The sequence below is a fragment of the Puniceibacterium sp. IMCC21224 genome, assembly GCF_001038505.1.
GTDB lineage: Bacteria > Pseudomonadota > Alphaproteobacteria > Rhodobacterales > Rhodobacteraceae > Puniceibacterium.
Genome location: NZ_LDPY01000001.1, coordinates 57,672 through 114,309 on the forward strand (window position 1 = coordinate 57,672; position 56,638 = coordinate 114,309).

Consider the following 56,638-nt stretch of genomic DNA (forward strand, 5'->3'; position numbering starts at 1 on the left):
ACAAGACCACCGCTGTCGGCGTGAATCGCGATATCAATATTGGCAACAACGACACCGAAACCGTCGGCAACAACCGCAGCCTGACCGTCGGTGTCAACGAAACCATCATGATCGGTGCCAATTCCGACGAAATCATCGGTGCAAACCACAGCCAGACCGTGGGCGCAAACCAGACCGTGATGGTGGCCATCGCGCGAACCGATACGGTCGGCGCGGTGGAAACCCGCACCGTCGGCGCGGCGCAGATCAACACCGTCGGCGCCATGCGCCAGATGAGCGTCGGCGCCACCCAGAGCCACGATGTGGGCCTGTCGGACAGCTGGGAAATCGGCACCAATCAGTCGGTCGAAATCGGCAAGGATCAGGGCACCAAGATCGGCCAGAACTACAGCCTAGAGATCGCTGAGGAAAGCGTGACCGCCGTGGGCAAGAACATGTCTGTCACCGTAGGCGAAGATTATACCGTCGAGGTCGGCAAGAACATCGTGGTCAAAGCGGTGGACAGCATCACCTTTACCTGTGGCAAGGCGAATTTTCAGATGAAGAAGGACGGCACCATCGTGATCGAGGGCAAAGATGTGTCGATCACGGGATCAGGCAAGATCAACGTCAAGGCCAGTAAAGATATTACCATGAAAGGCAGCAAGATCAACCAGAACTGATCCGGGCAAGGAGTGGCAGATGCTCCTCTGGATAGGTCGGGGTGACCCCGGCCCACCACAGCGACGGGATCGGCGGTATGTCAAGACCGGGCGCGGGGTCCGCCGCCCCTGCCAGCGTGATCATCAGCTCGTCCGGGCCGGTGCCGCGTTCAATTGCCGCCAGCAGATGCGGCCAGACAGCATCAGCCCAGCGATCCGCCTCGGCCCTCCCCGCGCCACCATGGGCGGTGCAGGCCACCAGCGGATAGGTCCGTCCGACCGCATCGAATCCCGGTTCGATCAGCAGAATCCATGTGCCTTGCGCCGTGCGCAGCAGCCCACGCACCCCGCCTTCGGGCCAGCCGACCGGGTCCTGTACCAGCGGCGAAAAATGCAGCGTCAGCCAGCGATCCAGCACCGCGCGCAACCCCGGTGCCAGACCACGGGCGACAAAATCCCCTGCAACGGGCAGTTTGCCAAAGAACCCGGTGGCCACGCCCCTAGAATCCGCGCGGGCAGGTAAAGCCCGAAAACATCGTCAGATCGAACGGGTTTTCCACCGAATTAGCCCGCAGATTAAAGCTGGCGGAAAACCCGCTTGCTGCCAGCGACAGGGTAAAGACTTCGGGCAGCGCAGTCGCGGCCAGCCGCCCCTTGCGGATCAGCCGCAGGATCGCCCAGCTTCCGGTTTCGGATGTGACCAATTCGGCCGTACCGTTCACCGGTGCAAAGCTGAGCGTGATCATGTTGGTCCCATCCGGTCCCGGCCATGTCATCGGGCTGGGTCGCGCGGCGGCGTTGAAATAGGTCAAAACCTGTCCGTCGACATTCAGCGTCACCCGGCTGGCATTGCCCGACAGATCGCGCGGCTCCAGCGAAAAGGCCAGCACCGGTCCGGCTCCGCCGGGAAACAGCGCATCACGCATCGACCGGGCATTTTCAAACGGTTGCAGCAGCTTGGCGTCCAGACCAAAATCGGCGCGCCATTTCCATGGTCGGACAGAGTTGTCGATATAGGGTTGCAGATGGTCATTGATGAAACTGTCCACCAGCCCGCCGCTGCCAAAGAGGCGCGCAAAATCCAGCGTGTTCACGTCGATGGCGCTGGACTGATCGAACGGATATCTGCCAGAAGTGGCCGAAACGCAGAACGGCAGTACGTCGGCCCGCCAACGGGCGTTAAGCTGGGCAATCACCGCCTCGCGCGTGACGCTGATCGTGTCGCCTGCGATGCCCGCAATCCAGCTGTCGATCGGGTCAGGCAGGCTCGCGGCCTCGTTCGCGATGGCACCAGTCAGTTGCGGCAATCCCCCCCGCGCCAACAATGCGGCCTGCGGATCGGGGCTGGCCGCGACGGTCTGTAGCTCATTCGACAACGCGGTCAGCGCCGCTACGGCGTCGTCTAACAACGGCGGCTGCCCATCGACCTCTTGCACCGTGCCGCGGATCGGGGCGAAGTGATCGGACACCGGAGTACCCGGCGGCAGCGGCGGGGGACCACTGTCCGACGACTTGGCGATCTTGGCTCCGGCCTTGACCAGTTTGCCCAGCTTACCCAGTTTCGACACCGCCTTGAGCGCGCCCTTTTCCACCGCAGCATTGCCGCCGCCCGCTTCGTCGACATGGGCAAGGTGCGTCTCGAACACCACCGACTCCAACAACCGTTTCAACGCGGAATCGGCCGAGGCAAGATCTTTGAGGTTCTGACGCGCCTGCACCAGATCCCCGATTGGCGTCAGGCGGATGTCCCGCAGGAACCCATCCCACTGCGCGATGAAATCATCGTAGTAAAGCTTGAGGATATCAGTTTCCAGCGTATCGACCGACGCGTCCGAACTCTCGGAACAACCGCCCGCGAACACAGCGCGATCCAGCGTCGCCTGCGCCGCCACCTCGGGCACCAGCGGCAGCACAGCATTGTGAAATCCATCATAGGTAAACGCCCCCGGCAGGCCGACGCGCAGGGTCTTTTCCGACAGCCGGGTCAAAACACGGGCGCCATTCGGCCCGGTCTTTTCCGCTGGCACCCAATCGGACAGGCCGGTCAGGCTGGGGTCCGAACGCAGGTTGCGATAGGCGCGCACCGCAAGCGGAATGGTGCAGATGCTTTCCAGCGCAGTCGAGACAAGCGCGGGGTCCGACGCGATCTTGTCCTCTTCGCCCGCCATGCGGACCAAAGCCGCCAATTGGTGATCGACGGATTCATCCGTGGGGAATGGGTCGATAGGCGAAAATTCGGGCAAAACCGTCTGCCACCAGACACCCAGAAATGCCGCGTCATAGGGCGCCTGCCCCGTCAGCATCTGATAGGATTTCAACGCCCCCAGCAGAAATTCTGGGTCGCGCGAATGCCGCCACATCGTCGCCTCAAGCAGGGCGACCATGCGCGGTTCCAGAATATTGCGCAGCGTTTGATCATAGGCAATGCGGTGCACCTGCGCCAATTCTGGTTCAGCCGTCGGCCCTAACAAGGTCAGCACGCCGCCCTCGACATACGTTTCAGCATTCACCGTCTCGTTTGCCGCATCCAGCGCGAGGTTCAGGTCCAGCGGATCGGTCGGCGCCTGCCGCGCGGCGACATTGGCCAGTCGTGCCGACAGATTGGCAAGCTGGCGTTCCTGTTCACCCAAGGCCCCGTTGTAACGCATGAACGAAAACAGAAACAGCGTTGCCAGAACCACCACCGCCAGCGACGCCGCCGCCAGGGTGCCACGCCAGATCCAGCGGCGGCGCTCCTCGGCCCGGGGATCGAACCGGCCCAGACCGGCCTCGGGAAAGATCAGATCGGTCAGCAAGTTGCGCAGGAAAAAGCTGCGGGTGTTGCCATGCGCCCGGCGTTCGGGCATCGGTGCGGTCAGGCCCAGCGATGCGGCGATACCCGACACCATCCGGTCGATGGGCGACCCTTCTTGTGTGGCAGAGGTGAAATAAACGCCGCGCATCCACGGGCTGTCCTCGTACCGGCTTTCTCCGAACACCGCCTCGATCAGCACCTTGAGCGGGCTGGTGAGTTGATCAAGCTGGCTGGGAAACCGAAAGATCTCAGCCCGCTGCGCCAGCGGCACATCCTCGGCGATGCGGGCGGTCATCCGCTCTTCCAGCGCCTCTTGCATCACCTTCATTTCGCGCTCAACCGTCAGCCCGTCAACACGGTCGGCGGTGCCCAGCGTCGCGCCCCAGACCTGTTCGCGTTCGCGTGCATTCAGATCGCCAAAGAAGGATTCGAATCCCGGCACCAGATCGGCCTTGGTGATCATCAGATAGACCGGCAATTTCAGCCCGGTCTCTTCGCGCAGTTCGGCCAGACGCTTGCGGATCTCGCGGCCATGTTCGCGGATTGATACATCGTCACCGGCCAGTTCCTCGACCGACAGGGTCAGGATCACTCCATTCAGCGCGCGCCGACCGCGATGTTTGACCAGCAGGTCGATAAAGCCTTTCCATTCGGCGGAATCCACGTCTGGGTCGCTTTGCTGTTGGACATAGCGCCCGGCGGTGTCGATCAGCACCGCGTCTTCCGTAAAGAACCAATCGCAGTTGCGCGTGCCCCCGATCCCTTTGAGGTCATCAGACAAATCAATCGGGAAATGCAGGCCGGACTGGCGCAGCGCCGTCGTCTTGCCCGTACCCGGCGGTCCGATGATCACGTACCACGGCATGTCACGCAGGAATTTGCGCCCACCGAGTTTTGACCGCTTCATCTGCTCCATCACGCCTTGAAACTTGGCCTGCACCTCGGCCAGATTCTCGTCACCGGGGGCGGCGATCATCTCGGGTGCCGGGGCGGCGAGTTCGGCGACAAAGGCGCGGTTGGCCCGCGCGGCGCGCAACTGACGGATCAGCATCGACACCAGCCACAGGATGATAATGACGCCGATCACCACGATCCGCGTCAAATCCCCGGCCAACGGCGCCGCGTCGCCCACGCTGATCAGCGGGCCGTAGAACCAGATCAGGACGCACAGGATGGCGATGCCGATCAGGGTCCACAGGAACCGCGAAAACAGAAAACCAAGGATCTTTTTCAGGAACGACATGCGTCAGACCTTTTTCTGCAAAATGATTTCGACGCGACGATTGCGGGCACGGCCCGGTTTGGTGCCATTATCGGCAATCGGCTCGGTCGCGGCCTTGCCCTCGGACGCGACCAGCCCGGCAGGCACACCCGCCTGCACCAGCATGTCGGCGATGGTCTTGGCACGCGCCTCGCTGAGCCCCTGATTGGACCGGAATGGGTTGGACCGCTGCACCGGAATACTGTCAGTGTGGCCAACCACCCGAACCGATCCGATAAATTCGGCGTTGTCGCGGATCACCTGAGCGACGCTGGCGATCAGCGGGCTATAGCCTGCGTTCAGATCGGCCTTGGCTGACCGGAACACCTCGGGGTTGGTGGCCTGTACAACCACGATGGCAATCGACACGTCCTCGCGCCCGGTCAGGGCGCTGGCGGTGTCCTTTGGCGCAGCTTCGGCGAACAGCGGCAACAATTCGAACACCAGCGGATCGGCGGTCAGCAGCGGCTGCTCGACGGTTTCGATAATCGGGCGAAAGATGTCCGCACGTTCCGGCGGCGGCAGGACGCTGGCCAGGGTAAACAACCTCTCGCCCCGGTTCGAAAGCTGGATGCCCAGCCCGACATAAACCACCATGATCAGGGCAATCGCCATTAGCCCGATGGACCACAGCGGCACAATAAAGCCGCGGCTTTCATCTGCCGCCTCAACCCCTTTCCAGTGCGGGGCAAGCGGCGCGTCGGCGGCGTCGCGGTCGCGCAACAAGCGATTCATCTGCACCCGCATCTGGGCAATCGCCGCCTCGCCCGCGCCGGGGTTGATCCGGTGTTTACCGCGAAACCCCAGCGACAGGCACAGGAACACCAGTTCCAGCAATTGTGGGTCGCGCTCGGGGAACCGGATCAGATCCTCGGCCAGATCAAAGAACCGCTCACCGGCGTCGACATTGCCATACATCGACACCACCAGCGGCATCCGCGGCCAGCCAGAGTGCCCGCCCCATGGCGTGTTCAGCGCGATGTCATCCAGCAGCGCCGCGACAAACCACGCCCCCTGATCGGCGCGCGACAGCGGCACACCCGCCGACACAGCAGAATCGCGGGCCTGCGTCAGCGTCTCCAACAGCCTTGTGCGCAACACATCCGGATTTTCGGGTGCGGTGGCGCGTTCCAGTTCCGGGGCCATGCCCAGCAACGCGGCGTAGGCGTTGAGCAACGGATTGTCGCTGGCCCGGGCGGTGCGCAGCGGCGTGCCGGTGGCCGCAGGCCCGGCGCGGCGCGGCGCGGGTTGTGCCGCACGGCGCACCGGGCGGATGCGGGTGCGTCCGGCGTCGTTCTCAAGGCCAAAGGGGTCGTCAGCGTTCATATTTTCACCGGCTCACCGCGTAGCAGTCGATCTGTGGTTCCCGGTCCAGCTGACCCGCCACCCCCAGCACAAACCCCGGCGCATCGGCCAGCGCCGCCCAATGTTCGGACGTGCGGTCCAGCTCAAGACACAGCCGGTCGCCATCATACGGGATCTCGCGCGGTTGCGAATTCAGTGGCTTAAGCGGGATGCCGGTCAGCCGCGATTTCCACAGCGCATCGAACGCGTCCGCCGCCCCCACCGTGGCCTGATCGACAAAGATCTTGCGCAGTAGTTTCTCGGAAATATCACCACCAACACGCAGCACAATACGGCTGTTGGCGATGATCTCGGGGTTATCAATCCGCACGGTCCAGATGTTTTCCGCATGGCGTGACACCCGCAACGCGCGGCTTTTCGGTTCGACATGGCGCAACGACAGCACCAGCGACCGCAATGTATCGGCCAGCGTCTGAAAGCTGAGTTGCGGGTCCGCGTGGTCGTACTCCGGCAGATCCCCCAGACGGCGGGCCGACGCCCCAAAAGTCGCCATCCGCCCTGCCAGACCACTGAGTTCCTGATACAACGCCGAAGGATGATCGTTCAGCTGCGCCGCCATATGCGCCAGACGCGGACGGGCGGCATTGGCCAGTTCCAGGATCAACAGATTCTCCATCGACGCGCCGGTGCCGCCCAGCACCATCGCGCCATGGGCATCCGCGATCCGATCCAGCCCGGTCACCAGCTCCTTGAGAAGTTGACCATACCAGCCAACCGCGCCGATATTCAGCGCCGGGGCCAGAAATGCCGGGTCCAACGAAACCGCGCCCTCACCGCTCAGCCCCTCGATCCGGGCAATCGGCAGCGTGGTGTATCCTGCCACCTCGTCACCGGGCAGCAGCAGTTTCGGCGCAAGGGCGGCAACCTCGATCTCGGTTGGTTCGGCCCCGCCGCGGATGGTGTCGCGCACCTCGATCACCGTGCCGCGAAAGCGTGTGCCCGAAGGTTGCGCATGGGCCGGGTCAATCTGCGCCGCCCCAGCGCCCGCCGTCGGCAGTGCCAAATGCACCAGTCCCGTGCCAGATTTGGCCGTGACCGGAACCGACGCGACCCCGGCCGTATCACCGGGGACCGCGAAAAAGGTGCCGTCCGGCAACACCCCTTCGGCCACAGACACGGCAATCTGCCCTTCCTCCAGCGCGGTCGGGTCCAACCCAAGCGCACTAAAGCCAAAGCTGTGTCGCGGCATCGCGCCCAACAACTGCCGGATCAGCCAGTCGGTGTGCCGGTCCTGCTGTTGCAGATGCTGGGTCCGCAGAAACAGCCCCTCGGACCAAACAACCTTGTTCCTGTCAGTCATGGTTTTCCTTCTGGCATGACGTCACGCCGTCGCGAGCGACAGCCCGCTCGCTCCGACGCTGATGATAAGACCCTGACTGGCACCGGGCGCTGCAATCTTGCTACGCACAGTGCGGCCTGTGGGATTGATAAAGCCACCGACAACGCCAATGATGCTCGTGGTTGGCTGAATGGTGATCGCGCGGCTGGCAGACCCACCGGGGGCCAGAACCAGCTGATCCGCCTTGACCAGATCGCTGCCCAGCGCCGAGGCCGGATTTTGCAACGCGAAATAATCAGCGGCGTCAAACGCACCAGACCCCGACAGTTGCAGAATGCTCAGCGTCACCGGACGGTCGCTGCCATCGGGGCCAGGATTCATACCCGCGCCCGCCTGCGCGCGGACGGTGAGGATGTTCGGTGCATCTTCGCCACAGCCCGACAGGATCAGGCCGATGCCCGCGGCGCTGCTTAGCAGAAAGGTACGGCGTACAAGGATCATTTCTCTAACTCCCTTTGTTTTCATAAGCATCTCTGAAATCTCCGCCGACATCGCCCAAAAACTGCTTTTCCGCCGATTGGGCGATGTCGCGATACCGGTCCGCATAGATCTGCCACAGCTTGGCCTTGCGCCCCCCCGCGACGAGGGATTCGAGCATCCCAACATCACTCATTTCCTTTTCGATCTCGGCTGGATCGAACTTGTCCACCATGCGGCGCAGGGCAATTTGCAACGCGCTCCAGGTACGGACCTGATGATCGGCAAGGTCACGAAAGGCGGCTGGCACCGCCTCGTCCGGTGGCAGATAGCCGCGTCCGCGCGGGCGGATCAGCGCCGTCAGCGCATCCTCAGGCGTAGCGAGGAATTTGAGCGGATTCACATCGGCGCTGGCGATGATGGTCTGGGCGACACGCACCTTTTGCTTTTCCTGCGCACGGGTGCGCAGCAACAGCATCACGCCTTCAGCCATATCGTGCATGCAGCGCCCAAGATGTTCCATTTCGGCGACAGGATCGTCTGAGGCGGGCAGGCTCGCCGGATCTATCCCCATACCGCGCAACAGCGCATCGCGCAGATCACCATCCTCGGATGACATTGGCGGAACATTTCGGGCAACCGGACCCTTGGCGCTGACGGGTTCCGACACCGGGGGCACAGGCAGGTCGGGTTCGACGGGCGCACGGGGCGGTGGATCCGGCACCAGAGAGATCGGCGGCGGCGTTGGCTCTTCGTCTTCGTCGTCCTCATCCAGGCCAGAGCTCCAGCTGCCAAAGATGTCCTTTTTGGTCGGGCCCGGTGTATTTGGCTCCGGTCGGGTAGGCTCGACCGGAGCGGCAGAAGAGGGCGCAGCGTCGAAATATCCGCCGCCAGCCGGGCGCTCGGCTGGGGGGGTATCCCTCTCTGGCTCATGCTCGGGCCGGTCGTCAAACGCGCTACGCAGATCGAGCCCAAAAGGATCCGCCTGATCAAGCGGTCGGGGCGGGCGCGCCATCTCTTTGTGTCGTGCGCCGGGTGCGCTGTCGCTGCGCAGACCAAACGGATCAGGCAGCGTGTCGGGCCGGGGGGCGGTCGGCTCGGGCGGCGGGGCGGGTGGCTCGTCCGCAAAGAACCCGCCCTTTGAGGTCGCGCGCGGTTTTGGGGCCTCGGTCCCCGGCGCAGCCCGCGCCGCCTCGACCCTCAGGATAAAATCACCCAAATGTAACCGCATCCCCGGCTCAACCGGCACAGCGTTTCCCGGCCCCACCGGATTGGCCGCATTGTCGATGAACAGCCCGCCAGACGACGCATCTGTAACCATCACGCGCCCGCCCTCTTCGCTCAGGATGCAGTGACGGCGCGACACGAACATCTTGGGATCGGCAAGCTGCCAGTCGGCCTCGTCGCCGCGCCCGATCGACAACTGCCCGCCATCAAACAGCCGTTCGGTCACCGTCTGCGGGCTGGGGGACGATTCGATGACAAGACGCAGGGTCATGCGGCGCTCCTTTGGGCCGGGGTCAGGGAATGGGATGGTTCAGTGACGTTGGCAAAGGCCAGATCGTCAGCATTGCGGTCCGGGTCAGGATTCAGCCATGTCGTCCGCCCCAACTGGCACGCGCCAAGCCGCGCCTGCGGTACCGCGTCTGCCGCCAGCACCAGCCGCAGACCAAAGGCGATATCCTTGCCCGCCGCAAACACCAGCGCCTGCCGCAGCCGGTCGCGGGCGATGCTGTCATCGAGAAAGGCGTTGAACTGCGCCAGCGTCAGCGGACCCAACCGCAGCTCGGCATGGGATTGCCGGTCAAACACGCGCCCGCCGATCACGGCACCAGAGCCAAGTCCAGCGTGCTGCATCCCCAATCGGCTTTGCAGATGTTGCGGAATGTCGATCCAGACCCCCTGAAATTCGCCCAGCGCCACGGGCACCCCCAGTACGGTTTCCAGAAACGCGGTCAGCCGCTCGGGGCTGCGCGCCTCTAATGCCAATGACGTGGCGTGGCGCAGTTTGGCCCCGTCCAGCCGGATATCATCGGTGGTGGTGCCCGGCAGACCCAGCCCAGCCAGCGACCGCATCATCGCCGTCACTCGCCCACCGTCACCATGGGCGATATGCACCTCGGGGCGGGCATCGGCCCAGGCGCGCCAATACAGCGCAATCAGCCGGTGTTGCAGCATGTTAATGAAATCAAGAAACGAGGTGTCCGCCGTCGCGCCCTGCTGGGCATCGCCGGCAAACCAGCGGTTCGACAGCCGCTCCATGATCCAGCGGGTCATATGCAGCGGCATCGGACCTTCGGGCCCGATCAGCCCCAGAACGTTGACACCGATCTTCGGCGGGTGTTCTGCGTTGCCCGGCGTCATCTCAGCCACGTCGCTGGCGGCAAAGGCCATGCGCGCGGTCTGCCCCAATCGCGCCGGTTCGCGATCCGCCCCCCCCGCACGACCAAAGCGCAGGTCCGCAGTTTCGAGCTGGCGCAGCAACTCGAAAAAATCCATCCGCGCGATCCCCTCGGGTGAGGTCAGATCAGCGCGCGTGTGCCCGGAGTCATCGGCCATCTCACCTCCGTTTGTTGCTGGGTTAGCTGCGTGCGGGTGCAGACAAATGAATTGATCGCACTGTGCCGCGCAAAGAGCCGCGCCAATAGCGCCGACAGCAGCAGCGAACTGCCACCAGACAGCAACCCCTCGTTGATATCCAGCGTGATCTCGGTTCCGTGGCCAAAACACAGCGGCCCGGCGACTTGCAACCGCTCCACCACCGGACGCGACCGCAGCCGCACCACCGACGTACCGTGGCGGCGCAAGGCGGGATCACCCCGATCAGCGTAAAGTTTCAGCAGTGCACGCAGGGGTTCGGCGCCAGCCTCGTCCCCGGCAAGGCTGATGTGATTCAGGCTAAGTTGCGAAATCCAGCGCCAGGTCAGGTCGTCTATCTGCCGTTCACCGGTTGCACCCGAGGGCAGACTGGCACGCAGGCTGGGACGCGGTCGGCGCATCGGCCCCAACAGCGTGACGGTCTGCACCGGATCGCCGGAATCTAGTGTCAGCACCGGCATGTCATCCAGGATCGGCAAATCGCGGTTGGTACACAGCGCACGCACATCCAGCCGCCGCAGCGGGCGCACCGCGCGCGCGCCAGTAGGTCGCCCGACCGAGAGATAGAAATCATCGCCGACATAGCTGCTGCGGGTCTGACCGCGCCGCACCTCTTCGGTATCCGGGCGGCGCGGGCGGCGATCAGCGGAATAAACGTGGCCGCTATCGGCTTGTGCCTCGGTCGAAAACAGCGGCGTGACGCGGGCCTGCGCCCCATCGGTTTCCGCGTCTTCGACCCGCAACAGGCGGTAAATCTCGTAATCTCGGGGGCGGGTGCGGTCGGCCTGAACGATATGTGCGGGGCGGTTGTTGCGCAGTTCCACGATATTGCATTCATGCTCGAACAGATTGACCACGGGCGTTGCGAACAGGCGAAAATCCTGCGCCGCAATGCCAGAGAGGTCGGGTCGTTCGTTGCGCAGCAGCACCACGATTTCAACATCATGCGTATCGCTGGCGCGGATCACCGGTGCCAGCCCGTCAAGCCGCAGAAAATAGAACCGCTCGGGCATCAGGAAATATTCGCGCAGCAGGCGATACCCCTCAAACGAAGAACGCACCCGCGGCAACAGCGCCTCGGCATCGTCGATGCCAATCATGCCGGGGGCACCGACCTGCCGGAATCGGGTGGTGGCATCGGCGGGCCGTGCCACGGTGCCGGTGCCAAAGCCGAACACCGCGTCAAAAATCGCCCCGCCCCGCGTCCCAGCACCGAAATAAAGGTCGAGCTGATCCAAAGACAGTTCCGCCAACCGTCCCGCGCCCTGGCGTTTCAACGTGATGCGGATGCCGGCAGCGGCATCGCGGGTCGCGCCTTCGCCGACACCGGCCTGGGCCAGCGCGCCCTTGTCCTGCAGGTAGCTGACCGATCCGATCTGCACCGGCCACAGATGCACCGGCTGCGCGGTGGTGTAGACGCAGCGGGTCTGCTGACCCTCGCGCAGTCCCGACATCAGCCGCGTGCCCCGCGTCATCACATGCCCGTCGAGCATGCGCTGCACCTGTGGCCCCGGCGTCATCGTCGCCATGGTCATCGCCGGCGCAGGCCCCGCCAGATCGGGATAAAGCGTGTCGATCAGGTTGCGTACATAGCGGCTTGCCTCGCCATCAACCTTGAGCCGGGTGCGCGCCGCCAGAAACGCCACCCCTTCGAGCAGGCGTTCGACATAGGGATCCGGGCAGGGAATCGATTCCATCGACAGGTTGCGCGCGACATTGGGATGCAGCGCGGAAAACTCCTGCGCCAACGACCGGATATGCGACAGCTCTTCCTCGTAATACTCCAGGAACGCCTGATCCATCAGCGATCCTCCAGCGCGGTCATGGCGCGTCCGTTGTCGAGGTCGATGCTGGTCGACAGCCGCAGCCGCTCTGGCACCGGCGACAACAGCAGCACCCCGTCGATGTCGATCCGCAATCCGGTCTTTTCGCCGGTGCGCACCCGGACCCGAACCGAGTCGCGCTTTAACCGAGGTTCATAGATGTTCAGCACCGATTTGATCTCACGCGCGAGGTCGTCCTTGTTGAAATCCGACCCCGACCGCCCCGAAAATGACGGTACACCGTAATTGACGACGCTGCTGCGCACCTCGGGGAACCCGGCCAGAAGATCGGCAGAGTCAGGGTGTTCCATGGCTTCGCGTTCGGTCAGCAAGAATTGCGCCTCCAGCCGTTCGATATTGAACAGCATTTCGATGTCGCGCCGCACGGCCTCGCGCAGTACGTCAGCGGTGACAATCTCACCGCTTTCTTCGAGCCGCCTGCGCCGCGCCATGATTTTTGCCACACGGTGCGCCAGCAGACGCGTGTCGTCGTCCAGATCGCTGCGCTGTTCGATGGCGCGCACGCCGCCGGAAATCAGCGCCTCGGCCCCCTCGTCAGAGCCGAGGGCGCGCGCCAGATCGCGGCGCAGCGCGTCGGATTCAGCGACAAGCCCCGGCAGATCGTCGATCAGCCTGTCCCACAGGGACGGCTGCACGGCTTCCTGCCGGGAAATGGGCGGGGCATCACGGCGATCAGCCACAGATCAATGCCCCGCCCGACACATCATCAGACACCCGCTGCAATATCGAACGAGATCTCGTGCTCGGCACCGGCGGAATGATCGTCCTCTTGAACAGTGTATTTGACGGTCACGTTCTCGAACACCAGCCCCAGTTCCTCTTCGATCATCTGGCCGTCTTCCTCGTCTCCGATTCCAACCAGCTCGCATTTCGAGATGGTGACATTCTCCATCGTGATGATGAGGTAATCGAGATGCGCGTCGCCGCTATCCTTGCGGATCGACAGCACCATGTCCGGAAACGACTTGCCCTGCATACAGGCCAGCATCAGGTAGGGTGAGGACGCGTCCATGAACTTTTTCAGGTTCAGGGCCCCGACCTGGGCGCGGGCGCGGGCGCGCCCCTTACCAACCTGCGCGGCAGAGCCCTGTTCGATATTCCATTGCACGTCATGGATATCGATCTCGTTCTCATGTTCCGCGCGTTGCGATTCACCTTCGATATCGCCAATTTTCATATATCCGGCTAAAGCCATTTTGGGTCTCCTCGTGGTCTATCTATGCGTTTTAAGTTTTCACTGATGGTAGTTCCGACACCAGCCGGAGGGAGGCGTTGATCCCCTCAAGCTGGTAATGCGGCCGCAGGAAGAATCGGGCGTTATAATATCCGGGCCGTCCTTCAACGCTGTCCACCTGCACCTCGGCAGCAGCCAGCGGTCTTTTGGCCTTGGCCTTGTCATCAGCCATGGCCGGATTGGCCAGCACGTAGCGATTAATCCACTCGCTGAGCCAAATTTGCATATCGGCGCGTTCCTTGAACGTCCCGACCTTGTCGCGCGCAATCGCCTTGAGATAGTGGGCGAACCTGCTGACCGGAAACAAATACGGCAGGTTGGCCGACAGGCGCTCATTCGCCTGCGCATCCGGGTCGACCAGACGGCCGGCCCGGGTTTCGTCGTCCTGCAGGCTGTGCGCACCGATAAAGGCCGCGACATCCGTATTCTTGCGGTGCAGAATCGGCATCATTCCCAGCTTGGCCAACTCCGCCTCACGGCGGTCGTCGATGGCAATCTCGGTCGGGCATTTCATCGACACCGACCCATCATCGGTCGGGAAGGTGTGGACCGGCAGGTTCATCACCGTGCCACCGGATTCCACGCCGCGGATCTGCGTGCCCCAGCCGGAAATCTTGTGGCTGCGGTTGATGTTCACGCCCATGGCAAAGGCGGCGTTCATCCAGACATAGTGGTCGTGCTGGCCGTCGATCTCTTCTTCGAAATCGAAGCCTTTGACAGGCACAGTTTCCGCGCCATAGGGCAGACGGCCCAGCACACGCGGCATCGTCAGTCCGATATACCGGGCATCCTCTGATTCCCGCAGGCTCTGCCATGATGCATAATCTGGGCTGGACGTGATCTGCTCAAGATCCTGCGGGTTGGGTAGTTCCTGCCAGCTTTCCATACGGAACAATTGCGGCGCAGCGGCGGCAATGAACGGCGCATGCGCCGAGGCGCAGATGCCACTAAGATTGCGCAGCATGCCCACATCCTTGGGCTTGTGGCTGAATTCATAGGCTCCGACGATGGCGCCAAAGGGTTCGCCGCCGAACATCGAATATTCGTCGCTGTAGACCTTTTTGAAGACCGGCGACTGGTCCCACATCTGACCTTCGTAATCTTCAAGATGGTCGGCCAGCTCGTCCTTTTTGACGTTCAGCACCCGGATCTTGAGCTTTTGATCCGTCTCGGTGTTGTTCACCAGATAATGCAAACCGCGCCAGGTGCCCTCGATCTCGCGGACTTCGGGGGCGTGCAGGATTTCGTTCATCTGCTTGGACAGCATCTGGTCGATGCCCGCGATCAGCGACTTGATCGACTTGACCGCATTGCCGGAAATCGCAGCAGTGCCGGACCGCTCTTTGGCGGCAAGCGCCAGATTGGCCACCAGCGACTGGAGCTTTTCGCCCTCGGAATCCTTGACCCTGAAATCCTTTTCCAGCAGGTCGCTGAATTCCCCCAGATCAATCGCTTCTGCCTCGGCTGCGCCGCCTGCTGCCTGCTTTTCTTCTTCGGCCATGCTCAGCTCTCCTTCTCTTCGGACGTCGCGGCCATGGCCTGTTCGGCGGCCTGTGCCAGCAGCGGCTCGTTGCCCAGCAGCTGCGCAATGCGCTTTTCCGCGTCGACCTTGCCATCCATGTAGCCCAGCAATTCCTCAAGCTGCTTGCGCATCTTCAGCAATTCGGCCAGCGGCGGCACCTGTTCGGCGATCTTGTCGGGGGCAAAATCGCTCATGCTTTTGAACGACAGATCGACGAACAACTCTTCCTCGGTGTCGGCGCCATCGGCAGAGGGCAGCGTGTTGGGCACGCGGGCTTTCACACGCGGGCTGAGCGCCTCCATGAACTTGCTGAACCGGCCCGCATCGGTTTCGACAAAGGTTCGGTCATTGATCGGCTTCTTGGCCTCTTTCGTCTCCGAGGCGCCCGCCAGATCGGCCATCACCCCCATGACAAATGGCAATTCGATCGTGGTCGGGCTGCCGTAATGCTCTACATCATAGGCGATCTGCACCCGTGGCGCCCGGTTGCGTTCAATCACCTTCTGCTTGCTGTCGCTCATTCCAATTCCTTCCTTTAAACGTCACTTCTTTTTTGGTTCGTCGACCCCCGCGATGCTGCGGAATTCTTTCAGTCCGGACGGCGCGATCTCCTCCATCAATTCAAGGAAATCCATCGCCACCATCCGCCGCATCCGCCGTGCCAGATGCGGGATCGGGCTCGAGGGTTCGGTGCGTTCGTAAAATCCAATAATGCGGTCGAGGCTGGTTTCGACATCGCGGCGCGAATTGATTGTGCCGGAGGCAGACGCTGCGCTGACCGGCGTCGCCTGGCCTGCGGGCGCGACAGCAGCCGGGCTGTCCTCGACCAGAGTCGCATCCGTGCCCGTTGCCGCGACCGCCTTTTCAATCGTCTTGCGGCAAAGTTGAAGAAAACTGGCCAGCTCAGTCAGCGACAGCCCCGGCTGACTGCCAAAACCGCCCTTGTCGTCAACCGCAGCCGTCAGCGCAGCAATCGCCGCCTCGCAGGCTTTGAGGCCATCCAGCATGTCGGCGGCGCGCTCGGCCTCTTCTGCTGCCAGCGCGCGGGTCGCGGCGGTGACGCGGTTCACCCGCTGACCATGCGCCGCAACCAGCGCATCCTTTTCCGCCTGATTCAGCCCCGACGCCGCCTGATTCAGCATTTCGAAATCGCTCTGCGTTCCGGCTGCCAGATCGTCGCCAGTCAGCGGGCCGATGCCGCGCGCATTCAGCATGATGCCAAACCGCAGATCCCCCAGCAGGCCGTTCTCGTCATTCTCAAGCTGGCGGATCGCGTTGAGACGTGGCAGCGCCGCCGCCTTGGCATCGTCACGCTCGCGCAGGGCCGGGTGCAGACTATCCCAGAATTGGGTCACGCTGTCAGTCAGCAGGCCCAGCCCCTGCGCCAAATCCGAAAACCCGCCGACATTGTACAGCGCCCGCACAAGGATCGTTAACAACCGCAGATCACGACCATCTTCGGCCAGCGCCTGACCATCGTCCAGAATGCCCTGCCAGTCCACGTTCGGGACAGCGTCACTCACGGACCCGTCAGGGTTGTGCCGTGCGTCCCGCGCTGCGGGGTCCATCCGCCGCTCAATAGAATGAAAACGCGCGTCATTGCGCAGTTCCACGCCAGACGGCAAATCATCCTTGATCGGCGTAAGGAGGCGACCAATGTCCATGCCTCAGTGCCTTTTTAAAATTCCTAAACAACTATGTGGGAGTGTTTCAGAAGATTTTGATTCTTGCAAGAAACCCGGCCAACCGCAGACTCTGCGCCTGCGGGACTTCGCCCACGGTCAGCGCGCCACCGCCGAGGTTGCGACAAACAGATACACCCATTCGCCGCGAAACTCTGGGTCTGCGGCGCGCACATCGGCAACCCGATCCCGCATCCGGACAAGGTAGGGTTCGGCCAACTCAACCAAAGGCGGTAGATCATCATAGAGCGGTCGGTTCGCCGCAAAAGCCACGGCGATGTCCTGACCAAAGGGCGCCGCTATCCGCAAGTCGAGGTCATCACCCCGACCGACGGCAAACACTTGATCCGGGGCCATCAACCGCAACGGCGTGCGGTCGTTGGGCATCAGGTGCAGCACCTGCCCGCTGGCGTCAAAGTAATCCACGTAGACATAGGCCGGATATTCCGGCGCGATCAGGTCGATCACCAGCCGGTCACCTTCGGCAAAGGCATATTCACGGACCTGCGCATTTTCGCCGACCAGATCACTGTCGGTCAACTGCTCTTCGGACTGCGGCAAACCAAGGGCGGCGATGGCATCCAATAGCCCGCATTGCGGGCGCGGCAGGATTTGCAAACTGTCGCGCAGCGCCAGCGCACCACCGATCTGGGCCCTGAGATTGGCCAGAAGCGGCGCGCGTGCCCCAGCGTCGGGCACGTGGCCGCGCAGTTCGAGCGTACCCGTCGCCGCGTCAAAGACCGTATGCACCCTGGCACAGTCCGGCGCGGCCATGGCACGACTCATGCGGTCGCGGACATCGCGCCCCCCCGCCGCGCCCGGCTGAAGAAAGGCCTGCAACGTCGCCAGACTTTGCGCATCCAGGGTGACGCCGCCCGCGCCACTCCATTCCAGGCCCGCCTGTACGGTCTCGCCTGCACTGTCCAGCGCGACGGCGCGACCAGTGTCAGCCGCGCGCGCGGCCAGTCGGATGCCTGTGGGACGGGACGGATTTGCAACCGTCCCCGACACGGGCAACGCCCCCACCGACGGCACAGCCGGTTCAGCGCGCAACACGGCTGCCACTATCTGGGCCGCAGCCACGCGCCCGCCAGATACGGTGCGCGATGTCGCAGGCGATCGGGCAGGACGTGCGGCGACACGCGTCCCGATCATGTCACCCGCCCGTGTTACGGCCAGGTCCGGCGCGATCGACGGGATGCGCATCAGACCGACCTCGACTTCGCCCAGCACCTGCTCGGACACCGGCAGGTCCGTTGCGCGGTTGATTGGCACTGACACTGCACCAACCCGCGCCATGTCAGGCGTCGCAGCACGTTGCAAAAAACCTTGAACCTCAACTTCTGTCAGTGCAACGGCTGGCGTCGGCGCGGCTCCGGTTCGCAGAGCGGGCGGAGCAATCGCATTCTGTCGTGCGCTCTTTACTCTGGCCCCGGTCAGCGGCGCATTGTCCGGTATCACCGGACTGGCCCGGCGCTGTGGCACGCCCTGCCCCGCGACCCGCGCGCCGCTTGCTCCGGCGCTGACCGCAGATGACGCGTCGGGGGTTCGCGAAATTGCAATGGCGCGCGACACCTGCATCGTTGCCAGCAGAATACGGCCCGAGTCCGCATTCTGCTGCGGCATCGGGCTGGGCGCGAGCCAAGGAACCAACGCAAACGCCGCACCCAGATGCAGCACCAACGAGCCCACCAGCGCCAGACTGCCCCGCGCGAAGCTCATGTGCGGGCCCTCATGATTCAGGCGGCGTGACCACAATCACCACCTCTCCCAACGCGGCCGCCTCGAGGGCGCTGACCAACGGCAGCACATGGCGCAGCGCCACGTCCCGATGCGCATTGATCCGGATCAGGCGCGCGCCGTTACGCGCCGCTGCGGCAGTGACGAGCGCGAGCCAATCCTCGGCCGCCGCCGTATTGCCGTTCACCGCCAGCGCACCGTCCCGCGCCACCGACAGGGTCACACCACCGCCCGGCATGTCGCGGCCCGACACCGCGACCGGCGGCAGCACCTCGAACGGGGCGGACGCGTCAAGCCGCGCGACCAACAGAAAGAACACCAGCAAAAAGAACACGACATCAACCAGGGCGATGATCGGTTCGGGCGCGGGACGATGATCGGGGCGATGCAGCCTCATCCCTCCGCCTCCAGACGGATCAGGCGTGCGTCGGTCACGCCAGCCGCCGCGACCGCGTCCATCAGATCCGTCAGCGCCCAGAGCGGTGCCGCGCCAGTCGGCAGGATCAGCACCCGTTGCCCCGGCGTGGCCAACACCGATGCCAATACGTCAGGGGTAACGTTCCGCCCCCGCAACACCACCTGCCCGTCAGCGCCGATACGCAACAGTACCGTGGTGGCCGTGCCCCCCGACTCCGACGACACCGATCCGTCCTGTACAACCGGGATCATGTCCAGATCACGGTAAACCGACGTGACCATGAAATAGACCAGCAGGATGAACAGCACGTCGATCAGCGGCACCAGCGAAATGCGCCGTGCCGATGCAGCAGGGCGCGCCAGCCTCATGGCGTATCCTCGTCGCGCAGCCCCCGTGCCAGCGACACCCGGCCAATCAGTCGCTCCATTTCGGATGTTCCCGCCTCGACCCGCGCTTGCAGGATCGCCGCGCCGATCACGGCAGGGATCGCTACCACCAGCCCCGCCGCAGTGGTCAGCAGCGCCTGCCAGATTCCCCCGGCAAGGATCGAGGCATTGGCCGCGCCCTCGGCCATCTCAAGCGAGCGGAATGACTGGATCATGCCCAAAACGGTGCCCAGCAAGCCGAGCAGCGGCGCAATCATGCCCACCAGCTCCAGCAGGCGGATGCCCCGCCCCATGCGCCGCACTTCGGCATTGCCAAGCTGTTCAAGATCAGCCGACAGCACCGCCGCAGGCACCCGACGTCGCAGCAGATCGCCCGCGCGCGCAGCCACCCGACCGGCAGGCGTGCGGGTGTCATTCGGCGAATCGCCCGCGTCGCCCCGCTCCAAGGTATCAATCCAGCCGTCCCGCGCCCCCTGCCCCCGGGTGACACCGCGCAGGTCTATCAGCCGCGCCAGAAATACCGCCACCGACAGCAGCGACAGCGCCGCCAGCACCAACAGAACCGGTCCGGCCGTTCCCAGATCCTGAATCCCGATCATGCGCTATTTCACCAGCGGGGCGGTGGCCTTGCTCTGCAAGGACAGCACGGCAAAGCAATCCAGCTCATCACCATTCTGCGGGCGGCAGGTGGCGATGTCGTGCAGTAGGATTTCAGAGATCCCGTCACAGGCGATGCCAGGAAATTCGAACAGCTTCAGCGTTGTCCGTTCCAGCGGCAGCGGGGCTGCATCCACCGTCAAAAGCTGGTCGATGACGCCCTGCCCGTCCAGAATCGCCAACGACATCTCGAACGCCGCGAGCGAGCGGCCCAGATCGTTGCGAAACAGAAAAAACGCGCGGCAGGCATCGCCCTCGCCGGGTTCGAGCTTGTTCAGTTCGACCGTCAGGCCGCCGTCTTGCGCCATGACACTGCTTCCAGGCAGCCAGAAAACCACCAATGCGGCCCACAAGATTCGTTTCAAATGCCATCCTCCTCAAATCGTCCTGCCCCAGAGATAGCAGATTCCACGCCTGCCTTGTGCATTTTCCGGCTATCCTCCGCGCACAGTCACGCCCGGCTTCAGTGCCCACTTGGTGAATCGCCAGTCCCGTGAAATACTGAACGTATTGGTTGAAGCATATTCCGGAGAGCATGATGAACGTCAGGGAAAATGTGGACGGTGTGGTGATTGGCATGTTTCTGGGGTTTCGCGGCGGTGCGCCGCTGGTTGTCTTTCCCTCGAACCCGCACGATCACGCCATTCCGGCGCGCAGCCTCTGCGCCCTGACCGCCGATGACGCGGGGTCCGAGATCGCGCTGCTGTTCGAAGATGGCGCCCGTGACCGCCCACTGATCATTGGCCGCATCGTTGAACCAGTACGCCAGAACACTGCGCCGCAAGTGATCCATGACGGCAAAACCGTGCGCATCAACGCGCAAGAACGGATTGAACTGCGCGTCGGCAAAGCGGCGATTGTGATGGAAAAGGACGGCCACATCACCATACGCGGTACCCATCTGGTCAGCCACGCATCGGGTTCAAACCATATCCGCGGCGGCTCAGTGAATCTGAACTGATGGCAGCGCCGGTGCTCAGGGACATCGTGCGGCGGCACGCGGAAGAGTCTGCGCATCTGTGGTGCGTCTACGACTGGCATCTGCTGCATCCCGACGAAAATCCCGACATGGACGAAGAACGGATGGACCGTCTGATCGAGCGGCTGAACGCGCATCTCGACGGGTTGCGGGTGGCGGGTGAGGACGGACAGGTGATCGCACAGGAACGCTATGACGCATTTCCCGAGGCGGGCGAACTCTTTGTGCTGCGGATGCTGCAGCCGGCGGCGCGACATCTGCGAGTGCATGATCTGGATCTGGACGCGGTACGCGACTATCTAGATGCAATGCTGCCCGGCGAAGAACAGACCTGAGACGGCTATCGTCAGCCTGCGCCCCGGCGGCCCCTGGTCACGCCAGGTCCACGATCAGCCGCCGTCTTCTACAGTTACTTCGATCAGCCGTTGCCATTCGTCGCCATCCAGCCGCAGAATGTCGCTCATCCCGAATGACCACAGCACACCGTCGCAAGCCACGATGTCATAGAAATGGTCTGCCATGTCGCTGGCGATTTCCTCGATCTCGAGCACATCGTCGACCATTTCGAGCAACATCGTGAACCCCGCCGCATAAAGCGTGTCATCATAGAGCGCGATGCCCCAGAGATCGATCAGATCATCTTCGGTATCCAGCACTTCGAACGCATCGCGGCGGCCCTTGGCGATGATGCCCGACTGGCCGCAGAGATAGACGACGCCATCCTCGGCACAGGTTACCGCGTGGAAGGCGGCATTGGTCATACATTGGATCGGGGTCCACGCCTGCCCGTCAAACCACCAGACGATGCCTTCGGATCCGGCGGCATACACCTCGTCCGGGGCGAACCCCGCCACCGCCTCGAGTATGTTTTCGTCATAGTCTTCGAACAACGTGCCACCGACAGAAATATCCTCCCAGTCACCCGAGGGGCGCTTGCGAAATGCCTGCAACGCGGTGCCCACGGCAAACAGCGTGTCACCCGCACATGTAATCGCCCGCATCGGGCCACGCGGAACAGGCAACTGGGTCTCTTCGATCGCGCCGCCACCCAGGTAACGCACCGCCTGCCCCCATTGTCCCAACCCCCAGGCGTCATCGCGACCGCCGGGGCCAAAGGTGGTGGACACCACGTTATAGAGGTGCTTGGCCAGATTGCGTGCGGTGCCGCCCTGGACCAGGAACACCGTCGAATGCGGCTCGTCAGGATCGTCGGCCAGTTCGTCCAGCATCAACACCAGAATCATCGTTGTTGCATCAAACGCGCTGCCATTCACGATCCGAAACTTGGGAACAAAGGGACGCATGGTCATTCCTTTCTCGGGTAAATGCGGCAGACAACACTCAGGCGTCAGGTGCCCAGCGCCGCGATCATATTCTTGGATTCCTCGGGTCCGCGCCCGGGGATGGTGTCAGCGCGCAACGGCGTATCGTCCTTGACCCCGACCTCTTCGTCCTTGTGATAGCCGTCCAGCTGCGCGGCGAGACAGGCGGCCGAGCATTTTGACCGCGGGAACACCTTCATCACCGACGCAACACCCGCCTCGCGCTGCTGTTTGTAGCTCATTTCCCGGCCTTGGACGCTGCCGCCCTTGTCCAGCGCCAGCGTCTTGGTGTCCGGCTTGAACGTCCCCTTGAGGCTGGTCGCCTTGTGGATCGCCAGCAACAGAAACGCGTGCATCCGACCGTGGCTGCCCTTGGTGCTGCTGGCACCTTCGGCACAAATACAAGGCGCATCGTTGCCGTTGTAATTGGCGCAGCCCGCCAGCGCCTTGCCGGAGTCATTGGTGTCCACGAACGACGATTTCGGCACCACGTGGTGCGGCGTCTGTTTGCCACAACATGCCTTGTCACCCTTTTTATAGGGTGCCAGCTTGCAACGCAGCGCAGCAAGGCAGCTGGGCTGTTCCTTTTGCTTGTCGGTTTTCTGCCGCTTGGACGGGCCTTGTGCCGCCTCGAAATCCCGATCGCGGGTCGAACTGCCGCGAAATTCCCCCGCCGCCGTGTCAACAGTCGAGGTTTTTGATCGTTTCGACCGCACCTCGGTCAGGACGCCGCCTGCCATCTTATAGACCCTGTCGCTCGAGCCATCGACATTGCTTTCTCCGGCTTTCTTGTTCAGGCCTGCCTCTTTGCAGACCTCGTCCATATCTTTGTAACCCTCGCAGGCGTCTTTGATCTTTTTTTTGTCACCCTCGCAGGGGTCCGGGGCATCCACACCGCCGGGTTTGGAAATCTTGGGCCAGGGCGGAGAGTTGCCGGGAATTGATCCGTGGTTGTTGGTGCTGATGTCCGAAAACCGGCTGACCGGCTGGCCCTCGGCCTTGACGTTGCTGGACCAGGCCTGATTGTAGCTCTTGCCGGTGTTCTTGGACGTAACGAGGCCCTTTTTCGCCGCCACACCTGCCTCGGTCCCCATGGTCTTGGAGAAAAAGGACTTGTTTTTGTGGCTGACATTTTCGCCGCCGATCTTGACCGTGCCGGTACCTTTGTCAGTATCACCATCCATGCCGAAACTGGGATAGGGAATCGGCACACCCGGCGGCGTCGGCGGAGCCTCGGGCGGGGTAAAACAGACGTCCGGCATCGCCGCGATGACCTGATTGGTCTGGGCCTTGCACGCCACTTCGAGCATGTTCGCAAAGACCGTCATGCCACCGCCCTCTCGATTTTGGCCCGCTGCGCCGACTGAAACACCGCCGCACCGCAGGCGCCATCGTCGCCAGACGATTCGATCAGTACCGGCGCACCGGGGCCATAGCCGCGCTCAAACGCCGTCAGCGCCCAGCCGACCATCAATGGCACAAACGCCGCGCCGACATTGCCAACACACTCGCCCGGGCTCCAGATCTGCGGGACTTCGGTGCGGTGGCGCGTGGTGCGCTGCTGCGCCAACGCGGTCTGTTTGAAAAAATACGCCTCGCCGCAGATATCCGAGAGCCGGTATTCTACATTGCGCCCCTCAAGCCCGGCCATATCCAGCGCATCGCGATAGGCCTGTGTCATGCCATCGCCGCGCAGTGGTTTATCCTCGGGATTATAAAGAAACGCCTGCTCGCGCGCGAGGCCCAGACCAGTCAGCGCGAAATGCATCGGCTTGCCCGCAGCACACAGGATCGCTGCCGCCGCCTCGCCCGGAATGAATCCGTTGGGGTTCTCGCCGGTCAGCAATCGCTCGGCGCGCAGGTAATGCGCGATGGCCGGCCCGCTCAGCAGGCTGTCAACGCCAAGGATCAGCGCATGACCCGCCTCGTCCCGCGCGAACATCCGCCGCACCCGTTCCAGCGCAACGATCCCCGATGGGCGGCCATGTGTCACCACATGCAGTTTGGTGCGAGCAGCCAGACCGGAAAATTCCAGCACCCGCTGGCCAAACCGGTCGGTATCACGCACCGGCCGACCGGGCCTATCAGTTTCGGCAAGGCACAACACTATCTGCAAATCCGCCGCCGCCTGCCCCTCCAGCGCATCGACCACCGCGCCCGCCGCCATATGCGCCAGCCGCTTTTCACCCAGCCAATTGCGCGGCAAAGGTACCTGCGCGCCCAGCAGCCAATCGCCACCGGGCGCAACAAACTGGGTTTCGACCACACCATCCAGCGATCCGCGCATGGCCGCACAGCTGGCTGCCGCCGTCAGGCCGACCGGCGTCACCATGCCCGCCGACAGGATATTGACGCCTGTGCTCATGTCAGTTCGCCGTGATCGGCTGGCATCCGAAAACCATCGCGCGTGAGATCCCGGTAGGGTTTGCCCATGGCCTTGGCCCGGATTTGACCGGGGCGTGGCCGACCGATCCAGGCCTCGGTGAATTCGGTGATCATACGTCGCATCGGCACCTGCACCCGCCAGACCATCGAAAGCCTGCGTGCTTCGGTATCAAACAGCAGCGTATCGGGATGGACCAACCCCTGAAACGCGCATTCCCACCCCCGGAACAGGGTCAGCGGTAACGCCGGATCGGGCAGGCGCAACGTCTCGCGACCCGAAGGCGTCAGGTTCAGGATCACCACCTCTTGCGACCGCTTTGGCCTGTCGATCTGCTGATCCGCGCCAACTTGCTGGTAATATCTTTCGTCGAAATCGGCGGGCAGGAACGGAAATACGTTTTCCTCCCAGTGCTGGTCATATGTACCGCCATAGCGGATACGGTCGGCCCGCCCGCGCCAGATCGGACCAAAACCCATCGGGCGGTACGCTTCATACGGCGAGGCGATGGGCACTCCCACCTCCTCGGTATTCGGCAGTGGCTGACCCGACAATTTCGACTGATTGCGAAACGATGCAAAACCGCGCCCGACTGGATTTTCCAGATACGCGGGTGGTTTCGGATCGTCAGGATTCAACCGGTCGATGCCACCAAACGCGGTGTCATATCCAAAGGGTTGTCGCGCAAACGGATAGGGATCGGTCGCCAGCACCTGCGGGCCGACCACCCGCCATTCGCGGTGCCCCACCACGTGAAAGATTTTTTGCCAACCACCAACCCGCAACCCGACCTGCACCCGCGACGCCTTGCGCCCTCCGGGGGCATAGGCCGCGCCCTGTAAAACCACGTCGCATTTGGGTTTGCGAAAGGCAAAATCCGTCTCCCATCGGGTGGCGGAAAAGCCCGGCTCACCGGTCAGTTCATCCGCAAACACCAGCGGTTGTTGGTCTGGTGCCAGTTCGGCCACAGCGCCGCTGCGTTCGGGAAAGGCAAAGGTGCCCTTGACCACAAACGAAAAGTATTCGCGCCCTGCGGTGTCCATGCCGATAGTGTGTTGATGGACAAATCCGGGTCGGTTGAAAACCTGCATCGCGCCCTCTCATCCGAAGTCGTAGCCAAAGCCATCTGGCCCGCCGGTCACGGTCACACGCGCGAGATCCTTGCCCTCAAGCCGCCAGGTCAGGATACGGCGGCTAAGCTCTGGCATCAGCGTGTTGGTCAGGATCGCGTCAATCATCCGCCCGCCGCTCTCGATCTCGGTGCAGCGGTCCTTGATCACCTGCATCGCGCCGTCGCCGATCACCAGTTCCGCGCCGTAACCTTCGCCCAGACGTTTGGCGAGGCTGCGCAGCTTGTGGCCGGCTATCGCCTCGATCATTGCGTCGGACAGCGGGCAATAAGGGATCGTGACAACCCGTCCGAGCAGCGCCGCCGGAAACACATCCAGCAGCGGCTTGCGCAATGCAGCGGTCAGTTCGTCATTGTCCGCCGTGACCGCGCCATCCTGCGTCATCGCCATGATCTCGTCCGATCCGACGTTCGAGGTCAGCAGGATCAGCGTATTCTTGAAGTCGATCCGCCGCCCTTCGCTGTCGTCCATCATGCCCTTGTCGAACACTTGGAAAAAGATCTCGTGGACATCCGGGTGCGCCTTTTCCACCTCGTCCAGCAGGACGACGCTGTAGGGTCTGCGGCGGACGGCCTCGGTCAGAATGCCGCCCTTGCCATAGCCGACATAACCCGGCGGCGCGCCTTTGAGGGTCGAAACGGTATGCGCCTCTTGAAACTCGCTCATGTTGATGGAAATCAGGTTATCTTCACCGCCAAACATCAACTCGGCCAGCGCCAGCGCGGTTTCGGTTTTACCGACTCCTGATGGCCCGCACAGCATGAACACGCCCACGGGTTTCTCGGGCGGTTTCAGCCCCGCGGCGCTGGTCTGGATCCGGTTCGCGATCATCTCCATCGCGTGATCCTGCCCGACAACGCGTTCGGCAAGAGTCGCGGCAAGGCTCAGCGCACGTTCGGTCTGACTGGCCAACATCCGGCCCATCGGAATCCCGGTCCAGTCCTGCACCACGGACCCCACGGCCAGCCGGTCCACCGATGGCAGAATCAACGGCGTTTCGCCCTGCGCCGTGGCCAGTTCCGCCATCTGCACCTTGAGCTGCGCCAGCGTGGCGTCGCGGTTAAACGGTTCCTCTGTCACCTCCGGCGCGGCTTCGACGTCGGGCAGTTCCTCGACCATCTCGGCGTCGGCATCGCCCAGATCGCCCGTGTCATCCACCGCCGCCCCAAGCCCGCGCAATTGCGCCCGCAGGTCCAGAATATCGTCGACAAGCAGCTTTTCCGCCTCCCAACGGGTGGTCGCGGCGTCCATCGCTGCCGCCGCCTCGGCCAATCCCGCCTCCACAGCCGCCTTTCGGTCAGTGACTTCGATCCCGATGGCCTCTTCGCGGTCAATAATGCCCTGCTCGATCTCAAGCGCATCCAGTCGGCGCTGGATATCCTCGACCTCGGCAGGGGTGGCGTGCTGCGATACGGCCACGCGGGCGCATGCGGTATCGAGCAGGCTGATCGCCTTGTCCGGCAGTTGGCGCGAGGGGATATAGCGATGCGACAGCTTGACCGCCGCCTCGATCGCTTCGTCCAGCAGTTCGACCTTGTGGTGTTTTTCCAGAACCCCGGCTACGCCGCGACACATCAGGATCGCCTTGGCCTCGTCCGGCTCATCCACTTTCACCACCTGAAAACGCCGGGTCAGTGCCGGGTCAGGTTCGATATGCTGTTTGTACTCGGCCCATGTGGTGGCGGCGATGGTGCGTAATTCACCCCGCGCCAGCGCCGGTTTCAGCAGGTTGGCGGCGTCGCCCGTACCCGCAGCGCCGCCGGCACCAATCAGGGTATGCGCCTCGTCGATGAACAGGATGATCGGGGTGTCGCTGGACTGCACCTCGTCGATCACCGCCTTGAGCCGCTTTTCAAACTCGCCCTTTACGCTGGCACCGGCCTGCATCAGCCCGATATCCAGCATCTGTAGATCCACATTGCGCAGCTGCGGCGGCACGTCGCCCTTGGCCAGCCGCTGCGCGAACCCTTCGACAACGGCGGTTTTGCCCACCCCCGCCTCGCCAGTCAGAATCGGGTTATTCTGCTTGCGCCGCATCAGGATATCAACGATCTGCCGGATTTCGGGATCACGCCCCACAACCGGGTCCATTTTGCCGTCGCGGGCGCGTTCGGTCAGATTGGTGGCGTATTGCGACAGCGCCGATTTGCCGCCGGGGGCCTTTTTTGCCTTGGGCGCATCATCCGTCACGGAATCGCCGCTACGCTCGATTGAGGCGGCCAAAAGACTGTCCAGATCCGCGATCATCGCATCCGGGTCGAACTTGTCGAACTCAAGGCTGATCTTGAACAGCAACCCTTCCAGCACCGGCACCTTGAGCGCGGCGAGCACCACATAAGCCGACCGCACCGAATCGTCGCCATAATCGAACGAGCCAAGGTTCCAGCCCTCCTGAATGGCGCGAAAGATGTGGTCCGAGAACTCCTCGACCGAGCCGGCGCCATGCGGCAACGCATCTGTCGCGCGCAGCACGTCGCCGTCGAATTTGTGTCGATCCACCCCGACCGCCTGCATCAACAACGCCAGATCCGACCCGTCCGTATCCGCCAGCGCGGTGATGAAATGCACCAGCTCGACATAGGGATTGCCGCGTCGTTTGGCCGCCTGTGCTGCGGCGGAAAACGCCTTGAGACAGACCGGATTCAGCTTGCCAACCAATTCCTTACGTTTGATGGTCTCATTGGATCCACGTGCCGCCATTTCCAGACGTCCTCCAAAATATGTTGTTGTCACCGCAAGCCGGTGGAATAATCGAAATCGTATTATGCCGGGATGATAGACCGGTTTCGATTTTGAATCGACCGTTTTGAACAGAGCCCGCGCAAAGGGGATTCTAGATGAAAGATCCGAAACCTTCGGACATTTTCAGACCCGGACAGGTTCTGAACAACACCTATGAAATCCGCAGGATTCTGGGCCGGGGCGGCACCGGAGAGGTCTATCTGGCCTTCAACCAGATCACCGAACGCACCCTTGCCATCAAGGCGCTAAATGCGCGGTTTTCCGGTAATTCCGATTACGTCGAACTGATGAAACGCGAAGAGCAGATGCGCAACATCATACACGATTCGGTTGTCCGATACTCTGAATGCTCGCGCACCGATGACGGGCATGTGTTTCTGGTGATGGATTATGTCGAAGGCGTGTCGCTGAGTGATCTGATGTTTGAACGCCGGGTCGAGGATCGCGAGCTGCTGATTGTCGCCCACCGCGTGTTGCATGGTCTGACGGCGACCCATGCGCAGGGTATCGTGCATCGGGATTTGTCACCTGACAACATCATCCTGCGCGGCGGGGACGCCGACAAGGCAACCATTATCGACTTTGGCATCGCCAAGGACACCGCCACAGGCGCGCGCACCATCGTCGGCACCAGCTTTGCCGGCAAATACGAATACGCGGCGCCCGAACAGCTTGAGGGGCACGCCGATTTCCGCACCGACCTTTATGCGCTTGGGGCGTCGTTGCTGGCCGTGGCGCGGCGCGAAGTCCCCGATGTCGGGTCGAATCCCGGCGCCGTGGTGCGGTTCAAACGGGACGCGCTGGACACCTCGGGGATCAGCAGCCCATTGCGCGACCTGATCGACTGGCTGACCGCGCCTGATGCCGCAAACCGCCCGGCTACGGCTGAGGTTGCGTTGACCCGGCTGGATCAATGGCTGAAACCCGACAGCCACCCGACAACGCGGGCGCCGGGCAAAGGCCGCTCAGGCGGCGCGTTCAGGTGGGTGCTGGTGTTGGGCGTGGTGGCGGTGGTGGGTCTCGGGCTCTGGGCCTCGGGTCTGGTGCAGGGGCTGATGACCCCGCCGCTGCCGGTTGCAAATCCCTACAGCCTGACCGCGACGTTCAACGACGGCAGCGCCACGCTGGATGGCAACGCCCCGAACGATGAAAGCGCCGCTGACTTGCGCGCGGCCTTTGCCGGCGCAACCGGGATCACGCCGCCCGACGGATCGCTGACCCTTGCCACCGGCCTGCCTTCCCCCAGCTGGCCCGGCGATGTGACCGCTTTGCTGCCGCTTTTGCAGCCGCTCGACCGCTGGGATCTGACGATAAGCGGCGCTGGTGCCCGGCTCAATGGCCTTGCCTCGGACCGCGCGGGCCGTGATTCGTTGGCCAAAACCCTGACGAAGTGGCAGGACAGCGCGGCAATCACCCTCATCAGTGACCTCATCGCTGGGCCAGAACAACTCGATCCCACTGTGTTGGAGCCGGTTCTGACCGATCTCTCCAGTTGCGGCCCGTTGACATTGCGCGGCACGGGCGACCCACCCTATGCCCTGTTCGACACGCTGACGCTGACTGGCGACCTTGCCAGTGCCGCCGATGCCGACGCGCTGACAGCCAGGCTGACCCCAGGCATTGGCGACCGCACGCTGCGGTTGGCCACCACCACACTCAACGCCGATCTCTGCGCTATCCGTGCTGTGCTGCCGCCTTATCCCCCCGGAGCAGTGTCGATCTGGCTGGGTCGTGGTGCAACAGGCGAGGCCGCGCTGACCGGCGTCTATCACACCGATGACAATCCGCTGGTGGACATCCAGATGCCGGCCGACATCACCAAAGCCTGGCTTTGGGTTATGGTGGTCGACAACACTGGCAAGGTGTTTCACGTCCTGCCCAACATCAACCAGACCGAGCATCAGGTCGACGAGCTGGGCACGGTGCAGAACGGCCTGCGCCGCATTCGCGTACTCTGGTCCCTCGACGAATTCGCCGCCGATACCAAGCGGCTTGCCATGCAGGTGACCGAAGGCGATTATGGCAAATCCGAAGTTGTTGCTCTGCTGACCCGCACGCCACTGTTCGACATGCGCCGCCCGCGCGACGAAAGTGTCTCGTCACTGTCCGAGGCGCTGGCCGAGACCCTTGAAGGACGCGAAGATCAGATCCTCGGCGTCGCATCGCGGATCATCGACGCCCGCCCCTGATAGGGCCAGACCCCAAGCACAGCTTTGCGTGTTTTTGCCAAAGTTAGTCGCCCGCAAGCTGCTGCGCGCCGCTGTTTCCGCAGCGTTTCAGGGGGCACAATACTCTGTTGCGTCGATGTCGGTCGAATTCTTCGCCCGGTATCATGTTCGCGACCGTATGGCACATAACGAGCGTTCCATACTTGCCAGATGAGGTTTCATCATCTATTGGATCGACCGCATCGCCGCACTAGCTCAGCTGGTAGAGCAATCGCTTCGTAAGCGATGGGTCAGGGGTTCGAGTCCCTTGTGCGGCACCAACTCGTATTGATTTCATTGCATAAAATGACAATTCGCGGATACTGCCCCACACCCCGCCCCACACTCATACTTCGCTGCCCCGGATATAAGCGACAACCTCGCGCACCACGATCAGGCTGATTCCGGTGTGTTTGTAGATGGTGATATGCCCTGCGTTGGCCCATCTGTAGATGGTCGCACGCGACACGCTAAACACGGCGGGCGCGTCACTTGGTCGGCAGGTCTGGGGGGCCATTTTGGTCTCCTTTGTGTCGGGCAGCGCGGCGGGCATCAGTCGGTGTCCTTCATGTCACACCCGCTGACATGCCAAGTCCCGCGCGCCTCAATGCACGCAGCGTGAGCAAGTCCTTTGCCGATCTCATCACCCATGCCGCGCATGGCGGTGGATGACGGCCCACCGGTTGACATTGCGCCAGAACACAGACCCAAAAACAGCATGAAGCTCGTGTAGAATAGTCCCTCAGATATTTTCTCGGCAGCACGAACGATGTCGCTTTTTTCGGGTTTGTCGGGCATCAAACATCCCCCCGCGGTTCAGCGAGGGCGCGGCGCGGGCAGTCATCGCATAGCGCGCTGATGTTGAGTTGGGTCACGCTGCAATCTCCTTTGCTGCGAGATGCGCTGCATTCGCGCGGACCAGCGCGTCTGCCTGTGGTGGGCAGACGCTGTTGCCCCACATGCGGGTCTGTTCGGTTTTGGTCATCGGCGTGCCGGTCGGGCGGCGGGATTGGAATGGCGGTGCTGGGAAGTCGAAGGTGTCTCGCATGTGAAATGTCCTGTTGTCCGTCGCTGCCCACCGTTGCCGATGGGCAGAAAGAGGCATCAGGTTTCGGGGGTGCCCATGAGCACCGGCAGGGTGGTGGCGTCTGCTGCGGCGTTCACGGCTTCCTCAAAGGCGGCTTCGAATGCCTTTTCGGGGTTGTAGACAGACAGGATGAATTTCACCGAGCCGCCGCTCTTGCGGTACCGGAACCGCACCGGCATGCGGTACGGCGCGCCGTTCAGGAACACCGGGATCGCGATGATGATCAGGTTGGGAAGGCTGAGCGGTTTGCCATCCGCGCCCTTGTGTTCGTTCAGGAACTGGATTTCGGATTCGCCAGTGTCGCGGTTGGTGCTGACCTTGAGGTCGCTGCTTTCGAAGACGGTGAACTGACGCGACATCGCCAGCAACTGCCTGAGCTGGCCATACCGCCCCTCGATATTCTGCGCGGTCTCGATCAGGCGGTTTTCCCACGGTTTGTTCTTGTCGTTCTGGCTGAGGGTCAGGACGGGCGGGGTCGGATCCATGATGTCCTTGGCGTTGGCTTCGATGAACTCGCCCATCTCATCCTTTTCCAGACCCTTGCCGGAAATCTTCATCCACGCCTTCCATTCCTCGGACAGAGGGAAATTGTAGATCGCGCGGTGGTGGCAATGGCGGGCGGTCGGATCGCCGCCGGGCGCCGTGGTGTCGACCGGCCCGTTCGCGTGATAGTCGGCGACGCAGGTCAGGGTCGGGGCGGTCAGGTCCGGCTTGCCAAACAGAACTGAGGTTTCGCCCTTGAACCGGTTGGCCCAGGTGATCAGGCTGCCCAGGTCGGACAGATGCGCAGTGCCCTTGCGCCGGGCGGGTTTGAGGTATTCCGCGGCAGCGCGGTGGTGGGATGTCAGATCCTGGACCGTGCGCTTTTCGGGAAGGGTGATCAGGTGCGGTGTGGTCAGGACATGGCCGTCCGGCGTTTTGATCAGGTCGTGGTGGCTGATGTCCTCTAGGGTCAGGACTCATAGCCAGTAGATGACGAGTGCAGCGAGGGCGATTGCGGAGAGGAAGACTTTGGGGCAGCGGTCATAGCGGGTTGTGACACGCCGCCAGTCCTTGAGCCTGCCGAACATGATCTCGATCACTGCCCGGCAGTGCATTGCGCAGCAATGTCACGAGAGGGGCGGTTGCGGCGTTTGTAGCGCCGCTTGTCGTATCGGATTGCAGTCTTGCGTTGCTTACGACCCGGGATGCAGGCGCGTATCCCTTTGTCTTTCAACGCTTCTCTGAACCAATCAGCGTCATAGCCGCGATCCCCAAGAAGCCAGTCGACATCTGGCAGGCTGCTCAGCAGTGCTCGGGCACCGATGTAGTCGCTGTACCACTGCCCGGCAGGTGATGCTTGCATCGCCGAGAGGGGTGACCGGCGGTCACGAACAGATTGAGCGGACGTCCATAGCTGTCGCAGATGGCGTGCAGTTTCGTGTTGATGCCACCCTCGGTTCGACCAATCAGGCGGTAATCCCCCCCGAAAGTAAGGGGCTGCGGAAGTAGAATTTTCTCGGCAAGATGAACGAGGAGATTCAGATGAAGATGACAAGATACAGGAACCCCAGATCCTTGCGATACTGCGCCAAGCTGAAGGCGGTGTGCCGGTGGCTGAGCTTTGCCGTGAGCACGGCATGAGCTCAGCGTCCTTCTACAAATGGCGGGCAAAGTATGGCGGCATGGATGCGTCCATGGTCAGCCAGATGAAGGCCATGGAGGAAGAAAACCGTAGGCTGAAGCGGATGTATGCGGAACTGAGCATGCAAGCTGACTTGCTGAAGGAAGCCCTTGCAAAAAAGTGACCGGGCCATCTCAACGCCGCGAGATGGCCGAGAATGCAGTGGCGCGACGTGGGGCAAGCATCGCTCTGGCTTGCCGGACCTTCGGCGTCAGTGAGACCTGCTATCGTTATGGCCCAAAGCTGCGTGCCGAGAATGAAGAGATCGCCGATCTACTGACCGGGCTGACGGACGCCCGGAAGACCTGGGGGTTTGGGCTGTGTTTCCTGCACCTGCGCAACGTCAAAGGTCATCCGTGGAACCACAAACGCGTTTACCGCATCTACTGCGAGTTGGAACTGAACCTGCGGATCAAACCCCGCAAGCGGTTGAAGCGGGACAAACCTGACGCGCTGGCGGTGCCTGATGCGCCAAATGTGACCTGGTCAATGGACTTCATGGCGGATCGGCTTGGCGATGGCCGGGCATTCCGGCTGCTGAACGTGCTGGATGACTTCAATCGCGAAGGCCTGGGCATCGAAGTGGATTTTTCCCTACCCGCTGAACGGGTCATTCGCAGCTTGGACAGGATCATCGAGTGGCGCGGCAAACCCGGGACGATAAGAGTAGATAACGGCCCAGAATACATCAGTGGCAAGCTGCTGATCTGGGCTGAGAAACGGGCATCACGCTCCAGCACATCCAACCCGGTCAGCCGCAGCAGAACGCCTACATCGAGCGTTACAACCGCACCGTCCGACATGAATGGCTGGACCAATACATCATCGAAACTATCGAGGAGGCCCAAGATCACGCCACACAATGGCTCTGGACTTACAACAACGACCGCCCGAACATGGCCATCGGCGGCATCACACCCGCCCAGAAACTGAAAATGGCCCCGTAAGTTCTACGAATGCACCACGTTAAAAATGGGGGGATTACCGGTCCTGAGCCTAACTCAGGCGCCGCAACCGCTCCGCTCATTCAACTTTCCTTGATTGCTCCAACAAGGTGCTCACCGATGACTACAAGCGCGATGTTGCTGGCGCGGTTCTGATTGGAGGGCCGGAAGCCGTCATTCGCTGCGGTTTGCACTAACGTCAAGTATGTGCAGAGAACGAAATTTGCAAAGTTTGGCGCGCTTCACGACAGCGAACCTTCAGACTGTGTGCGGCGAGGGGCAGGTCAGAGCCCATGTTGCAAGATTTCTGCTTCGCAGCGAACTTCGGCTATCAGGAGACGGTCAAAAACCTTCAACAAGGTCGAGGGTTTGGAACAGGGTTTGTGACAGCGTCAATCGAGGTCGGTTGCGCCCGTTCCAAAAACGAGGGTTTTTTGGAGCGGTATATGTGTGTCGGGTAACTAAGAGCCCGATCAGAAGTGAATTGTGTCAGAACAGTCAGTTGTGATTCCGTATGTTTGGGCAACTGAACGGGGGTCACGATGGCTTGGACGGAACTCACTCGCCGCCGATATGAGCCCAATTCTGGCGGTTATTCTAGCGATGTCACGGACGCGGAATGGTCGGTCATTGGCCCGTTGCTACCCGGCCGTAACCGACTGGGCCGACCACGCCCGGTCGAACTTCGACAAATCTGGGATGCGATCCAGTTTATCGCGGCAACGGGCTGCGCGCATCGCCGGTTCCAGCATGACCACGTAAGCAGCTGAAACGAGTCGATAGGTTAACGCAATGCTTGACTTGAGTTCGCGATTTTCGATAAGTACGTCGTAAGTAGTTGTAATCCTACTCTTGGCCTCATGAGGTTCTCATATGAACACCTTTACTCGTTTCTTTGCCACCGCTTTCGTTGCATTTGCAGGATCCTTTTCGGCAGCGCACGCCGCAACGCTTGACTTCTCCGCGTCAGGAAGCTGCGCCGGTGGGCCTGGCGTGACCTTTGCAATCCTCACAAACAGTAATTGTTTCTTGGCGCCAACACCCAATAATACAAATGGCCTGTCCCTTTTGAGCAATACGTCATCTTCCTCCCGAGTCCGCGCGGATTTTACGGACCTTGCTTCGTTTGTTTCGGTCGACCTAGGCGATTTTGGTTCTGATACAGATACGGTTTTCATCTCAGCTTATGACAGCATTGGCACGTTGTTGGGCACCCAAAGTGCGAGCATCGTTGGGAGAGCAATGAAAACGGTTTCAGTGGCGTCAGCGGATATTTCGTATGCGATATTCGGTTCAAGTTTCGATGTCGGATTTATCGCTGCGGACAACTTCAAATTTACCACACAGGTATCTGCCGTTCCGCTTCCAGCGGGTGGAGCATTGCTTTTGACGGGTCTGGGTGCGTTTGCGCTGGCACGTCGCCGCAAGTCGTAATCACGTACTTTTCGCTAATCAAGGTTTGGAATGGCTGCCCTAGTGGGCGGCCTTTGGGTACGAGTCCGAAGAGTCCGCACCGCCGCCGCTTGCCAGCATGGCAGCGAAGGTCCGCTGCGATGAAGGAAACGGCCAAAACTCATACGTTACTGTCACCGGCGATAACCACCGTTTGTTGAACCGTTCACCAGACCGGACATTGGTGCACGTGCAGCGAAGGTCTGGAAAGTCCGCATTCTGTGAGTTGGCGACCTGCGCGGCGAAGGTCGGCTATCGCAAATTCGCGTCCAGTCTCATCGGTCCGCTTTGGGCTGTGGGGAACTGCCGTTCGCTGCGGTTTGAACCAACGTCAGGTTTAGCGCTCCGACCTTAGCTGAGGCGCTGTGATAAGGACAGATTTGTCGCAGAAAGATGTACCAAATCTTAGTGGAAATCGCGGCTTCGAAACAGTCGTTTGGCTTGGTCTCGCGGGTGATAGGCGCGGGGGGGGAGCGGGGCGGGCGCGGCGCGTCATCGGCTTGGGGGTGGGTGATGCCGACGGCATCGTCCATCGGGTGGCCAAAGTCCGCGAGGCGGGCTGAGAGGTCTTCGACCTGCTCGGCGATCACATGCACGACGATGCCTTCGCGTTGCAGTTGGCCGGTCACGCGCAGCAATCGCCCGCCCATCACGATGCGTCGAAATTGTTCGTAGATCTTGGGCCAGACAACGATATTGGACACGCCGGTTTCGTCCTCCAGCGTCAGGAAAATCACGCCTGATGCTGTGCCGGGGCGTTGCCGGGTTATCACCAGCCCGCAGACCGATGTGCGGCGCAGCGGCGCGGTAGGCAGCTGGTCATGCGGGGTCAGACCTGCGATCGCGGGACGCAGCAGCTCCATCGGATGCGCGCGCAGGGACAAGCGCATGGCGACATAATCTTCGACCACCTCTTCGCCCAGGTGCATGGGGGGTAAAACGACACCGGGTTCGCGCAGCCCCTCACCATCCAACGGGTCAGCGAACAACGGCAGCGGCGCGGGGGCGCGGATCGCGCGAACCGCCCAAAGCGCATCGCGCCGGGTCAGGTTCATGCCGCTAAACGCATCCGCTTCGGCCAGGCGTTCCAGCGTCGCGGGGGGCACGCCGGCGCGCAGCCACAGGCTTTCGGGATCGGGGTAGCCGTTGGCGCGGGCGCTGACGATCCAGCCGGCGTCTTCTTCGCGCAGGCTTTTGATCTGGCGAAAGCCGAGCCGCAGCGCCAGCGTGCCATCCGCGCGCCGTTCCAGCGTATTGTCCCACGCACTGTGGTTGACGCTGATGGGCCGCAGTTCGACGCTGTGTTCGCGGGCATCGCGCACGATCTGGGCAGGGGCGTAAAACCCCATCGGTTGTGAATTCAAAAGCGCGCAGGCGAAAATCGCGGGATGATGGCATTTCAGCCATGACGATACATAGGTCAGCATGGCGAAAGCGGCGGCGTGGCTTTCGGGAAAGCCGTAATCGGCAAAGCCTTCGATCTGGGCAAAGCAGGCCTCGGCGATGTCTTGACTGTAGCCATTGCCCCGCATGCCTTGGATGAAGCGGTCGCGATGCCCGCCGATCGTGCCCATCCGCCGAAAGGACGCAAGCGAGCGGCGCAGTTGGTCGGCTTCTTCGGCTGTGTAGCCCGCGCCGACCACGGCGATCTGCATCGCCTGTTCCTGGAACAGCGGCACGCCAAGGGTTTTGCGCGTGACCTCCTCCAAGGCGGGGCCGAAGGGTTCGGGAGCCTCCAGGCCCTGACGACGACGGATGTAGGGTTTCACCATGCCGCCCTGGATCGGGCCGGGGCGGACGATGGCAACCTCGATCACCAGATCATAGAATTCGCGGGGCTTCATACGCGGCAAAAAGTTCATCTGCGCCCGACTTTCGACCTGGAACACCCCGACCGCATCGGCGCGGCACAGCATGTCATAGGTGGGCTTGTCGCCCTGCGGCACGGTGTCCAGCGTCAGGTGTTTCTTGTCGTGGTTTTCCAGCAAGTTGAAGGCTTTGCGGATACAAGTCAGCATCCCAAGGCTGAGCACATCGACCTTGAGAATCCCCAAGGCGTCGATGTCATCCTTGTCCCATTCGATGACTGTGCGTCCTTCCATCGCGGCGTTTTCAATCGGGCACAGCTCATCCAGACGCCCTTGGGTGATGATGAACCCGCCGACATGCTGGGACAGATGGCGGGGAAAGCCGATGATCTCTGCGATCAGCTTGATTGTTTGCGACAGGCGACGATCATCGGGGTTCAGCCCCAGTTCGCGAATGCGGGCAGGGTCTGCGCCGCCATTCGATATGCCCCAGATCTGGCCCGACAGGCTGGCGGTGACATCCTGCGACAGCCCCATCACCTTGCCGACCTCGCGGATGGCGGCGCGCGTGCGGAAATGGATCACGGTAGCGCACAGCCCGGCGCGGTGGCGGCCGTATTTCTCATAAATCCACTGGATGATTTCTTCGCGGCGTTCATGTTCAAAATCCACGTCGATATCGGGCGGCTCGCCGCGATGGCGCGAGATGAAGCGTTCAAACACCATGCCGATCATGTCGGGGGATACATCGGTGATGCCCAGCAGATAGCAAATGATCGAATTGGCGGCAGATCCGCGCCCCTGACACAGGATCCCGCGCGCGCGGGCCTCGGCCACGATGTCATGCACGGTCAGGAAATAGGCCGCATAGCCCAGTTCGCCGACAAGGGTCAGTTCCTTGGCCACAAGACCATGCACCCGGTCATCGGCCCCCTGAGGATAGCGCCGTGTGATCCCGGCACCCACCAGCCGTTCCAGGCGCTGTTGCGAGCTTTCGCTTTGCGACATCTCATTTGGGTAGTCATATTGCAGCTCTGACAGGTCAAAGCTGCAGCGGGTCGCGATCTCCATGGTGCGGCGCAGCGCGGCGGGGTGGTGGCGATACAGACGTGCCATATCGGCGGCGGGTTTCAGGCGGCGTTCGGCGTTGGGCAATGCGCGGGTGCCGATCCGGTCAATCGTGATCCCCTCGCGCAGGCAGGTCAGCACATCGGCCAACTGGCGGCGAGCGCCGTGGTGCAGCAGCGCATCGCCCACCGCGACCATCGGCGCACAGGCCTGCAACGCAAGGGTGGCGCAGGCGTTGAACCATGCCTGATCGGACCCGTCATAGCGCGGGGCCGCCCCCAGGAAAATCGCTCCGGGATAGCGGCGCGCCAGCGTCTGGATCGGGATCAGCGCTTGCGTCAGGTCAGGCGGCGGCACGGCGATCAGGATCATGCCCTGACAGCCCTGCGCCAGATCGGCCAGATCCAGATGGCATTCGGCCTTGCCCGCGCGCCGTTTGCCCAATGTCAGCAAGCGCGACAGGCGTTGATAGGCCGCCAGATCGGTGGGCAGCGCCAGCCAGTCGACGGGACAATCGCGCAAATGCAGACGGGTGCCGACGATCAGCTTTGGCAAGACCGGCACGCTGGGCATGGGCAGATCCTGTGGCGATCCCACCGGCTGGCGCGAACAGCTGTCGGTCTGTTCGCTGGAACGGATTCGCAGGGCTTCGGAGGTCTCGGATCTCAGCGTTTTCAGCGCGTTATAGGCCCGGACCACCCCCGCCAGCGTGTTGCGGTCGGTGATGGCAATCGCTGACAGTCCCAGTTCGGCGGCGCGCAGCATCAGCTCTTCGGGGTGCGACGCGCCGGTCAGGAAGGTGAAATTCGAGGTGACGCATAGCTCGGCGTAGCTCATATGAATTCTCCTTGCACAAACCAGCCCGGATTTTGCGGCGTGTGGAACAGCCACAAGCGGCGGCCTTCGCGCGTGTCGATCTTCCAGTAATCGCGCAGGCCAGAGCGCCAGTTGTCGTCTTCCAACCACCATTCCGGCGCGATGCGTTCCGGTCCGATGGCGCGCCCCGTGGTCAGCGCCATGCGCCGCCAGCGGAACCGTGCGGGCGGCTGCGCCCCCTTGGCGCCGATCGGTTCGGGCGCAAACAGGCGCAGCGGACGCGGGCGGTGGCTGATCCAGTTGCTGTCGGGGTCACTGAACGCTGCCGGGGCGATAGAGAAGCTGCGTTCGGGGATATGGCTGTCGGCGGGCAGAAACCGCTGGATGTTTTCCAATCCGATCCGGGTGCCCAGACGCGAGATCAGGTCGTTCAACTGATCGGGTTGCCTTGGGCTGACCGTGCCGATCTGCTGCACCGGCAAGGGTTCGACCACCACCGCCTGCAACCGCATGACATCAATGCCAAACCCGACATCGACGCTGCCCAGCCCGCGTTCGAACAGCGGCAGAATACGCGCCGGGTCGCGCATCGCGCTGGCCAGGCGCAGTTCCACCTGCTGGCTGCCCTGATCGACGCGGCGCAGGGTCAGCATCAGCTTGCGCGCCCCGGCCTCTTGCGCTTTCAGCTTGTCGCATAGCGTCGCCAGCAGCCGCGCGGTTGCCGCCATCACATCGGGCAACAGGCCGATCGGGTCTGGGAACGTCAGCCGCACCCCGTAATGCGGCGGGTCGGGGTCGGGGTTGATCGTCTCTTGCAGATGACCCAACGCCTGATCAAGCCGGGTCAACAGATCCGGCCCGAACCGGCGGGCCAGCGGCGCCCGGGGGCGCGTGGCCAGATCGCCGATACTGCGTAAGCCCAGCCGTTGCAGGGCGGTTATGGTCGCCGTATCCAGCCGCAGCGCCGCCACCGGTAGCGGCGCCAGCGCGCCCGTCGTGCCACCGTAATGCGCCAGCGCCCATGCGGCCCCGCGCGTATCGCCCAGCCCCAGACGCAGCGTGATCGCTGCCCGCTGTGCCCGCAGGCGCATATCGTCCAGCATCGCCGCCTCATCGCCCCATAAATGGGTCGAGCCGGTGACATCCAGCACCAAACCATCCACGCCCTCGCGCCCGACCCAAGGGCAATAACGCGTGGCCCAGCGACGCAGCGTTGACAGAAACCGTGCGTCCAGATCGGGGCGCGCAGGTTGGCTGACCAGCGTCGGGCAAAATGCCCGCGCGTCGGCAAAGCTCATCCCGCGATGCAGGCCCAAGGCTTCGGCCTGCCGGTTCAGGCAATAGATCCGGTCGGTGCTCTTCTGGTTGAAGGTCAGCACAAAGGGCGCATCAATTGGCCGTGCCCTCAGAACCCGGTCCGAGGCCAACCGGGGAAACCACATGCACACGACGCGCTTCTTGTGACCATCGAACATCCCAAGCACCAACTGTTCCTGATTTGTTCTTAATAATTTCCCAACGCATCAGAGTCGAGTCCTCCTGCGCTGAATCAAACAGAGGGCGGGCGCGCCAGCGGGTTTCTGCGGCATTGGATCCCATGCCCTCGGGGATCAGGCACAGCCCCGTTGTGTTGCCCGCCTTGGCCGCCAATTGCAGCCGCCGCCCCTCGCGCAAATTCAGGGGTCGGGTGATTTCAATCAGCACACTGGCCAGGACCCCCTTGCGCAGCGCTTCTTCGGCCACGGCAAGGCTGTCGATCTGGCTCTCCGCGCGGGCAACTAGAAGCAGCGCCGGGTCCAATACCGGGGCAAGGCCCAAGGGATGCACCGCTTCTGTCACCCATGTTTCGCAAATCCAAAGGGTCTCGCCTTGCGTCACGCTGGCCGCCACAGCCGCAAAAGCAGCCGCCGCAGGACCACAGGCTTCATGGACCCGCCCGTGGCGCAAGGGGAATATGGTAGCGAAATCTAGCTGCATGATAGTATCCCTACCGCGAATACCAGCACACGCCAATGCGCCAATCCTGATAGCTGCTGGAAAATCACCATAGCTTTTTTGCGTGAAAAGTTAAAAGCTGCCGTCCGCTAAATGAGGGATGAACGTCAGCTCAGGTGAAGGTTTTCTGATGCGGGTCGCGGCGGCACGTTGCGCACTGGCGCGACCACGACCCGCGTTGGAAAACCTCCCAAGGAGGAAGCCGCGCGGGTCTTGGATCATCCTATGGGGAAAGTGCGCTGACGGGCGTGGCAGCGGCTGCGTCAGGGGGGCTGAAGGTGCGCATGGCGCCTGAGAAGGGCGCAAACTCGGTCGATGATCCCGACAAAGCTGCTGGTTGCGCCGTGATTGCTGCCGTGTATCGCGCCGAGGAACGATAGACGCATGCGGACTTGGCCGGTTCTGCGAGGCACAGCCGGTGCTGTCTTGTGACGGATGACAGGCGTTTCGTCATGCGGCCTGCTCCCTCGGTGGGGCCCGCGACATCGGTGTTTGCCCGCGGCGGAATATCTCGACGATGCGCATGGGACCGCCGCAGCAGGGACATGGCTCGCGCAGGGTGAGTGGGACGATCTCGGTCGGGGGTTCCGGCACGGCGACCTGTTCAGGTTGCTGGACGCAGAGCAGGGTGCGGATCTTCGTGATGTTGGTCTTGCGGGCCAAGCTGGCCAGCAGGCCGTAATGCCGGATCCGGTGGAAGCCATCGCGCGGGTCTTGGATCAGGAACCTTCGGATGAACTCGGGCGTGGCCAGCCGCATGACCCTTTGCCGCCCTCTCGTGGTTTTGCTGCGCAAACCACTGCCGGGCAGTGGTGCGCCGGACTTGATGCGGTAATCCTTCCAGCGGAAGGAGACGGTCTGGGCATCGGCGCTGATCAGGCGGGCGTTCGAGATCGCCACGCGGTGGGTGTAGCGGCTCAGATAGGCCAGCACCGCCTCCGGTCCGCCGAAGGGTGGCTTGGCATAGACCACCCATTCGGATTTGCGGAATGGGGCGAGCTAGGCAGTGAAGGCGTTCGCGTCGACCAACTCGGCCAGATCGCCGAAGAAGGCCAGCTGACCAGCCTGGTGCAGCTGCATCAGTCCTTCCAGAAACAGGCGCCGGAACAGTCGCGATAGAACCCGCACATGCAGGAAGAACCCGGGGCGGCATGCAACCCACCTGGTGCCATCCGGCGACAGGCCGCCGCCCGGCACGATCATGTGGATGTGCGGGTGGTGCGTCAGCGCCGATCCCCAGGTGTGGAGCACGCTGCTCATTCCAACCCGCGCGCCCGTGCGCTTGGGATCGGCCGCGATGGTCAACACCGTTTCGGCGGACGCCCTGAACAGCAGGCCATAGACGGCCTTCTTGTTCCAGAGCGCGATCTGGGCGATCTCTCCCGGCAGGGTGAAGACCACGTGGAAATACTCGACGGGCAGCAGATCCTCCGCGCGGGCGGCCATCCAGTCGCGCGCCGCCGGTCCCTGGCACTTCGGACAATGCCGGTTCTTGCAGGAATTGTAGGCGACGTGATGGTGACCGCACTTTGCACAGCCCGCCACATGCCCGCCGAGCGCGTCCGTCCGGCAGGCCTCGATTGCGGACATCACCTTGAGCTGTGAGAGGCTGACATGCCCCGCATTGGCCCGCCGCCACGCGGGACCATGGGCGCGAAAGATGTCAGCGATCTCCAGCTTGGGCCGGGACACCCCGGCGCCCGGTCACTCCAGACTTCGCTTCACGGTCTGGTCCTGCAACTTCGCCAGCATCTCGTAGGGGCTGACCGTGTCGCGGATCGTCTTGGTGGCGACATGGGTGTATCGCGCGGTGGTTGTCAGCTTGGCGTGGCCGAGCAGCACCTGGATCACCCGCACGTCGGTATTGGCCTCCAGCAGATGCGTCGCGAAGCTGTGGCGCAACGTGTGCAGCGTCGCGACCTTCTTGACCCCGGCCATGTGCTTGGCCGAGGTGAAAGCGCGGTTCAGTTGGCGCGGTGAGATCGGGTTGATCTTCGGCTTGCCGGGGAACAGCCAGCCCTCCGGCCGTGCCTCGCGCCACCAGGCACGCAGCAACTCCAGCAATCCGGGCGACAGCATCACCTTGCGGTCTTTCTGCCCCTTGCCCTGCTCGACGTGGATCAGCATCCGGTCGCTGTCGTGTCGGAGACGCGCCTGTGGCACGATGTCGCCGATCTTGAGGTTGCAGACCTCGGCCGCGCGCAGCCCGGCACCATAGCTGATGCTCAACGCAGCCCGATACTTCAGGCCCGGCCCCGGTGCCGCCATCACGATGTCGGACACCTCCTCGACGCTGAAGACGACCGGCAGCTTGCGCGGTTCGGTGCGGAATTGCATGAACCGCTTCATCTCTTCGCGCCCGCAGGTCATGCCGAAAAAGAACCGCAGCGCCACGATCCGCACGTTGAACGTGCTGGCCGTGACCCCGGCGTCGGTCATGTGCAGTTGGTAGGCGCGCAACTCCTCCGGGGTGGCCGTATCCGGCGAATGCCCAAGAAACTGGGCGAAATCCTTGATCGCCCGGATGTGGGCCTTCTGAGCCTTCTCGCCCATCCCACGGATGCGCATGTCTTCGATCATCCGCGCCCGCAGCGGCGAAATCCTCTCCTCGGTCATGGGAACCTCCTGTCTGATGATTGAGAAGGCCCCAATCGTCATCAAGGCCGACCATGGTTCGCGAATTTGCAAGGTCCGCTCCCTGCGCAGAACTGACCTTGATGCCCGGTGCAACATGACAACCGGGCCATCCGACCCCTGAATGGCTGCTTTCGTCAATCTGAGGTGGCACCCGCGCTGGTGCAGCGAATTCACACTTTCCTGAAGGTTTTTCGATGTGGGCCGCGGCGCGACGGTGGCGGCCATGAGATGGCGGCCCACGTTGACAAACCTCGGAAGGAGGAAGCCGCGGGGGGCTTGGATCACCCTATGGGGAAAGTGTGCTGGCGGTTGGGGCACCGTTTGTATCAGGGGTGCGGCCGAGTTTGCACACGGCGCCTGAGACGGGCACGAGTGCGTTCGATGCCCTCGTAACCGCTGAACGATTTGGCATGATTGCCATCGTGTTTCGCGCCAAAGGAAGATGGGCACAGCCTGTCATTCCCGGATCTGCAGGGTGCAGCCGGTTGCGTTCTGTGCCATCTGACAGGCGGTGTGTCATGCGGCTTGCTGCCTCGGAGGTGCCCGCGACATCGGTTTTTGCCCGCGGCGGAAGATCTCGATGATGCGCATGGGGCCGCCGCAACAGGGGCACGGTTCGCGCAGGGTGAGTGGGGTGATCTCGGCTTCGCGGCCTGACACGGTGGCCTGTTCCTGCCCTTGGAGGCAGAGCAAGGCGCGGATCTTTGTGATGTTGTCCTTGCGAGTCGAACTGGCCAGTAGGCCGTAGTGCCGGATGCGGTGGAAGCCCTCAGGGAGGACATGGATCAGGAAGCGACGGATGAACTCGGGCGTGGCCAGGCGCATGACCTTTTGGCGCCCTCTCGTGGTTGTGCTGCGCAAACCACTGCCGGGCAGTGGTGCGCCCGATTTGATGCGGTAATCCTTCCAGCTGAAGGCGACAGTTTGGGCATCGGCGCTGACCAGGCGGGCGTTCGAGATCGCGACGCGGTGGGTGTATCGGCTCAGATAGGCCAGAACTGCCTCAGGCCCTCCAAAGGGTGGTTTGGCGTAAACCACCCACTCGGCCTTCCGGAACGGGGCGAGCCAGGCCTTGAAGGCATCAGCTGCGGCCAACCCTTCGAGATCACCGAAGAAGGCCAGCTGCCCGGTCCGGTGCAGTTCCATGAGCCCGTCCAGAAACAGGCGCCTGAACAACCGCGACAGCACCCGCACATGAAGGAAGAAACCCGGTTTGCAGGCGACCCACTTCGCAGAGTCGGGCGACAGGCCGCCGCCCGGGACAATCATGTGGATGTGGGGATGATGCGTCAGCGCTGATCCCCAGGTGTGCAGAACGCTGGTCATGCCAATCCGGGCGCCGAGGCGCTTGGGATCGGCCGCGATGGTCATCACCGTTTGCGCCGATGCCTTGAACAGCAGCCCGTAGACCGCCTTCTTGTTCCAGTAGGCGATCTGCGCAATCTCGGCGGGTATCGTGAAGACGACGTGGAAATACTCCACCGGCAGCAGGTCCTCGGCACGGGCCTCCATCCAGTCGCGCGCGGCCGGTCCCTGACACTTCGGGCAATGCCGGTTCTTGCAGGAATTGTAGGCGATATGGTGGTGGCCACACTTGGCGCAACCGGCCACATGCCCGCCGAGCGCTTCGGTCCGGCAGGCTTCAATCGCCGACATCACTTTGAGCTGGGAGAGGCTGACACGCCCAGCGTTGGCCTGCCGCCACGCAGGGCCATGGGCGCGGAATATGTCAGCGATCTCCAGCTTGGGCCGGGGCACCGGCCCCTGGCGCTATTGCATCCCTCGTCGCAGGGTCTCGTCCTGCAACAGCTTCATCTGCTCGAAAGGGCTGACAGTGCTGCGGATGGTCTTTGTCGCCACATGGGCATACCGTGCTGTGGTCGTCAGCTTGGAGTGGCCAAGCAACACCTGGATCACCCGCACGTCCGTGTTGGCTTCCAGCAGGTGTGTGGCAAAGCTGTGCCGCAATGTGTGCAGCGTGGCGGCCTTCTGGATACCTGCCATGTGCTTGGCCGAGGTGAATGCACGGTTCAGTTGTCGGGGCGACAGCGGGCTGATCTTTGGCTTGCCGGGGAACAACCACCCCTCGGGGCGCGACTCGCGCCAATAGTCGCGCAACAGATCCAGCAGGCTCGGCGACAACATGGCCTTTCGATCACGCCCGCCCTTGCCGTCATCGACATGGATCAGCATCCGATCGCTGTCGATATCTTTGACCTTGAGGTTGCAGACTTCGGATGCACGCAGCCCGGCACCGTAACTGATGCCAAGAGCCGCCCGATATTTGAGCCCAGGGCCGGGCACGGCGGCCATCAAATCAGCCACCTCCTCGACACTCAGGACAATCGGCAATTTGCGGGGCTTGCGATGAAACTGCATGAAGCGCTTCATCTCATCACGCCCGCAAGTGATCCCGAAGAAGAACCGCAGGGAAATGATGCGCACGTTGAAAGTGCTGGCTGATACGCCGTCCTGTGTCATCTTGAGTTGATAGGCGCGCAGATCTTCAGGGGTGGCTGTATCGGGCGGCCGCCCGAGGAATGACGCGAAATGCTTCACATTCCGGATGTGCGCTTTTTGCGTCTTCTCGCACAGCCCCCGAATATCCATATCTTCGATCATCCGCTGACGCAGCGGGGTGGCCTTCTCCTCCTTCATGGGAACCTCCTGTCTGACGGTGGGAAAGACCCCAATCGTCAGCCCAGACCGGCATGCCACAAAGAAAAACCATGAAATATCTGCCGACCTTGCGATCAGGCGCCGATGCCGCGGAGCGGCTTAGTCCATCCGCCCTTCGTGTCGGAGCCCCGCGTCATGCTGCGCCAGGCACAAATGTCGTGGAAGGGCTGGCAGCGATCGCTAAGTTCGACAGCACGAACCGGAGTAAAGTTTGCACAGACGACATTCGAGATCATCTGGATCTTGTCTTTGGGTCTCCCCTCAGCAATGCTTATTTTGTCCAGATACTCAGTCCACATTGAACCTGCATCATTGTCGGGACTTGGTAAGAAAATGGCGTCTGAATCCGGAAACCGGCCTAACCGCAAGATTGGATACGCTCGCGTTTCCACCTCAGACCAGAATCCTGACATGCAGATCGAGGCCTTGAAGCGATACGGCGTTCCAGAGCAGCTGATCTTTGTCGATCGGGCCAGCGGCGGAACCATGAAGCGGCCAAACTTCATCCGGGCGATCAAGACCTGCCAGCACGAGGGTAGCGCGGTTGTCGTCTGGAAGCTCGACCGCCTTGGCCGCACCTTGGGCAGTATCCTCGAGACGCTCAAACTGCTGTCCGAGCGTGGGGTGGCATTCGTCAGCCTGACAGAGCGCGTCGACACGACAGGTCCAATGGGTAAGGCGATGATCCATCTGCTGGCAGTCTTCGCCGAGTTGGAGCGTGACCTCATCCGGGAGCGAACCAAAGCCGGTATCGATCGGGCTCGCGAGCGTGGCGAGGTGGGCGGCCTCCCGAGGGCGATAACGCATGAGCGGATCGCCAGCGCTACGCTTGAGAGCGGCAGTATAAGGCTGCGGTTTGGGGATGTGTGACTCACTGCACTCGCCTTAATCGGCGGGGGCAATGCAATCAACGGGCCGCAGCGACTTTGCAATCCGTGCTGTCAGCCTTTGAGCGACACCACGTTCTGCGCGTGCCCGGTCACAAACCGCGCCCATGCCTCCATCACGTGGCGACGGCGTTCCAGCAGATCCGACCGGGCATAGGCGCGCACTACGCGGCTTCCAATCTTGTGGCCAAGGATGGTTTCTGCGACCTCGTAGCTGGCCGCTTCGATGTCCTGCACCCAATCGCGAAAGCTGGACCTGAAACCGTGCGGCCTGCCCGCCTCGTCCATTTCGTTTAGCGCCTTTTCCAGCGCCGTGCTGGACAGTGCGCGGTCGCCACGCCCCGGAAACATCAGGTCCAGGCCGAACGATCTGGCTGCATCCGGGATAAGCAAAGCCTCTGCCGATAACGGCACCCGGAAGTCCGTCACAGCGCCCTCCATACCCTTGACGCGATCCGCTGGCACGGTCCAAACATCCCCGTCTATCTCCGATACCCGCGCACCCTTGCACCCATCTGCCCGCACCAACGTCAGGATCATCCATCGCAGGCAAAGGTGCGATGATATGTCGGTCCTCAGTCTGGCATAGAGCGCGGGTATCTCCTGCCATGGGGTCGCGACGATGTGCGTCGGTTCGTGCCTGACGATTCCAAGCATCCGCTTTGCCGCCTCCACCACGAACGGATCGCACGGAACGCCCACGCCCTTGGCCTCGTTGAACACGATCATAGTGCGCCGCAGCGCCTTGATTGCGGTCGGCTGCTTGGACCGCCATATCGGCTGCAACGCGGCCTTGATATCGGTTTGGTGGATAGCGGACATTCGTTTCCGCCCGATCTTGGGAATCACGTGCGTGTCGAGCGGGCTGCGCCATCTGCCCCGCTTGCCGTCGCCCCGCAAGCTGGCTTTCCGCGCTTCGAAAACCACCGTGACCATTTCGGCAAATGTCGGATCGTGCTGATCCCGGTCGGCCTTCTCTGCGTCCCTCTGGGCCTGCCTGACGCTGACCGGATCGGACCATCCGCCAAGACAGCCGCCCACTTGTCGCGGGCCGCTCTGGCCTGCGCCAGCGTGATAGTCGGCCACGATCCCAAGCCCATGTCCCTGCGCTTCCCAAGATGCTGATAGCGATACATCCACCGGCCCGATCCGGTCTTGGACTTGTCGAGGATCAGGCCACGCCCATCCGACAGCCTTCCCGGCTCCGCGTTCTTGATGCTGATATTCGTCAGCCCCGCCATTCCTGCCCCACACTTTGGCCTGCGCCGTGGTGATCCACCCTGAAACATGGGGAGACGGACTCGGGCCTAAGTGCCTGTCACCATAGACAGATGATGCGGGTTGGTGCAACACCGTGAGACGGTTGTGTGGTTCCCTTGTGCGGCACCATTGCGACAAGCTAAATACCTGATAAATATTAGCTATTGTCGTCAGGCCGGACCATGGTCACGAGGATCGCACCGCCACCTCAGGCAAGCGCGATCCTGAATCTGACACTTTAGACCTGTTTGTCCCCGGTCGACTCTGTCGATCGGTTGCCGGCCACCATGTCGATCACTTCTGCATCCAGCGCTTGCTGTTCCTCTGACGCTGCGGCCTCGGCGGGGTCGATTTCGACGGGCGTGGGAGCAACCTCTTGTGGACCGACAAGCAGCGGTAACATCTCTGCGCCAACGGTTGCCGACAAGTCAGATTGCGGCGGAGACTTCCAGCTGAGCGTGTCAAAACTAGAGCAGTTGTTACAGATCGGCGCCCATTCGGCATGGATGTTGTTGCAATTGTCGCAGACCCACTGTGGACCTCGGGGCGCTGTCAGCGCCTTGGCCAGCCAGGCGCGCACAACCGCATCCGAGGCTCCCTCGCCGCGCTCGACGGCTGCCATGATGGCCAGAACGCGGGTATCCGGCTCATTCTCGACCAAATTGCCCAGCGCACGACGCGCTGCCGGGAAATCCTCGGCGGCAAGGTTCAGTTCAGCCTGCAGTAGACGGGTCTCGCGATGCTCGGGCTTGAGAATGGTCAGTTGGTGAAACCGCTTGAGCCGCTCTTGCGGGGTTTCGTTCGGCACAATTTCCGCAAAGGCGGCGGCCAGATCGGGGTGTGGGCGCATATCCCACGCCTTTTTCAGGATGCGCAGGGCGTTCTTGGGGCGGCCTTCGGCGATGTAACCGCGTGCAGCCATAGTCGCGGCAGGGATCAGATCCGGTGACGCCTTATTGGCGGCAATCGCTGCCTCACGGGCCTCGATACTCTTGTCGCTGTCAATCACATCCTTGGCTTCGGACAGGGCAAGAACAGCGTCGCGACGACGATGAACGTCACGCGGCAAGCTGCCGTATTTCAGCTTGGCTCCTAACGTCTTGCGAGCGCCAACCCAATCCGCGTTTTCCGCCTGAAGACGCAGCAGGATGTCCTGAACCTCTTCGTGCTTGGGTTTCAGCGCAAAAGCCCGCTCCGCCAGTTTCAGCGCTGTTACGGTATCACCTTTGGCGATCTTTTGCTTCATGATGCCACGCACACCAACAAAGCGGGTCGCATCGTTCTGCACCAACCGCTTGTATACCTGCTCAGCCTTGGCTGTGTCGCCGTTCAACTCGGCCGCCTGAGCGGTGATCAGATCAGTGATTTCGGGTTTTTGCAGGTAACGCTCGGCTTTGGCGGCTTTGGCCATTGCCACGCGCCCTTCACCGGACGCAAGCGCCATGATCCCTTCGGCCAGCGCCTGATATCCCTTGCGCTCGCGATTGCGGTCAAAATAGCGCGACAGCGCTGTCTCATCACCGTTGAGGAATTTGAGCACCGCAATCAGCAGCGCAAAGAGTTTGAAAAACAGCCAGACGACCAACAGCAACACAAGCGCAGCGATCACCGACTGAAGCGGGCCAAGGTTGAATTCCATCCCCGCCGCGGTGATCTGAATCCCGCCCGAGCTTTCCATGAGGTACCCGGCACCAAGGGTCAATGCCGCGACCAGCGCGACAAAAATCACAATCTTTATGAGAGACCAAAGCATTGTCCGACCCTTATCCTAGTTCAGTTCCTGGCCCAGCGTCTGCGCTGCAGCCTGTACATTCAGACGCATCCGCGCGCGGGTCACCCAATCATCCATCGCGGCCAGCGCTTCGGGCGGAAGGGTCTCTAATTCCGCCACTGCGGTGGCGAGATCTCCGGATTTTACGGCGGCCTCGGCGCGCGACAGGACAGCATCCGCATCGGCACCTTCGCGTGGTGTAATCGACCGGGCGCCCAATTGTTCACGCATGAACAGCGACAGGCGGTTGCCCACCTCTGCATCCGGTGCGGTGGCGGACCGCGCCGCAGCCAGCGCATCACGCGCCGCCGGGGCAAAATCGTCCTGCAACTCGCTCAACATCGGGACACCGGCGTCGGCCGCCGCGCTCAGTTCGCTGGGCACCGTGATGGATTTCGACGCAGAAATCACGCCGAGCGGTTCAGCGAAGGGGTCGCCATTGTCCAGCGCCGCCTGCATCGTCGCCAGCGCGGTGTGCATTCTGGCCAGTTCGGCCTGCGTTTCGGCATTCTGCTCGGCGACAACGGCCTCTTGGGCGATATTCTGGATCTCGGCGCGCTGCGATTCGACGTCCGCGCGCAGCGCTTCGATCTCGCGCTCATAGGCGGCAATCGCCTCGGGGGCGACGTTTTCCGTGATCGGGCGTTTCTCAAGCTCGACCGTGCGCACTTCGAGCAGACCGATCTTGTCCGACATGCCGCTTATCTGATCCTGCAAGCTGTCCACAGCGCCGGTCAGCGTCTCTACATTGCCTTCGACCGATGACAGGTCAAGTCCGCCAACCGCTGTTTCGACCGCATCGACCCGGCCCGACAAGGTGGACAGCAGATTGCCCTGCGAGGCCAGTTCAGTGCGGGTTTCTTGCTCGAACGGATCAACCTCGGCCGTTCCGTCCCCAAAGGGCCAGCTTTGGTTCTGGTACTGTCCCAGCAGATACCCAATTCCAGCGGCAACGATCCCACCAATCACCATCGGGACAAAGCCGCCTTTGCGCTCAACAACGGTTTCCTTGACCACCCCAGGGACGGGGGCAATCACCGTAGTGGTCGAGTCATCCTCTGAGTTGCCAGTCACAGGGTCTTCTGCTTCGTCCGGCTCTGGTATCGTGGTGTCATCGACCGCCGACAGGCTGTCGTCATCGGGAACCGTGCCTTCAACGGTATAAATTTCGCCGGAATCGACTGACTCTGACTCTGTCGTCGCTTCCGAGAGCGTATCGTCGCCCATCAAGGGTGTGTCAGTGCCCGGCTCATCCTGAACGACAACAGCATCTGCAATCCCGTCGTCAACGGGCTCTGGCGTTACGACACCGTCTTCGCGCCCGGCGATATCTTCTTCCGGCGTATCTTTGGACTTGTCCGCGTCTGCCACGTGTTTCCACCCTTTCGAATCTCAAAGCACTGAAAATCTTGGTCCTTCTATCGGACCTTAGTGCGCACCCTTGCCCGCCTCAAGCGCCGCGACCAAATCAAGAGTGTCCCATGCTGCTTTCTTCATCGCTGCGCCTGTCGGTTGGGCAGCGACCACCATACGGTTAAACGGCAGATCCGCCAGCTCATCGGCCACGCGCCTGCTCATTGCGATCAAATAAAGCGGGCCTTGGCCCTGATGGCAATGCACAAAATGTCGCGCCGTCCGGGGCGAGAAAAGCGGCGCGATCACCAGAGCCGGGCCAACCAGCGCCGCCAGTGCCCCGGAAGAGAGGGGCCGCAGCGGCTGGTCATAGATCACCGCCTCGTCCGTCTCTATCCCTGCGGCGCAAAGGCTGGCCGCCACATCCCCCCGGCTGTGGGTGCCGCGCAGGTGCAACAGTGGGCCGGGGTTTTGACTCGCTGTCACTAGGGCGATCAGCGCCCCGGCGTCGCCCTGCGCCGACCGGGCAACCAGCCCGGCGGCACGTGCCGCGCAGGCGGTGGCCTCTCCCACGGCAAAGCACATCCCCTGATCGGTCCCGCCCAGTGCACGATATGCCTCGACCCCATTGGCCGAGGTAAAGATCAGCCCCCGATACCGACCAAGGTCTGGGGGCGGTTCCAGTGGTTTGATCCCGATCAACGGGCTGCACAGCGCGTCGAAACGGATCTGCGTGCCAACCTTAAGATCCGCGATAAACGCCCGCGAAGCCGCCTTGGGCCGGGTCATCAGGACCACGGGGCGTTGCGCGATCACGGCAGGAGCGGGATTGTGAGAGACATGCTGCGGTGGTAACTCCGCAACGGCACAGACGCAACGGGAAGACGCCATGACTGCCCCGCTGACCATTCTCGGGCTGGAAAGCAGCTGCGACGATACCGCCGCCGCCGTGGTGCGCGGTCGCAAGATCCTGTCGTCCATCGTGCTGGGACAGGACGCGCTGCATCGTGCCTATGGTGGCGTCGTGCCCGAAATTGCCGCGCGCGCCCATGCGGAAAAGCTGGATATTTGCGTGGCTCAGGCATTGGCCGACGCGGGTCTGCCCCTGTCGGGCATGGATGCCATTGCGGTCACGGCAGGCCCCGGGCTGATCGGCGGCGTGTTGTCCGGGGTAATGATGGCCAAGGGGCTGTCGGTGGGATCGGGCCTTGCGCTGATCGGTGTCAACCACCTGGCGGGACATGCCCTGACTCCGCGCCTGACGGATGACTTGCCCTACCCTTACCTCATGTTGCTCGTCTCAGGCGGGCATTGCCAGTTCCTGATCGTGCGCGGCCCGCAGGATTTCAGCCGCATCGGTGGCACCATCGACGATGCACCAGGCGAGGCGTTTGACAAGACCGCCCGCCTACTAGGCCTGCCACAACCGGGAGGGCCTTCGGTCGAACATGCCGCAGTCGCGGGGGATCCGGCGCGCTTTGCCTTTCCCCGACCGCTGATGGATCGGCCCGGCTGCGACATGTCGTTTTCCGGCCTCAAGACCGCGCTGCTGCGGCAACGCGATACGTTGATAGCCGCCCAAGGTGGGCTGTTTGAGACGGATGTCGCCGATCTGTGCGCCGGATTTCAGGCGGCCGTGCGCGATGTTCTGATTGGCAAAACCCGCCGTGCCATCGCGCTGTATCTTAAGGAACAGCCACCCGTTCCCGGTTTTGCCGTCGCCGGCGGTGTCGCCGCCAATCGGGCCATTTGCGCCGGGTTAGAGACGCTTTGCGCCGATGCCGATCTGCGGTTTGTCGCGCCACCTTTGGCGCTATGCACTGACAACGCAGCGATGATCGCCTATGCCGGCGGCGAACTGTTTGCCCAAGGGGTGCGTCACGACATGACCCTGTCGGCCCGCCCGCGCTGGCCGCTGGATCGGTCCGCCGTACCAATGCTTGGCTCGGGCAAAAAGGGGGCCAAGGCATGAGCATCGGCATCCTCGGGGCGGGCGCGTTTGGCACCGCACTGGGCTGTGTGCTGGCGCGCCACGGCGGCGTGGTGACTCTTTGGGGTCGCGATGCTGCGAGGTTGGCGGCGATGCAACAAACCCGCCAGACTGATCGCCTGCCGCGAGTCACGCTGCCGTCCAATCTGACGTTTTCGACCGAGTTTGCGGCGTTATTTGATGCTGACACGCTGCTCCTCGCTACTCCGGCACAAAGTCTGCCCGGACTGCTGCAACAGATCCCCGGCCCGTTGTCCGGCGTTCCATTGGTGGCCTGCTGCAAAGGGCTGGACCTGACCACCTGGGACGGACCGGCGCAAACCATCGCGCGTCTAAAGCCCGAGGCGATTCCCGCCCTGCTGACCGGCCCCAGTTTTGCCGCGGATATCGCGCGGGGCCAGCCAACGGCGCTGACGCTGGCCTGCGCCGATGCTGCGATGGGCCGCGCCCTACAACAGCAACTTTCGACCCGAACATTGCGATTGTATCGGACAACGGATGTGATCGGCGCCGAATTGGGTGGTGCCCTCAAGAACGTGATCGCCATTGCCTGCGGCACCTGCATCGGAGCCGGTCTGGGTGACAGCGCCCGCGCCGCGCTGATGACGCGCGGATTTTCGGAATTGCAACGCCTTGCCGCAATGCTAGGCGCGTTGCCGGACACTCTGTCAGGACTTTCTGGTTTAGGTGATCTGGCACTGACCTGCACCTCGGATTTGTCGCGAAACTATCGGTTTGGCCTGGCATTGGGTCGCAACGATCCCTTTGACCACAGTCAAACCGTCGAAGGCGCAGCCACGGCCCGCGCCGTCACCCAACTGGCCGCCGCACGCGGGCTGGACCTGCCGATTTGTGCCACTGTCGCGGCCATCGTCGACGGTGAAACCAGTATTCCCGAGGCGCTGACCGCGCTTCTCTCACGTCCCCTGAAGGAGGAATAATATGCTTATCGCTCTGATCGCCCGCGACAAACCCGGCGCGCTGCCGGTGCGTCGGGAAAACCGCCCCGATCACGTTGCTTACCTCAAGGCATCCGCAGCCGTGCAACAGGCCGGCCCGCTGTTGGATGATGCCGGTGAGATGGCGGGATCGCTGATCATCCTTGACGTGGCTGATATGGCCGAAGCCGAAGCCTGGGTCGCCGGTGATCCCTACGGCAAGGCCGGGTTGTTTGCCTCGGTCGAGCTGGTGGCCTGGAACCGGGTTATCGGCTGATGCGGTACTGGCTATTCAAATCTGAACCGTCGGTTTGGGGCTGGACCGATCAGGTGGCCAAAGGCGACGATGGCGAAGAATGGGACGGCGTGCGGAATTATCAGGCCCGCAATTTCATGCGTGACATGGCCCTTGGCGATCTGGGGTTCTTTTACCATTCGCAGACGGAAAAGGCGGTCGTTGGCATTGTCCAAGTCTGCGCCACAGCCCATCCCGACAGCAGTACCGACGATCCCCGCTGGGAATGCGTGGATATCAAGGCGGTCCGTCCTCTTGTCAGCGCGGTGACGCTGGACATCATCAAAGCTGACCCGCAGCTTGCCGAGATGGTCCTGGTGCGCAATTCGCGCCTATCGGTCCAACCGGTGAGCGACGACGAATGGCGCGCGGTCTGTGCCTTGGGCGAAACAAAGCCCTAGCTGCGCAGGGCGATTGCGAGATAGCGTGATCCAATCGGCGAATCAGAGGGCGCGTTATGGGTATTCTATCAGTTCTGGTGGCGGCCTTCGCGGGCTTTGCCGTTGGTGCGGCCTGGTACATGACGCTGGCCAACCCTTGGATGGCTGCAGTGGGCATTGCACGCGGGCCAGATGGCAAACCGCAAGGCGACGGATCAAAACTGCCGTTCCTGCTGTCAGCGATAGCGATGATTCTGGTGGCGGGCATGATGCGGCACATCTTTGCCAGCTCGGGCATCACCACCGCCGGGGGCGGGCTGTTGTCGGGTCTGGGTATCGGACTCTTCTTTATCAGCCCCTGGATCATGATCAACAACGCCTACGCGATGCGCCCCTTTCGGTTGACGCTGATCGACGGCGGCTATGCGACCTGTGGCTGTGCGATCATCGGACTGGTGCTAACGCTATTCTGATCACAGCATTCCCTGCCTACCAAGATCGTGCAGATGCATACCCAAAAAGGGGGTCCTGACCAATCGGCCAGAACCCCCTCTGTCACCCCGGCGCTCCCACAGCACCTATCGTGATCAAAATCAGGTTCCGGCCATTCTGGCCTGTATCACCGATACTTAACGCAGAACCCGACACCCGACAATTTCATAGTCCGCGCAATGCAAGCCATATTGGCAAGGCTCCCTTAACCCTCACAGGTTAGCGTCACTCGTGCAAGGCTGCGGATGCGCTCAGCCGTACACCGCTTCCTTGCCGAAATGCTTGGTCAGCATATAGTAGACCACCGCGCGATATTTGTTGCGCTCGGATTTTCCGTAGACATCAATCACCGAATTGATCGCATCCATCAGTTCTGGTCCATCGGCCAGGCCCAGTTTTTTGATCAGGAAATTGGTTTTGACCGTCTCAAGCTCGGACGCTTGTGATCCGGCCACCGTCGAT

51 protein-coding genes, 1 tRNA gene and 4 pseudogenes (2 of these 56 only partly in view) are annotated in these 56,638 nt (G+C 62.3%); 15 read left to right on the forward strand and 41 right to left on the reverse strand.

Going from position 1 to position 56,638, the window contains the following annotated elements; translation table 11 throughout:
- A protein-coding gene (locus IMCC21224_RS00275; RefSeq protein WP_047996755.1) for a type VI secretion system Vgr family protein crosses the window boundary here: on the forward strand, positions 1–662 show its end. Its footprint begins 1,663 nt before the window's first position; only the last 662 of its 2,325 coding nucleotides appear in the window; its start codon lies beyond the left edge, outside the window; the stop codon is at positions 660–662.
- Here IMCC21224_RS00275 and tagF read toward each other — a convergent pair.
- The 18 genes from tagF to IMCC21224_RS00365 form a co-directional block, all read right to left on the reverse strand.
- Entirely contained in the window at positions 649–1,137 is a 489-nt protein-coding gene (tagF, locus tag IMCC21224_RS26310) for a type VI secretion system-associated protein TagF (RefSeq protein WP_053078850.1), read from the reverse strand. The two genes, IMCC21224_RS00275 and tagF, sit on opposite strands and share 14 nt — an antisense overlap.
- Positions 1,138–1,141: 4 nt before the next feature.
- A complete protein-coding gene (tssM, locus tag IMCC21224_RS00285) occupies positions 1,142–4,678 on the reverse strand; it encodes a type VI secretion system membrane subunit TssM (protein ID WP_047993628.1) in 3,537 nt (1,178 codons plus the stop codon).
- A 3-nt stretch (positions 4,679–4,681) separates the two neighbouring features.
- Positions 4,682–6,022, reverse strand: coding sequence for a type IVB secretion system protein IcmH/DotU (icmH, locus tag IMCC21224_RS00290; RefSeq protein ID WP_047993629.1), 1,341 nt, complete (start codon positions 6,020–6,022; stop codon positions 4,682–4,684).
- Between the two features lie 4 nt (positions 6,023–6,026).
- On the reverse strand, positions 6,027–7,361 hold the full coding sequence (gene tssK, locus IMCC21224_RS00295; protein WP_047993630.1) for a type VI secretion system baseplate subunit TssK: 1,335 nt from the start codon (positions 7,359–7,361) through the stop codon (positions 6,027–6,029).
- A gap of 21 nt (positions 7,362–7,382) precedes the next feature.
- Positions 7,383–7,841: a type VI secretion system lipoprotein TssJ gene (gene tssJ, locus IMCC21224_RS00300; RefSeq protein ID WP_047993631.1), complete on the reverse strand. Its 459-nt coding sequence runs from the start codon at positions 7,839–7,841 to the stop codon at positions 7,383–7,385.
- A 4-nt stretch (positions 7,842–7,845) separates the two neighbouring features.
- Positions 7,846–9,315, reverse strand: coding sequence for a type VI secretion system-associated FHA domain protein TagH (gene tagH / locus IMCC21224_RS00305; protein WP_047993632.1), 1,470 nt, complete (start codon positions 9,313–9,315; stop codon positions 7,846–7,848).
- Entirely contained in the window at positions 9,312–10,376 is a 1,065-nt protein-coding gene (gene tssG / locus IMCC21224_RS00310; RefSeq protein WP_082135094.1) for a type VI secretion system baseplate subunit TssG, read from the reverse strand. The genes tagH and tssG overlap by 4 nt, the downstream gene beginning before the upstream one ends.
- Positions 10,340–12,217 carry a type VI secretion system baseplate subunit TssF gene (tssF, locus tag IMCC21224_RS00315; RefSeq protein WP_047993633.1) on the reverse strand — a complete coding sequence of 626 codons (1,878 nt, stop codon included), beginning with the start codon at positions 12,215–12,217 and terminating at the stop codon, positions 10,340–10,342. Before tssF ends, tssG begins: the two co-directional genes overlap by 37 nt.
- Positions 12,217–12,939, reverse strand: a complete 723-nt coding sequence (tssE, locus tag IMCC21224_RS00320; RefSeq protein ID WP_047993634.1) for a type VI secretion system baseplate subunit TssE — start codon at positions 12,937–12,939, stop codon at positions 12,217–12,219. Before tssE ends, tssF begins: the two co-directional genes overlap by 1 nt.
- A 26-nt stretch (positions 12,940–12,965) precedes the next feature.
- Positions 12,966–13,454: a type VI secretion system tube protein Hcp gene (locus IMCC21224_RS00325; RefSeq protein ID WP_047993635.1), complete on the reverse strand. Its 489-nt coding sequence runs from the start codon at positions 13,452–13,454 to the stop codon at positions 12,966–12,968.
- 31 nt (positions 13,455–13,485) lie between these two features.
- Positions 13,486–14,994, reverse strand: coding sequence for a type VI secretion system contractile sheath large subunit (tssC, locus tag IMCC21224_RS00330; RefSeq protein ID WP_047993636.1), 1,509 nt, complete (start codon positions 14,992–14,994; stop codon positions 13,486–13,488).
- 2 nt (positions 14,995–14,996) lie between these two features.
- A complete protein-coding gene (gene tssB, locus IMCC21224_RS00335) occupies positions 14,997–15,536 on the reverse strand; it encodes a type VI secretion system contractile sheath small subunit (RefSeq protein WP_047993637.1) in 540 nt (179 codons plus the stop codon).
- A gap of 21 nt (positions 15,537–15,557) precedes the next feature.
- Complete coding sequence (tssA, locus tag IMCC21224_RS00340) at positions 15,558–16,679, reverse strand: type VI secretion system protein TssA (RefSeq protein WP_047993638.1); 1,122 nt, start codon at positions 16,677–16,679, stop codon at positions 15,558–15,560.
- A 117-nt stretch (positions 16,680–16,796) separates the two neighbouring features.
- Positions 16,797–18,419 carry a DUF4384 domain-containing protein gene (locus IMCC21224_RS00345; RefSeq protein ID WP_047993639.1) on the reverse strand — a complete coding sequence of 541 codons (1,623 nt, stop codon included), beginning with the start codon at positions 18,417–18,419 and terminating at the stop codon, positions 16,797–16,799.
- Between the two features lie 10 nt (positions 18,420–18,429).
- Positions 18,430–18,834, reverse strand: a complete 405-nt coding sequence (locus tag IMCC21224_RS00350; RefSeq protein ID WP_047993640.1) for a biopolymer transporter ExbD — start codon at positions 18,832–18,834, stop codon at positions 18,430–18,432.
- Complete coding sequence (locus IMCC21224_RS00355; protein WP_047993641.1) at positions 18,831–19,223, reverse strand: biopolymer transporter ExbD; 393 nt, start codon at positions 19,221–19,223, stop codon at positions 18,831–18,833. Before IMCC21224_RS00355 ends, IMCC21224_RS00350 begins: the two co-directional genes overlap by 4 nt.
- A complete protein-coding gene (locus IMCC21224_RS00360) occupies positions 19,220–19,840 on the reverse strand; it encodes a MotA/TolQ/ExbB proton channel family protein (protein ID WP_047993642.1) in 621 nt (206 codons plus the stop codon). Before IMCC21224_RS00360 ends, IMCC21224_RS00355 begins: the two co-directional genes overlap by 4 nt.
- Before the next feature lie 3 nt (positions 19,841–19,843).
- The gene (locus IMCC21224_RS00365; protein ID WP_047993643.1) at positions 19,844–20,263 is read right to left on the reverse strand and encodes a hypothetical protein; all 420 of its coding nucleotides are present in this window, start codon (positions 20,261–20,263) and stop codon (positions 19,844–19,846) included.
- A gap of 173 nt (positions 20,264–20,436) precedes the next feature.
- On the opposite strand from IMCC21224_RS00365, the gene IMCC21224_RS00370 reads away from it, so the two are divergent.
- Entirely contained in the window at positions 20,437–20,859 is a 423-nt protein-coding gene (locus IMCC21224_RS00370; RefSeq protein WP_197089143.1) for a DUF6484 domain-containing protein, read from the forward strand.
- Positions 20,859–21,212: a hypothetical protein gene (locus tag IMCC21224_RS00375; protein ID WP_047993645.1), complete on the forward strand. Its 354-nt coding sequence runs from the start codon at positions 20,859–20,861 to the stop codon at positions 21,210–21,212. Before IMCC21224_RS00370 ends, IMCC21224_RS00375 begins: the two co-directional genes overlap by 1 nt.
- A 54-nt stretch (positions 21,213–21,266) precedes the next feature.
- Here IMCC21224_RS00375 and IMCC21224_RS00380 read toward each other — a convergent pair whose 3' ends face one another.
- Genes IMCC21224_RS00380 through tssH form a run of 5 tightly spaced genes read right to left on the reverse strand, consistent with a single transcriptional unit; the run spans position 21,267 to position 28,412 of the window.
- Positions 21,267–22,181, reverse strand: coding sequence for a hypothetical protein (locus IMCC21224_RS00380; protein ID WP_047993646.1), 915 nt, complete (start codon positions 22,179–22,181; stop codon positions 21,267–21,269).
- A gap of 44 nt (positions 22,182–22,225) precedes the next feature.
- Positions 22,226–23,527 carry a PAAR-like domain-containing protein gene (locus tag IMCC21224_RS26880; RefSeq protein WP_082135095.1) on the reverse strand — a complete coding sequence of 434 codons (1,302 nt, stop codon included), beginning with the start codon at positions 23,525–23,527 and terminating at the stop codon, positions 22,226–22,228.
- On the reverse strand, positions 23,524–24,564 hold the full coding sequence (locus IMCC21224_RS00390) for a 3-oxoacyl-ACP synthase (RefSeq protein ID WP_047993647.1): 1,041 nt from the start codon (positions 24,562–24,564) through the stop codon (positions 23,524–23,526). The genes IMCC21224_RS26880 and IMCC21224_RS00390 overlap by 4 nt, the downstream gene beginning before the upstream one ends.
- The gene (locus tag IMCC21224_RS00395) at positions 24,561–25,673 is read right to left on the reverse strand and encodes a DUF2169 domain-containing protein (RefSeq protein ID WP_047993648.1); all 1,113 of its coding nucleotides are present in this window, start codon (positions 25,671–25,673) and stop codon (positions 24,561–24,563) included. Before IMCC21224_RS00395 ends, IMCC21224_RS00390 begins: the two co-directional genes overlap by 4 nt.
- A gap of 9 nt (positions 25,674–25,682) precedes the next feature.
- Positions 25,683–28,412: a type VI secretion system ATPase TssH gene (gene tssH, locus IMCC21224_RS00400; protein ID WP_047993649.1), complete on the reverse strand. Its 2,730-nt coding sequence runs from the start codon at positions 28,410–28,412 to the stop codon at positions 25,683–25,685.
- Between the two features lie 137 nt (positions 28,413–28,549).
- Here tssH and IMCC21224_RS00405 point away from each other — a divergent pair, with 137 nt between their 5' ends.
- Together IMCC21224_RS00405 and IMCC21224_RS00410 are read left to right on the forward strand one after the other, a co-directional pair.
- A complete protein-coding gene (locus IMCC21224_RS00405; protein ID WP_047993650.1) occupies positions 28,550–30,643 on the forward strand; it encodes a serine/threonine-protein kinase in 2,094 nt (697 codons plus the stop codon).
- A gap of 223 nt (positions 30,644–30,866) precedes the next feature.
- Positions 30,867–30,942: transfer RNA gene (locus IMCC21224_RS00410), tRNA-Thr, on the forward strand.
- Between the two features lie 65 nt (positions 30,943–31,007).
- On the opposite strand, the gene IMCC21224_RS00415 is transcribed toward IMCC21224_RS00410, so the two are convergent.
- From IMCC21224_RS00415 to IMCC21224_RS26885, 4 genes are all read right to left on the reverse strand, one after another.
- On the reverse strand, positions 31,008–31,178 hold the full coding sequence (locus IMCC21224_RS00415) for a helix-turn-helix domain-containing protein (RefSeq protein ID WP_156178061.1): 171 nt from the start codon (positions 31,176–31,178) through the stop codon (positions 31,008–31,010).
- 35 nt (positions 31,179–31,213) lie between these two features.
- Positions 31,214–31,459, reverse strand: a complete 246-nt coding sequence (locus tag IMCC21224_RS00420) for a hypothetical protein (RefSeq protein ID WP_047993652.1) — start codon at positions 31,457–31,459, stop codon at positions 31,214–31,216.
- Between the two features lie 73 nt (positions 31,460–31,532).
- Entirely contained in the window at positions 31,533–31,709 is a 177-nt protein-coding gene (locus IMCC21224_RS27620) for a hypothetical protein (RefSeq protein ID WP_156178063.1), read from the reverse strand.
- A gap of 56 nt (positions 31,710–31,765) precedes the next feature.
- Positions 31,766–32,596 carry a DUF2303 family protein gene (locus IMCC21224_RS26885; RefSeq protein ID WP_231582131.1) on the reverse strand — a complete coding sequence of 277 codons (831 nt, stop codon included), beginning with the start codon at positions 32,594–32,596 and terminating at the stop codon, positions 31,766–31,768.
- Here IMCC21224_RS26885 and IMCC21224_RS28420 point away from each other — a divergent pair.
- On the forward strand, positions 32,531–32,698 hold the full coding sequence (locus IMCC21224_RS28420) for a hypothetical protein (RefSeq protein ID WP_231581984.1): 168 nt from the start codon (positions 32,531–32,533) through the stop codon (positions 32,696–32,698). The genes IMCC21224_RS26885 and IMCC21224_RS28420 overlap by 66 nt on opposite strands.
- Before the next feature lie 9 nt (positions 32,699–32,707).
- On the opposite strand, the pseudogene IMCC21224_RS26890 reads toward IMCC21224_RS28420, so the two are convergent.
- Positions 32,708–33,215, reverse strand: a pseudogene (locus IMCC21224_RS26890) (IS5 family transposase); the annotation flags it as partial.
- Between the two features lie 71 nt (positions 33,216–33,286).
- On the opposite strand from IMCC21224_RS26890, the pseudogene IMCC21224_RS00435 reads away from it, so the two are divergent.
- The 3 genes and pseudogenes from IMCC21224_RS00435 (at position 33,287) to IMCC21224_RS00440 (ending at position 35,789) form a co-directional block, all read left to right on the forward strand.
- Positions 33,287–34,358, forward strand: a pseudogene (locus IMCC21224_RS00435) (IS3 family transposase).
- Positions 34,359–34,897: 539 nt separating this feature from the next.
- Positions 34,898–35,125 carry a transposase gene (locus IMCC21224_RS26895; protein WP_082135097.1) on the forward strand — a complete coding sequence of 76 codons (228 nt, stop codon included), beginning with the start codon at positions 34,898–34,900 and terminating at the stop codon, positions 35,123–35,125.
- 103 nt (positions 35,126–35,228) lie between these two features.
- Complete coding sequence (locus tag IMCC21224_RS00440; RefSeq protein ID WP_047993655.1) at positions 35,229–35,789, forward strand: VPLPA-CTERM sorting domain-containing protein; 561 nt, start codon at positions 35,229–35,231, stop codon at positions 35,787–35,789.
- 423 nt (positions 35,790–36,212) lie between these two features.
- Here the strand turns inward: IMCC21224_RS00440 and IMCC21224_RS00445 are convergent.
- From IMCC21224_RS00445 to IMCC21224_RS00475, 7 genes and pseudogenes are all read right to left on the reverse strand, one after another.
- Positions 36,213–39,520, reverse strand: a pseudogene (locus IMCC21224_RS00445) (error-prone DNA polymerase).
- A complete protein-coding gene (locus IMCC21224_RS00450) occupies positions 39,517–40,974 on the reverse strand; it encodes a DNA polymerase Y family protein (RefSeq protein ID WP_047993656.1) in 1,458 nt (485 codons plus the stop codon). Before IMCC21224_RS00450 ends, IMCC21224_RS00445 begins: the two are co-directional and overlap by 4 nt.
- Entirely contained in the window at positions 40,889–41,476 is a 588-nt protein-coding gene (locus tag IMCC21224_RS00455) for an ImuA family protein (protein WP_047993657.1), read from the reverse strand. Before IMCC21224_RS00455 ends, IMCC21224_RS00450 begins: the two co-directional genes overlap by 86 nt.
- Positions 41,477–41,944: 468 nt before the next feature.
- Positions 41,945–43,186 (reverse strand): annotated as a pseudogene (locus IMCC21224_RS00460) (IS91 family transposase).
- A gap of 12 nt (positions 43,187–43,198) precedes the next feature.
- Positions 43,199–44,110, reverse strand: a complete 912-nt coding sequence (locus tag IMCC21224_RS00465; protein WP_047993658.1) for a site-specific integrase — start codon at positions 44,108–44,110, stop codon at positions 43,199–43,201.
- Positions 44,111–44,647: 537 nt separating this feature from the next.
- Positions 44,648–45,889 (reverse strand): IS91 family transposase, encoded by a 1,242-nt coding sequence (locus IMCC21224_RS00470; protein WP_047993659.1) that lies wholly within the window; start codon positions 45,887–45,889, stop codon positions 44,648–44,650.
- A 12-nt stretch (positions 45,890–45,901) separates the two neighbouring features.
- Complete coding sequence (locus tag IMCC21224_RS00475; RefSeq protein WP_047993660.1) at positions 45,902–46,789, reverse strand: site-specific integrase; 888 nt, start codon at positions 46,787–46,789, stop codon at positions 45,902–45,904.
- Between the two features lie 354 nt (positions 46,790–47,143).
- On the opposite strand from IMCC21224_RS00475, the gene IMCC21224_RS00485 reads away from it, so the two are divergent.
- Entirely contained in the window at positions 47,144–47,680 is a 537-nt protein-coding gene (locus IMCC21224_RS00485) for a recombinase family protein (RefSeq protein WP_047993662.1), read from the forward strand.
- 71 nt (positions 47,681–47,751) lie between these two features.
- Here the strand turns inward: IMCC21224_RS00485 and IMCC21224_RS28425 are convergent, their stop codons facing one another.
- The 5 genes from IMCC21224_RS28425 to IMCC21224_RS00505 all read right to left on the reverse strand — a co-directional run bounded on the left by IMCC21224_RS28425 (position 47,752) and on the right by IMCC21224_RS00505 (position 52,972).
- Positions 47,752–48,519 (reverse strand): integrase, encoded by a 768-nt coding sequence (locus tag IMCC21224_RS28425; protein ID WP_231581986.1) that lies wholly within the window; start codon positions 48,517–48,519, stop codon positions 47,752–47,754.
- 23 nt (positions 48,520–48,542) lie between these two features.
- Positions 48,543–48,986, reverse strand: a complete 444-nt coding sequence (locus tag IMCC21224_RS28430) for an Arm DNA-binding domain-containing protein (RefSeq protein WP_369795976.1) — start codon at positions 48,984–48,986, stop codon at positions 48,543–48,545.
- 209 nt (positions 48,987–49,195) lie between these two features.
- A complete protein-coding gene (locus IMCC21224_RS00495; protein ID WP_047993663.1) occupies positions 49,196–50,710 on the reverse strand; it encodes a heme biosynthesis protein HemY in 1,515 nt (504 codons plus the stop codon).
- Positions 50,711–50,725: 15 nt separating this feature from the next.
- Positions 50,726–52,099 (reverse strand): COG4223 family protein, encoded by a 1,374-nt coding sequence (locus IMCC21224_RS00500; protein ID WP_053078852.1) that lies wholly within the window; start codon positions 52,097–52,099, stop codon positions 50,726–50,728.
- Between the two features lie 57 nt (positions 52,100–52,156).
- Positions 52,157–52,972: a uroporphyrinogen-III synthase gene (locus IMCC21224_RS00505; RefSeq protein WP_082135098.1), complete on the reverse strand. Its 816-nt coding sequence runs from the start codon at positions 52,970–52,972 to the stop codon at positions 52,157–52,159.
- On the opposite strand from IMCC21224_RS00505, the gene tsaD reads away from it, so the two are divergent.
- The 5 genes from tsaD to IMCC21224_RS00530 are packed head-to-tail and all read left to right on the forward strand — an operon-like array spanning position 52,971 to position 56,157.
- Positions 52,971–54,053, forward strand: coding sequence for a tRNA (adenosine(37)-N6)-threonylcarbamoyltransferase complex transferase subunit TsaD (tsaD, locus tag IMCC21224_RS00510; protein WP_047993664.1), 1,083 nt, complete (start codon positions 52,971–52,973; stop codon positions 54,051–54,053). The genes IMCC21224_RS00505 and tsaD overlap by 2 nt on opposite strands.
- Positions 54,050–55,012, forward strand: a complete 963-nt coding sequence (locus tag IMCC21224_RS00515; protein WP_047993665.1) for an NAD(P)H-dependent glycerol-3-phosphate dehydrogenase — start codon at positions 54,050–54,052, stop codon at positions 55,010–55,012. Before tsaD ends, IMCC21224_RS00515 begins: the two co-directional genes overlap by 4 nt.
- A 1-nt stretch (position 55,013) precedes the next feature.
- A complete protein-coding gene (locus tag IMCC21224_RS00520; protein WP_047993666.1) occupies positions 55,014–55,286 on the forward strand; it encodes a YciI family protein in 273 nt (90 codons plus the stop codon).
- Positions 55,286–55,705, forward strand: a complete 420-nt coding sequence (locus IMCC21224_RS00525; protein WP_047993667.1) for an EVE domain-containing protein — start codon at positions 55,286–55,288, stop codon at positions 55,703–55,705. Before IMCC21224_RS00520 ends, IMCC21224_RS00525 begins: the two co-directional genes overlap by 1 nt.
- A gap of 56 nt (positions 55,706–55,761) precedes the next feature.
- On the forward strand, positions 55,762–56,157 hold the full coding sequence (locus IMCC21224_RS00530) for a DUF1761 domain-containing protein (protein ID WP_047993668.1): 396 nt from the start codon (positions 55,762–55,764) through the stop codon (positions 56,155–56,157).
- 270 nt (positions 56,158–56,427) lie between these two features.
- On the opposite strand, the gene IMCC21224_RS00535 is transcribed toward IMCC21224_RS00530, so the two are convergent.
- A protein-coding gene (locus tag IMCC21224_RS00535) for a DUF2853 family protein (RefSeq protein ID WP_047993669.1) crosses the window boundary here: on the reverse strand, positions 56,428–56,638 show its 3' portion. The gene runs 131 nt beyond the window's last position; the window shows 211 of its 342 coding nt (coding positions 132–342); its start codon lies beyond the right edge, outside the window; it ends in the stop codon at positions 56,428–56,430.

Coding starts and splice junctions, on each gene's coding strand:
- tssM (WP_047993628.1), bottom strand. CDS start 4,678: ATGTCGTTCCTGAAAAAGATCCTTGGTTTTCTGTTTTCGCGGTTCCTG.
- icmH (WP_047993629.1), bottom strand. CDS start 6,022: ATGAACGCTGACGACCCCTTTGGCCTTGAGAACGACGCCGGACGCACC.
- tssK (WP_047993630.1), bottom strand. CDS start 7,361: ATGACTGACAGGAACAAGGTTGTTTGGTCCGAGGGGCTGTTTCTGCGG.
- tssJ (WP_047993631.1), bottom strand. CDS start 7,841: ATGATCCTTGTACGCCGTACCTTTCTGCTAAGCAGCGCCGCGGGCATC.
- tagH (WP_047993632.1), bottom strand. CDS start 9,315: ATGACCCTGCGTCTTGTCATCGAATCGTCCCCCAGCCCGCAGACGGTG.
- tssG (WP_082135094.1), bottom strand. CDS start 10,376: ATGGCCGATGACTCCGGGCACACGCGCGCTGATCTGACCTCACCCGAG.
- tssF (WP_047993633.1), bottom strand. CDS start 12,217: ATGGATCAGGCGTTCCTGGAGTATTACGAGGAAGAGCTGTCGCATATC.
- IMCC21224_RS00325 (WP_047993635.1), bottom strand. CDS start 13,454: ATGGCTTTAGCCGGATATATGAAAATTGGCGATATCGAAGGTGAATCG.
- tssC (WP_047993636.1), bottom strand. CDS start 14,994: ATGGCCGAAGAAGAAAAGCAGGCAGCAGGCGGCGCAGCCGAGGCAGAA.
- tssB (WP_047993637.1), bottom strand. CDS start 15,536: ATGAGCGACAGCAAGCAGAAGGTGATTGAACGCAACCGGGCGCCACGG.
- tssA (WP_047993638.1), bottom strand. CDS start 16,679: ATGGACATTGGTCGCCTCCTTACGCCGATCAAGGATGATTTGCCGTCT.
- IMCC21224_RS00345 (WP_047993639.1), bottom strand. CDS start 18,419: ATGAGCTTCGCGCGGGGCAGTCTGGCGCTGGTGGGCTCGTTGGTGCTG.
- IMCC21224_RS00350 (WP_047993640.1), bottom strand. CDS start 18,834: ATGAGGCTGCATCGCCCCGATCATCGTCCCGCGCCCGAACCGATCATC.
- IMCC21224_RS00355 (WP_047993641.1), bottom strand. CDS start 19,223: ATGAGGCTGGCGCGCCCTGCTGCATCGGCACGGCGCATTTCGCTGGTG.
- IMCC21224_RS00360 (WP_047993642.1), bottom strand. CDS start 19,840: ATGATCGGGATTCAGGATCTGGGAACGGCCGGACCGGTTCTGTTGGTG.
- IMCC21224_RS00370 (WP_197089143.1), top strand. CDS start 20,437: ATGAACGTCAGGGAAAATGTGGACGGTGTGGTGATTGGCATGTTTCTG.
- IMCC21224_RS00375 (WP_047993645.1), top strand. CDS start 20,859: ATGGCAGCGCCGGTGCTCAGGGACATCGTGCGGCGGCACGCGGAAGAG.
- IMCC21224_RS00380 (WP_047993646.1), bottom strand. CDS start 22,181: ATGCGTCCCTTTGTTCCCAAGTTTCGGATCGTGAATGGCAGCGCGTTT.
- IMCC21224_RS26880 (WP_082135095.1), bottom strand. CDS start 23,527: ATGACGGTCTTTGCGAACATGCTCGAAGTGGCGTGCAAGGCCCAGACC.
- IMCC21224_RS00390 (WP_047993647.1), bottom strand. CDS start 24,564: ATGAGCACAGGCGTCAATATCCTGTCGGCGGGCATGGTGACGCCGGTC.
- IMCC21224_RS00395 (WP_047993648.1), bottom strand. CDS start 25,673: ATGCAGGTTTTCAACCGACCCGGATTTGTCCATCAACACACTATCGGC.
- tssH (WP_047993649.1), bottom strand. CDS start 28,412: ATGGCGGCACGTGGATCCAATGAGACCATCAAACGTAAGGAATTGGTT.
- IMCC21224_RS00405 (WP_047993650.1), top strand. CDS start 28,550: ATGAAAGATCCGAAACCTTCGGACATTTTCAGACCCGGACAGGTTCTG.
- IMCC21224_RS00415 (WP_156178061.1), bottom strand. CDS start 31,178: ATGGCCCCCCAGACCTGCCGACCAAGTGACGCGCCCGCCGTGTTTAGC.
- IMCC21224_RS00420 (WP_047993652.1), bottom strand. CDS start 31,459: ATGCCCGACAAACCCGAAAAAAGCGACATCGTTCGTGCTGCCGAGAAA.
- IMCC21224_RS27620 (WP_156178063.1), bottom strand. CDS start 31,709: ATGCGAGACACCTTCGACTTCCCAGCACCGCCATTCCAATCCCGCCGC.
- IMCC21224_RS28420 (WP_231581984.1), top strand. CDS start 32,531: ATGCGCAGTGCCCTTGCGCCGGGCGGGTTTGAGGTATTCCGCGGCAGC.
- IMCC21224_RS26895 (WP_082135097.1), top strand. CDS start 34,898: ATGGCTTGGACGGAACTCACTCGCCGCCGATATGAGCCCAATTCTGGC.
- IMCC21224_RS00440 (WP_047993655.1), top strand. CDS start 35,229: ATGAACACCTTTACTCGTTTCTTTGCCACCGCTTTCGTTGCATTTGCA.
- IMCC21224_RS00450 (WP_047993656.1), bottom strand. CDS start 40,974: ATGTTCGATGGTCACAAGAAGCGCGTCGTGTGCATGTGGTTTCCCCGG.
- IMCC21224_RS00455 (WP_047993657.1), bottom strand. CDS start 41,476: ATGCAGCTAGATTTCGCTACCATATTCCCCTTGCGCCACGGGCGGGTC.
- IMCC21224_RS00465 (WP_047993658.1), bottom strand. CDS start 44,110: ATGACCGAGGAGAGGATTTCGCCGCTGCGGGCGCGGATGATCGAAGAC.
- IMCC21224_RS00475 (WP_047993660.1), bottom strand. CDS start 46,789: ATGAAGGAGGAGAAGGCCACCCCGCTGCGTCAGCGGATGATCGAAGAT.
- IMCC21224_RS00485 (WP_047993662.1), top strand. CDS start 47,144: ATGGCGTCTGAATCCGGAAACCGGCCTAACCGCAAGATTGGATACGCT.
- IMCC21224_RS28425 (WP_231581986.1), bottom strand. CDS start 48,519: ATGTCCGCTATCCACCAAACCGATATCAAGGCCGCGTTGCAGCCGATA.
- IMCC21224_RS28430 (WP_369795976.1), bottom strand. CDS start 48,986: ATGTTTCAGGGTGGATCACCACGGCGCAGGCCAAAGTGTGGGGCAGGA.
- IMCC21224_RS00495 (WP_047993663.1), bottom strand. CDS start 50,710: ATGCTTTGGTCTCTCATAAAGATTGTGATTTTTGTCGCGCTGGTCGCG.
- tsaD (WP_047993664.1), top strand. CDS start 52,971: ATGACTGCCCCGCTGACCATTCTCGGGCTGGAAAGCAGCTGCGACGAT.
- IMCC21224_RS00505 (WP_082135098.1), bottom strand. CDS start 52,972: ATGGCGTCTTCCCGTTGCGTCTGTGCCGTTGCGGAGTTACCACCGCAG.
- IMCC21224_RS00515 (WP_047993665.1), top strand. CDS start 54,050: ATGAGCATCGGCATCCTCGGGGCGGGCGCGTTTGGCACCGCACTGGGC.
- IMCC21224_RS00520 (WP_047993666.1), top strand. CDS start 55,014: ATGCTTATCGCTCTGATCGCCCGCGACAAACCCGGCGCGCTGCCGGTG.
- IMCC21224_RS00525 (WP_047993667.1), top strand. CDS start 55,286: ATGCGGTACTGGCTATTCAAATCTGAACCGTCGGTTTGGGGCTGGACC.
- IMCC21224_RS00530 (WP_047993668.1), top strand. CDS start 55,762: ATGGGTATTCTATCAGTTCTGGTGGCGGCCTTCGCGGGCTTTGCCGTT.